The 55,950-nt window shown below is 45.7% G+C and carries 60 protein-coding genes (1 of these 60 only partly in view); 18 read left to right on the forward strand and 42 right to left on the reverse strand.

Going from position 1 to position 55,950, the window contains the following annotated elements; translation table 11 throughout:
• The 5 genes from dhaM to gabT form a co-directional block, all read right to left on the reverse strand.
• Positions 1 to 384, reverse strand: partial view of a dihydroxyacetone kinase phosphoryl donor subunit DhaM gene (gene dhaM / locus AC5W2J_RS13795; RefSeq protein ID WP_496060031.1) — the 5' portion only. 15 nt of this gene lie to the left of the window's left edge; 384 of the gene's 399 nt are visible here — the first part of the coding sequence; the start codon lies at positions 382 to 384; its stop codon lies off the left edge, out of view.
• Entirely contained in the window at positions 384 to 1,010 is a 627-nt protein-coding gene (gene dhaL / locus AC5W2J_RS13800; protein ID WP_496060032.1) for a dihydroxyacetone kinase subunit DhaL, read from the reverse strand. The genes dhaM and dhaL overlap by 1 nt, the downstream gene beginning before the upstream one ends.
• 18 nt (positions 1,011 to 1,028) lie before the next feature.
• Positions 1,029 to 1,982, reverse strand: a complete 954-nt coding sequence (gene dhaK / locus AC5W2J_RS13805) for a dihydroxyacetone kinase subunit DhaK (protein WP_496060033.1) — start codon at positions 1,980 to 1,982, stop codon at positions 1,029 to 1,031.
• Positions 1,983 to 2,114: 132 nt separating this feature from the next.
• Positions 2,115 to 2,441, reverse strand: a complete 327-nt coding sequence (locus AC5W2J_RS13810; RefSeq protein ID WP_496060034.1) for a hypothetical protein — start codon at positions 2,439 to 2,441, stop codon at positions 2,115 to 2,117.
• 309 nt (positions 2,442 to 2,750) lie between these two features.
• Positions 2,751 to 4,055: a 4-aminobutyrate--2-oxoglutarate transaminase gene (gene gabT, locus AC5W2J_RS13815; protein WP_496060035.1), complete on the reverse strand. Its 1,305-nt coding sequence runs from the start codon at positions 4,053 to 4,055 to the stop codon at positions 2,751 to 2,753.
• Between the two features lie 108 nt (positions 4,056 to 4,163).
• Between gabT and pdxR the strand changes: the two genes are divergently transcribed.
• Entirely contained in the window at positions 4,164 to 5,576 is a 1,413-nt protein-coding gene (pdxR, locus tag AC5W2J_RS13820) for a MocR-like pyridoxine biosynthesis transcription factor PdxR (protein ID WP_496060036.1), read from the forward strand.
• A 123-nt stretch (positions 5,577 to 5,699) separates the two neighbouring features.
• On the forward strand, positions 5,700 to 6,731 hold the full coding sequence (locus AC5W2J_RS13825) for an LLM class flavin-dependent oxidoreductase (protein WP_496060037.1): 1,032 nt from the start codon (positions 5,700 to 5,702) through the stop codon (positions 6,729 to 6,731).
• A gap of 39 nt (positions 6,732 to 6,770) precedes the next feature.
• Here the strand turns inward: AC5W2J_RS13825 and AC5W2J_RS13830 are convergent, their stop codons facing one another.
• The 3 genes from AC5W2J_RS13830 to AC5W2J_RS13840 form a co-directional block, all read right to left on the reverse strand.
• Positions 6,771 to 6,962 (reverse strand): hypothetical protein, encoded by a 192-nt coding sequence (locus AC5W2J_RS13830; protein ID WP_496060038.1) that lies wholly within the window; start codon positions 6,960 to 6,962, stop codon positions 6,771 to 6,773.
• Complete coding sequence (locus AC5W2J_RS13835) at positions 6,959 to 7,207, reverse strand: hypothetical protein (protein WP_496060039.1); 249 nt, start codon at positions 7,205 to 7,207, stop codon at positions 6,959 to 6,961. Before AC5W2J_RS13835 ends, AC5W2J_RS13830 begins: the two co-directional genes overlap by 4 nt.
• Positions 7,208 to 7,286: 79 nt before the next feature.
• Positions 7,287 to 8,639 (reverse strand): copper amine oxidase, encoded by a 1,353-nt coding sequence (locus tag AC5W2J_RS13840; RefSeq protein WP_496060040.1) that lies wholly within the window; start codon positions 8,637 to 8,639, stop codon positions 7,287 to 7,289.
• 233 nt (positions 8,640 to 8,872) lie between these two features.
• Here AC5W2J_RS13840 and AC5W2J_RS13845 point away from each other — a divergent pair, with 233 nt between their 5' ends.
• Entirely contained in the window at positions 8,873 to 9,196 is a 324-nt protein-coding gene (locus AC5W2J_RS13845; protein WP_496060041.1) for a thioredoxin family protein, read from the forward strand.
• Positions 9,197 to 9,261: 65 nt separating this feature from the next.
• On the opposite strand, the gene AC5W2J_RS13850 is transcribed toward AC5W2J_RS13845, so the two are convergent.
• On the reverse strand, positions 9,262 to 10,395 hold the full coding sequence (locus AC5W2J_RS13850; protein ID WP_496060042.1) for an alcohol dehydrogenase catalytic domain-containing protein: 1,134 nt from the start codon (positions 10,393 to 10,395) through the stop codon (positions 9,262 to 9,264).
• Positions 10,396 to 10,545: 150 nt separating this feature from the next.
• Entirely contained in the window at positions 10,546 to 10,863 is a 318-nt protein-coding gene (locus tag AC5W2J_RS13855) for a DUF3243 family protein (protein ID WP_496060043.1), read from the reverse strand.
• 457 nt (positions 10,864 to 11,320) lie between these two features.
• Between AC5W2J_RS13855 and AC5W2J_RS13860 the strand changes: the two genes are divergently transcribed.
• From AC5W2J_RS13860 to adhP, 3 genes are all read left to right on the forward strand, one after another.
• Positions 11,321 to 11,788: a DUF2243 domain-containing protein gene (locus tag AC5W2J_RS13860; RefSeq protein WP_496060097.1), complete on the forward strand. Its 468-nt coding sequence runs from the start codon at positions 11,321 to 11,323 to the stop codon at positions 11,786 to 11,788.
• Positions 11,788 to 12,582, forward strand: coding sequence for a cytochrome c oxidase assembly protein (locus tag AC5W2J_RS13865; protein WP_496060044.1), 795 nt, complete (start codon positions 11,788 to 11,790; stop codon positions 12,580 to 12,582). Before AC5W2J_RS13860 ends, AC5W2J_RS13865 begins: the two co-directional genes overlap by 1 nt.
• 168 nt (positions 12,583 to 12,750) lie before the next feature.
• Positions 12,751 to 13,767, forward strand: coding sequence for an alcohol dehydrogenase AdhP (gene adhP, locus AC5W2J_RS13870; RefSeq protein ID WP_496060045.1), 1,017 nt, complete (start codon positions 12,751 to 12,753; stop codon positions 13,765 to 13,767).
• 43 nt (positions 13,768 to 13,810) lie between these two features.
• Here adhP and AC5W2J_RS13875 read toward each other — a convergent pair whose 3' ends face one another.
• From AC5W2J_RS13875 to AC5W2J_RS13900, 6 genes are all read right to left on the reverse strand, one after another.
• The gene (locus AC5W2J_RS13875) at positions 13,811 to 15,196 is read right to left on the reverse strand and encodes a sigma-54-dependent transcriptional regulator (protein WP_496060046.1); all 1,386 of its coding nucleotides are present in this window, start codon (positions 15,194 to 15,196) and stop codon (positions 13,811 to 13,813) included.
• On the reverse strand, positions 15,193 to 16,857 hold the full coding sequence (locus AC5W2J_RS13880; RefSeq protein ID WP_496060047.1) for an ATP-binding protein: 1,665 nt from the start codon (positions 16,855 to 16,857) through the stop codon (positions 15,193 to 15,195). Before AC5W2J_RS13880 ends, AC5W2J_RS13875 begins: the two co-directional genes overlap by 4 nt.
• A 12-nt stretch (positions 16,858 to 16,869) precedes the next feature.
• The gene (locus AC5W2J_RS13885; protein WP_496060048.1) at positions 16,870 to 18,018 is read right to left on the reverse strand and encodes an iron-containing alcohol dehydrogenase; all 1,149 of its coding nucleotides are present in this window, start codon (positions 18,016 to 18,018) and stop codon (positions 16,870 to 16,872) included.
• A gap of 122 nt (positions 18,019 to 18,140) precedes the next feature.
• A complete protein-coding gene (locus AC5W2J_RS13890; protein WP_496060103.1) occupies positions 18,141 to 18,443 on the reverse strand; it encodes a hypothetical protein in 303 nt (100 codons plus the stop codon).
• Entirely contained in the window at positions 18,349 to 18,678 is a 330-nt protein-coding gene (locus AC5W2J_RS13895) for a YhgE/Pip family protein (protein WP_496060098.1), read from the reverse strand. Before AC5W2J_RS13895 ends, AC5W2J_RS13890 begins: the two co-directional genes overlap by 95 nt.
• 2 nt (positions 18,679 to 18,680) lie before the next feature.
• The gene (locus AC5W2J_RS13900) at positions 18,681 to 19,199 is read right to left on the reverse strand and encodes an Rrf2 family transcriptional regulator (protein WP_496060099.1); all 519 of its coding nucleotides are present in this window, start codon (positions 19,197 to 19,199) and stop codon (positions 18,681 to 18,683) included.
• Positions 19,200 to 19,505: 306 nt separating this feature from the next.
• Between AC5W2J_RS13900 and AC5W2J_RS13905 the strand changes: the two genes are divergently transcribed.
• Positions 19,506 to 20,363: an STAS domain-containing protein gene (locus AC5W2J_RS13905; RefSeq protein WP_496060049.1), complete on the forward strand. Its 858-nt coding sequence runs from the start codon at positions 19,506 to 19,508 to the stop codon at positions 20,361 to 20,363.
• Positions 20,364 to 20,390: 27 nt separating this feature from the next.
• On the opposite strand, the gene AC5W2J_RS13910 is transcribed toward AC5W2J_RS13905, so the two are convergent.
• Positions 20,391 to 21,305 carry an alpha/beta fold hydrolase gene (locus AC5W2J_RS13910; RefSeq protein WP_496060050.1) on the reverse strand — a complete coding sequence of 305 codons (915 nt, stop codon included), beginning with the start codon at positions 21,303 to 21,305 and terminating at the stop codon, positions 20,391 to 20,393.
• Positions 21,306 to 21,316: 11 nt separating this feature from the next.
• Positions 21,317 to 21,979, reverse strand: coding sequence for an SOS response-associated peptidase (locus AC5W2J_RS13915; RefSeq protein ID WP_496060051.1), 663 nt, complete (start codon positions 21,977 to 21,979; stop codon positions 21,317 to 21,319).
• Between the two features lie 113 nt (positions 21,980 to 22,092).
• Between AC5W2J_RS13915 and AC5W2J_RS13920 the strand changes: the two genes are divergently transcribed.
• The gene (locus tag AC5W2J_RS13920) at positions 22,093 to 22,818 is read left to right on the forward strand and encodes a YwaF family protein (protein ID WP_496060052.1); all 726 of its coding nucleotides are present in this window, start codon (positions 22,093 to 22,095) and stop codon (positions 22,816 to 22,818) included.
• 7 nt (positions 22,819 to 22,825) lie between these two features.
• Here the strand turns inward: AC5W2J_RS13920 and AC5W2J_RS13925 are convergent, their stop codons facing one another.
• On the reverse strand, positions 22,826 to 23,029 hold the full coding sequence (locus AC5W2J_RS13925) for a BshB3 potential contributor to bacillithiol synthesis (RefSeq protein ID WP_496060053.1): 204 nt from the start codon (positions 23,027 to 23,029) through the stop codon (positions 22,826 to 22,828).
• A 200-nt stretch (positions 23,030 to 23,229) separates the two neighbouring features.
• Between AC5W2J_RS13925 and AC5W2J_RS13930 the strand changes: the two genes are divergently transcribed.
• From AC5W2J_RS13930 to AC5W2J_RS13945, 4 genes are all read left to right on the forward strand, one after another.
• Entirely contained in the window at positions 23,230 to 23,448 is a 219-nt protein-coding gene (locus AC5W2J_RS13930; RefSeq protein WP_496060054.1) for a hypothetical protein, read from the forward strand.
• A 24-nt stretch (positions 23,449 to 23,472) separates the two neighbouring features.
• Complete coding sequence (locus AC5W2J_RS13935) at positions 23,473 to 23,943, forward strand: hypothetical protein (protein WP_496060055.1); 471 nt, start codon at positions 23,473 to 23,475, stop codon at positions 23,941 to 23,943.
• 131 nt (positions 23,944 to 24,074) lie between these two features.
• The gene (locus tag AC5W2J_RS13940; RefSeq protein WP_496060056.1) at positions 24,075 to 24,977 is read left to right on the forward strand and encodes an ABC transporter ATP-binding protein; all 903 of its coding nucleotides are present in this window, start codon (positions 24,075 to 24,077) and stop codon (positions 24,975 to 24,977) included.
• Positions 24,970 to 26,220 (forward strand): ABC transporter permease, encoded by a 1,251-nt coding sequence (locus AC5W2J_RS13945; RefSeq protein WP_496060057.1) that lies wholly within the window; start codon positions 24,970 to 24,972, stop codon positions 26,218 to 26,220. Before AC5W2J_RS13940 ends, AC5W2J_RS13945 begins: the two co-directional genes overlap by 8 nt.
• A gap of 153 nt (positions 26,221 to 26,373) precedes the next feature.
• Here the strand turns inward: AC5W2J_RS13945 and AC5W2J_RS13950 are convergent, their stop codons facing one another.
• The 3 genes from AC5W2J_RS13950 to AC5W2J_RS13960 are packed head-to-tail and all read right to left on the reverse strand — an operon-like array spanning position 26,374 to position 29,428.
• Entirely contained in the window at positions 26,374 to 26,823 is a 450-nt protein-coding gene (locus tag AC5W2J_RS13950) for a glycosyl-4,4'-diaponeurosporenoate acyltransferase CrtO family protein (protein WP_496060058.1), read from the reverse strand.
• Positions 26,824 to 26,840: 17 nt separating this feature from the next.
• A complete protein-coding gene (locus AC5W2J_RS13955) occupies positions 26,841 to 27,908 on the reverse strand; it encodes a glycosyltransferase family 2 protein (protein WP_496060059.1) in 1,068 nt (355 codons plus the stop codon).
• Positions 27,909 to 27,919: 11 nt separating this feature from the next.
• A complete protein-coding gene (locus AC5W2J_RS13960; RefSeq protein WP_496060060.1) occupies positions 27,920 to 29,428 on the reverse strand; it encodes a phytoene desaturase family protein in 1,509 nt (502 codons plus the stop codon).
• Positions 29,429 to 29,607: 179 nt separating this feature from the next.
• Between AC5W2J_RS13960 and AC5W2J_RS13965 the strand changes: the two genes are divergently transcribed.
• On the forward strand, positions 29,608 to 30,498 hold the full coding sequence (locus AC5W2J_RS13965; protein ID WP_496060061.1) for an alpha/beta hydrolase: 891 nt from the start codon (positions 29,608 to 29,610) through the stop codon (positions 30,496 to 30,498).
• A gap of 68 nt (positions 30,499 to 30,566) precedes the next feature.
• Here the strand turns inward: AC5W2J_RS13965 and AC5W2J_RS13970 are convergent, their stop codons facing one another.
• The 10 genes from AC5W2J_RS13970 to AC5W2J_RS14015 form a co-directional block, all read right to left on the reverse strand.
• Complete coding sequence (locus AC5W2J_RS13970; protein ID WP_496060062.1) at positions 30,567 to 31,541, reverse strand: hypothetical protein; 975 nt, start codon at positions 31,539 to 31,541, stop codon at positions 30,567 to 30,569.
• A gap of 174 nt (positions 31,542 to 31,715) precedes the next feature.
• Positions 31,716 to 32,861 (reverse strand): non-hydrolyzing UDP-N-acetylglucosamine 2-epimerase, encoded by a 1,146-nt coding sequence (gene wecB / locus AC5W2J_RS13975; RefSeq protein WP_496060063.1) that lies wholly within the window; start codon positions 32,859 to 32,861, stop codon positions 31,716 to 31,718.
• Position 32,862: 1 nt separating this feature from the next.
• Complete coding sequence (locus tag AC5W2J_RS13980; protein WP_496060064.1) at positions 32,863 to 34,143, reverse strand: glycosyltransferase family 2 protein; 1,281 nt, start codon at positions 34,141 to 34,143, stop codon at positions 32,863 to 32,865.
• 14 nt (positions 34,144 to 34,157) lie between these two features.
• Positions 34,158 to 35,873, reverse strand: a complete 1,716-nt coding sequence (locus tag AC5W2J_RS13985) for a DUF2334 domain-containing protein (RefSeq protein ID WP_496060065.1) — start codon at positions 35,871 to 35,873, stop codon at positions 34,158 to 34,160.
• 405 nt (positions 35,874 to 36,278) lie between these two features.
• Positions 36,279 to 36,482, reverse strand: a complete 204-nt coding sequence (locus AC5W2J_RS13990) for a hypothetical protein (protein WP_496060066.1) — start codon at positions 36,480 to 36,482, stop codon at positions 36,279 to 36,281.
• Between the two features lie 19 nt (positions 36,483 to 36,501).
• On the reverse strand, positions 36,502 to 37,428 hold the full coding sequence (locus AC5W2J_RS13995; protein ID WP_496060067.1) for a peptidoglycan-binding protein: 927 nt from the start codon (positions 37,426 to 37,428) through the stop codon (positions 36,502 to 36,504).
• A 131-nt stretch (positions 37,429 to 37,559) separates the two neighbouring features.
• Positions 37,560 to 39,167: a ribosomal protection-like ABC-F family protein gene (abc-f, locus tag AC5W2J_RS14000; RefSeq protein ID WP_496060068.1), complete on the reverse strand. Its 1,608-nt coding sequence runs from the start codon at positions 39,165 to 39,167 to the stop codon at positions 37,560 to 37,562.
• 260 nt (positions 39,168 to 39,427) lie between these two features.
• Positions 39,428 to 40,636 (reverse strand): transglutaminase-like domain-containing protein, encoded by a 1,209-nt coding sequence (locus AC5W2J_RS14005; protein WP_496060069.1) that lies wholly within the window; start codon positions 40,634 to 40,636, stop codon positions 39,428 to 39,430.
• A 158-nt stretch (positions 40,637 to 40,794) separates the two neighbouring features.
• Positions 40,795 to 41,052 carry a hypothetical protein gene (locus AC5W2J_RS14010; protein WP_496060070.1) on the reverse strand — a complete coding sequence of 86 codons (258 nt, stop codon included), beginning with the start codon at positions 41,050 to 41,052 and terminating at the stop codon, positions 40,795 to 40,797.
• Positions 41,053 to 41,136: 84 nt separating this feature from the next.
• Positions 41,137 to 41,682, reverse strand: a complete 546-nt coding sequence (locus AC5W2J_RS14015) for a hypothetical protein (RefSeq protein ID WP_496060100.1) — start codon at positions 41,680 to 41,682, stop codon at positions 41,137 to 41,139.
• Positions 41,683 to 41,854: 172 nt separating this feature from the next.
• On the opposite strand from AC5W2J_RS14015, the gene AC5W2J_RS14020 reads away from it, so the two are divergent.
• Complete coding sequence (locus AC5W2J_RS14020) at positions 41,855 to 43,075, forward strand: multidrug effflux MFS transporter (RefSeq protein ID WP_496060071.1); 1,221 nt, start codon at positions 41,855 to 41,857, stop codon at positions 43,073 to 43,075.
• Positions 43,076 to 43,097: 22 nt separating this feature from the next.
• Here AC5W2J_RS14020 and AC5W2J_RS14025 read toward each other — a convergent pair whose 3' ends face one another.
• Both AC5W2J_RS14025 and AC5W2J_RS14030 read right to left on the reverse strand, forming a co-directional pair.
• Entirely contained in the window at positions 43,098 to 44,462 is a 1,365-nt protein-coding gene (locus AC5W2J_RS14025) for an MATE family efflux transporter (RefSeq protein WP_496060072.1), read from the reverse strand.
• Between the two features lie 117 nt (positions 44,463 to 44,579).
• Positions 44,580 to 45,011, reverse strand: coding sequence for a VOC family protein (locus tag AC5W2J_RS14030; protein WP_496060073.1), 432 nt, complete (start codon positions 45,009 to 45,011; stop codon positions 44,580 to 44,582).
• A gap of 150 nt (positions 45,012 to 45,161) precedes the next feature.
• Here AC5W2J_RS14030 and AC5W2J_RS14035 point away from each other — a divergent pair, with 150 nt between their 5' ends.
• Entirely contained in the window at positions 45,162 to 46,259 is a 1,098-nt protein-coding gene (locus tag AC5W2J_RS14035) for an acyltransferase family protein (RefSeq protein WP_496060074.1), read from the forward strand.
• Between the two features lie 45 nt (positions 46,260 to 46,304).
• Here AC5W2J_RS14035 and AC5W2J_RS14040 read toward each other — a convergent pair whose 3' ends face one another.
• A complete protein-coding gene (locus tag AC5W2J_RS14040; RefSeq protein WP_496060075.1) occupies positions 46,305 to 47,078 on the reverse strand; it encodes a tyrosine-protein phosphatase in 774 nt (257 codons plus the stop codon).
• A 250-nt stretch (positions 47,079 to 47,328) separates the two neighbouring features.
• Here AC5W2J_RS14040 and AC5W2J_RS14045 point away from each other — a divergent pair, with 250 nt between their 5' ends.
• Entirely contained in the window at positions 47,329 to 48,585 is a 1,257-nt protein-coding gene (locus AC5W2J_RS14045) for a M20 family metallo-hydrolase (protein ID WP_496060076.1), read from the forward strand.
• A gap of 34 nt (positions 48,586 to 48,619) precedes the next feature.
• On the opposite strand, the gene arsD is transcribed toward AC5W2J_RS14045, so the two are convergent.
• The 6 genes from arsD to AC5W2J_RS14075 all read right to left on the reverse strand — a co-directional run bounded on the left by arsD (position 48,620) and on the right by AC5W2J_RS14075 (position 54,235).
• Positions 48,620 to 48,976, reverse strand: a complete 357-nt coding sequence (gene arsD / locus AC5W2J_RS14050; RefSeq protein WP_496060077.1) for an arsenite efflux transporter metallochaperone ArsD — start codon at positions 48,974 to 48,976, stop codon at positions 48,620 to 48,622.
• Between the two features lie 18 nt (positions 48,977 to 48,994).
• Positions 48,995 to 49,414: an arsenate reductase (thioredoxin) gene (gene arsC / locus AC5W2J_RS14055; protein WP_496060078.1), complete on the reverse strand. Its 420-nt coding sequence runs from the start codon at positions 49,412 to 49,414 to the stop codon at positions 48,995 to 48,997.
• A 19-nt stretch (positions 49,415 to 49,433) separates the two neighbouring features.
• On the reverse strand, positions 49,434 to 50,729 hold the full coding sequence (locus tag AC5W2J_RS14060; RefSeq protein ID WP_496060101.1) for an arsenic transporter: 1,296 nt from the start codon (positions 50,727 to 50,729) through the stop codon (positions 49,434 to 49,436).
• A gap of 21 nt (positions 50,730 to 50,750) precedes the next feature.
• Positions 50,751 to 51,101 carry an ArsR/SmtB family transcription factor gene (locus AC5W2J_RS14065; protein WP_496060079.1) on the reverse strand — a complete coding sequence of 117 codons (351 nt, stop codon included), beginning with the start codon at positions 51,099 to 51,101 and terminating at the stop codon, positions 50,751 to 50,753.
• A gap of 16 nt (positions 51,102 to 51,117) precedes the next feature.
• On the reverse strand, positions 51,118 to 52,875 hold the full coding sequence (gene arsA, locus AC5W2J_RS14070; RefSeq protein WP_496060080.1) for an arsenical pump-driving ATPase: 1,758 nt from the start codon (positions 52,873 to 52,875) through the stop codon (positions 51,118 to 51,120).
• A gap of 124 nt (positions 52,876 to 52,999) precedes the next feature.
• Positions 53,000 to 54,235, reverse strand: coding sequence for a YeeE/YedE family protein (locus AC5W2J_RS14075; protein ID WP_496060081.1), 1,236 nt, complete (start codon positions 54,233 to 54,235; stop codon positions 53,000 to 53,002).
• A 153-nt stretch (positions 54,236 to 54,388) separates the two neighbouring features.
• Here AC5W2J_RS14075 and AC5W2J_RS14080 point away from each other — a divergent pair, with 153 nt between their 5' ends.
• Together AC5W2J_RS14080 and AC5W2J_RS14085 are read left to right on the forward strand one after the other, a co-directional pair.
• Complete coding sequence (locus tag AC5W2J_RS14080; protein WP_496060082.1) at positions 54,389 to 55,198, forward strand: SDR family oxidoreductase; 810 nt, start codon at positions 54,389 to 54,391, stop codon at positions 55,196 to 55,198.
• A 106-nt stretch (positions 55,199 to 55,304) separates the two neighbouring features.
• Positions 55,305 to 55,535, forward strand: a complete 231-nt coding sequence (locus AC5W2J_RS14085) for a DUF2798 domain-containing protein (protein WP_496060083.1) — start codon at positions 55,305 to 55,307, stop codon at positions 55,533 to 55,535.
• Between the two features lie 40 nt (positions 55,536 to 55,575).
• On the opposite strand, the gene AC5W2J_RS14090 is transcribed toward AC5W2J_RS14085, so the two are convergent.
• Positions 55,576 to 55,902: a hypothetical protein gene (locus AC5W2J_RS14090; protein WP_496060084.1), complete on the reverse strand. Its 327-nt coding sequence runs from the start codon at positions 55,900 to 55,902 to the stop codon at positions 55,576 to 55,578.
• Positions 55,903 to 55,950: the final 48 nt, after the last annotated feature.

The raw sequence follows: 55,950 nt of genomic DNA on the forward strand, positions 1-55,950 counted from the left end.
CCACTTTTTAGCTTTTTCTACTGACTGCTGCACTTCCTGCAGGGTTTTCCCCATGCCCGCTTCCACCACTGCCACATAGGCACCTTCTACTAAAGGTGCATCGGCAATCATAACTTCTCCTTCAAGTTCATCAAGCATGTCCAGCGCCATTTCCGTATTCATTAATGCACTGCCCAAATCAAAAAGAACAACGGTCCCCGCAGGGTTATCGGCTTTTTTCAACGCTTCGCTGATTAAATCAGGTGACGTTCCTATTTCTCCATCTTCCGTGCCCCCTGCAGCAATCACAATGACATCTTCCTGCTTTGTCTGATTGATCAATTCTACTACACCATCAGCCAGCTGACGGCTGTGGGATACTACTACTGTGCTTACTTTAGCCATTAGTTTTTTTCTCCTTCTGCATCTACTGCTTCCGCTAAAGCTTCAAACAGCAGGTAGGACGAATACGCTCCAGGATCGAGATGACCGATGGACCGGTCCCCTAAATAGGCAGCGCGCCCTTTTTTCGCTTCCATATCTTCCGTTTTTTCCATTGCTTCTTTAGCAGTCCTGACCAGCTGCCACACATCAATACTGCCTTTTTTCGCTTCTTCGAGAACCGGGATCCATACATCGAGCATCGTTTTCTGGCCCTGTTCGGACTTCCCGCGCTTAGCGATCCCGTCAATCGCTGCTTTCAGACCTTCCGTGAAATCTTCATCCGACAGTTCGCTTTTGTTTTTCCAAACTCCGGAGGCTTTTAGAAAAGCCGTTCCATACAGTGGTCCGGCCGCTCCGCCGACTTTGGAAATCATAGTCATGGAAGCATCTTTTACTACGCCTCCTACATCTTCATAGGTTTCCGTGGCAATCTTTTTTTCGACTTCCGAAAAGCCGCGTGCCATATTGTGGCCGTGGTCTCCATCGCCTATAGCTTGATCAAGCTCTGATAGGTAGCCTTTGTTTTCCTGAATTTCACGTCCGGCTGCAAGAAACCATTGTTTTGCTGTTTCTGTAGTAAGATTCATGCGATTTCCCCCGTTTTTCTAGTGTAAGAAGTATTCGAGCTCATCATCAAGCTTTAAGATACTTACCGAGCACCCTGCCATTTCAATAGAGGTCATATATTCTCCGACAAATGTTTTTTTGATTTCTGCTTCTTGTTCACTTATCAGCTCACTAACTTTTCGATTCATAATGTAGAGCTCCATTAAAGGGGTGGATCCTTGGCCGTTAATCATCAGAGCAACCCGGCTTTTCTTAATATCCATATGCTTGAGCAGGTTTTGTACAAGCTCTTCTGCAATGTCATCAGCCGGCTTCAGGGATTTACGTTCTATCCCCTGTTCTCCGTGAATTCCCGTGCCAATTTCTATTTCATTTTCTTTAAGCTCAAATCCCGGTTTGCCTGATGCTGGAACCGTGCTCGGGCTTAACGATACACCCATGGAGAAAACGTTGTCCGCTGTTTTTTGGGCTAATTCTGCTATATCTTTTAAAGATTTACCGGACTCGGCTGCAGCACCGGCAATTTTGTGTATAAAAATAGTTCCCGCTACCCCGCGGCGGTCTTCCGGGTTGGCTATCGCCACATCATCACGAATAATCACCTGCTCAACTTTGATTCCTTCGTCCTTTGCCATATCCGCTGCCATGTCAAAATTCATGACGTCACCGCTGTAGTTCTTAACGATAAGAAGCACTCCCACCCCGCCGTCTACTGCTTTTATCGCTTCATATACCTGATCCGGGGTCGGCGAGGTAAATACTTCACCGCATACTGCTGCATCAAGCAGCTTATGGCCGACATAGCCTGCATGTGCGGGTTCATGACCACTTCCACCGCCGCTCACTAATCCTACTTTTCCTTTTATTGGAGCATTACTGCGAACGATTACATTTGTTTCCGCCAGTCGTTTAATTTCGTTTGGGTGGGCAGCCACCATGCCCTCAAGCATCTCATCCAGGATATCGTCTGTCTGGTTGATTAATTTTTTCATTTCTGCACCCCTTTTCATCGTTTTGGCAGTCTTTTGTCTACCTATACCCTTTATATTCTGCTTTCATGTACATTCCCCTGCCTGGTTGATGGTTTTTCTTTATGCAGGAAAACACCGCCCTGCAGCTGATGTTTAAGCAGAGATGCTGGAGTTTTTTAAAACAATGATCGTCCAGATAATATTGAGAATCACTATAACCAGCAGACTCAACATAAAAAGAGCAATTAAGCTTATAAATACGATAGATATGCTTTCACTCTGAAAGTTTCCACCCGTTATCCAAAAGGGCACCATAGCCCCCATGAAGAATAGAAACGGAAGAATCTGCGATAGAAACGCTCGTTTAGCATGCCTTGCCACAAACACGTTCCCAAGTATCCACACAATCAAGGGCAGAAGTACAGGAGCAAAAAATATACTGATGTATGAAACGGCAGAAATAATTCGATCAGACGACATGGGACACCTCTTTTTCATTATATTTCCTATTATCCTTTTTTATGTAAAGTAAATCAAATCAAAAAAAGAAGCCTGTAGATGCAGACCTCTTTTTGATTTATGCTGTTCTTTTAACAATAAATAATACAGCACCGATTAAGATCCAAGTACCAAGAATGACCCATTCATACGGCCATATCAAAGCGGCAGGCATACCGGGAAAGTACAATAGAATGAAACCAATGCTTAAGACAATAGCAAGCCATCCTATAACCTGCGCGTTTCTAATTCGGAACGGCCGGTTACTTTTTTCTGCAAGATGATTTCCTCCTATTTTATTGACGCAGCCAGCTGATCATACAGCAGCTCCAGTCCCTTTTCAAGCTGAGCATCCGTAATTACAATTGGGGCAAGAAAGCGGATAACATTACCATACACGCCTGCTGACAAAAGCAGAAGCCCGGAAGCATTCGCTCCCTTTACAATAGAAGAAGTTCTTTCCGGATCCGGTGTAATTCCGTCTTCTTTTACGATTTCAAAAGCAGCCATCGCTCCAAGACGACGAAAGCCGCGGACGAAATGGAATTCTTCTGCCCACTCTGCCGCTGTTTTCTCTACAGCTGCTCCCATTTTTTCGGCACGTTCATTAAGCTTTTCTTCTTTAATAATGTCTATAACCGCAAGTGCTGCTTTGCAGGCGACCGGATTTCCGCAGTAAGTGCCTCCAAGCTCTCCCGGTGCTGCTGCATCCATTACTTCGCTTCGTCCGACTACTGCACTTAATGGAAAGCCGGCAGCAAGCGATTTGGAGACGGTAATCAAATCCGGCACGACGTCAAAGTGCTCAATACCAAACCATTCTCCCGTCCGGGCAAACCCGGCCTGAATCTCATCAGAGATAAACAGAATGCCATGCTCTTTGCAGCGGTCTGCTACATGCTGAACAAAGGCTTTTGGAGGAATAATAAATCCGCCTTCTCCCTGAACCGGTTCCATAACGACGCAGGCAATATTTTCAGGCGCCGCCTCGGTTTTGAAAAACAAATCAAATTCGTCTTTGCTCCACTGAATGTAAGCCTCCTCCGTCATGCCTTCCGGCTTTCTGAACATATAAGGGTAGGGCGCATGGTACACCTCGGAGGCAAACGGACCAAAACCAAGCTTGTACGGCTTTACTTTGCTTGTCATCGCCATCGTCATATTCGTACGGCCGTGAAACCCTCTCGTAAACGTAACGACTGCCTGTCGTCCCGTGGCTTTTCGTGCAATTTTCACCGCATTTTCGACCGCTTCCGCTCCACTGTTTAACAGAATTGCTTTTTTATCAAAATCTCCTGGAGTAATGTGGCATAGCGCTTCCGCCACTTCAATATAGCTGTCATACATCATTACGTTAAATCCCGGATGGGTAACCTTTTCAACCTGAGCTACGGCAGCCTCAACTACTTTTGGATGGGAATGTCCAACGTTCATCGTACCGATCGCTCCGGCAAAGTCGATATAATCGTTTCCATTAACATCTGTGAGAACTGCACCTTTTCCGGAAGCAGCCATCGCTCTGTTTCCATTTCCAACACCTTTTGGAACGTAGCGGTCTCTCTTTTCCTGCCATGTTTCTGATTGTACGTTTGTCATTCTTTTCACTCCTCATATTAAGTATTTTCACAATTGTATGTTTTATTTGGTATGCTTAATAGAACCAGTTTTAAAATAATAATGGTACCAGTTAAAGGGGATTTTCTAATGCTCTCAATACAGCTCACACGCTCTGTAAACAGTGGGCCTTTATATAAACAGATTTACGAAGCGCTTAAACAGCAGATTCTGGAAGGCATACTGGCTGAACACGATCAGCTTCCTTCCAAGCGGGAGCTCGCTGACTACCTGCACGTCAGCATGAACAGCGTCATGTCAGCCTATCAGCAGCTGATTGCAGAAGGGTATGTCTATACTAAAGAACGGCGGGGATATTTCGTCGAGGCACTTGATGCATTTATTGCTGTTCCGGATGAGGACGTTTTTCCGGAAGAATTGGTTGAAAAAAGATTTCCGGTTTATCAGTTCTCTTTTTCCCATATGAATGCGGATGCTTCATTGTTTCCATTTCGAGCCTGGCAGCACAGCGAACAGCAGGCTCTGCGCCATTATGCAGCCAGCCTGGATAACCTTGAGCACCCGCAGGGCCAGTGGCTGCTTCGGGAGGAAATAGCGAAAACTATTGGACGTACCCGGGGCGTGCGCTGCCGTCCGGAGCAGATTATATTAGGAGCAAGCACGCAATGGCTGTTTGAGCTTCTCGCGATGACCTGTGACAAACATGCGTTGTTTGCTGTAGAACACCCCGGCTACCAGCGGATCTACCAGCAGTTCCAGGCCTCCGGCCGTCCGGTCTGTCCGGTTTCTGTCGATCACAAAGGTATGAGTCCGGAGGAACTCGAGAACTCCGGGGCGTCCATCGCTGTTGTTACTCCCTCCCATCAAATGCCGACAGGACGCATTATGCCGGTTTCCAGACGTATCCAGCTTTTAAATTGGAGCTATAAAAAGGAAGGCCGCTATATCGTGGAAGATGACTACGATGCGGAATTCAAATACGAGGGCGATCCGATTCCCGCCCTGCACAGCCTCGATGATTTAAACCGGGTCATTTATGTAGGCACCTTTTCCAAATCGCTTCTTCCGGGACTCCGTCTCAGCTATATGGTGCTCCCCCCAACTCTTCTCGCCGCATATAAGGAAGAGGCTTCCCACCTCATGCAGACCTCCTCTTCGCTTATTCAGCTGGCTCTTTACGTTTTTATTAAAAATGGGGAGTACCAGAAACATATTAAACGCATGAGCAAACACTATAAAACGATACGGGCTCAGTTAATTGAAGCTCTTTACGATACATTCGGCCCGTCTATTTCGATTACCGGGGAAAAAGCCGGCCTTCATTTTTTAATGGAAATTAATACGCCCCGGGCATTGGATACTATTTTGGAAAAAGCAAAGGAGCATCGGCTCGAACTTTATGGGATGGAGCGCTTCTGGCTGAAAGAATCCACACCTGCAGACCAGCCGCCCGCTGTTATTATCGGATTTGCACGTCTGCGTTCCCAGGACGTAGCTCCGGCTGTATCTCTTCTATACAATTGCTGCTTTGACGGGGCCTGAAAGTATTTCGAGTTCAGAAATTTGTTTCTGTCTGCTGAATCCCATACAATGAGACAATAGAAAAATAAACAGCTGACAGAAATTTTTCTGAATCTATTTCCCGAAAAAGAAAGGACGATTAGTATGGATCACACTCCATTGAAAGACATACCATTTTCTATATTAAATTTATCCCCCGTTAATCAAAATCAAACGATTGCAGAATCAATGCATAACAGCCTTGATCTGGCCCAGCATGCTGAAAAATGGGGGTACAATCGAATGTGGCTGGCAGAACACCACAACATTGACGGCATTGCAAGCTCGGCTACCTCTGTTCTAATGGGATATATCGCCGGCGGCACCAGCACCCTCCGCGTCGGATCCGGAGGCATTATGCTTCCAAACCACGCACCACTGGCTATCGCTGAACAGTTCGGTACGCTGGAAACTCTTTATCCGGACCGCATTGACCTTGGCCTTGGCCGCGCGCCCGGCTCGGACCAGCTGACAGCTATGGCACTCCGCCGTAATGTAAACAGCAGCGATAACTTTCCGGCTCTTCTTGAAGAGCTGCGCAGCTATTTTGAGCCGTATGATGAATTTTCCCGTCGTGTCCGCGCAATACCGGGAGAAGGGCTCGATATCCCCGTCTGGCTGCTTGGATCAAGCACATTCAGTGCCCAGCTTGCAGGCCAGCTCGGCCTGCCGTTTGCTTTCGCCGGTCATTTTGCCCCGGCCAGTATGATGGATGCCCTGTCTGTATATAACCGGGTATTCACACCGTCCAAAGTGCTTGATAAACCGTACGCAATGGTCGGCGTGAACGTGATTGCAGCTGATACAAACGAAAAAGCGGAACACGTGGCTTCTTCTCTTTACTTGAAGTTCCTAAGCCTGATCCGCAATACGCCCGGCCGCACCCAGCCGCCTGTAGATAATATAGATGAGGTATGGAGTGAACGGGAGAAAATGGCCGTAAACGATATGTTGAAAAATACATTTGTCGGCGATAAAGAAACCGTAGCTGCCCAAATGGACGAGTTTGTTAAACGAACCGGTATCCAGGAGCTGATGATTAACAGCGAAGCCTATCATCATGAAGACAGGCTCCGTTCGTTTGAACTGATTGCCGAAGCTAAAAACCTTCCCATTTCCGCATCCCAGTCTAAATAGTAAAAAGGCCGAAGAGCTCATGCTCTTCGGCCTTTTTTATTATGCTAACGTAATTTCTACTTTTTCAATATCGTTAACTGTTTTGTCGAGCTTATGGCCTTCTATATCTATTTCTTCAAAGGGAGCATTCAGCTTTTTTCCTTTATCCAATAACGCAAACAACTCATCATATGTTCCATTCACCCTGGCTGTTTCATATACTTTTCCATCATTAAAGCAAAAACGAATCATGAAGGTATGCTCCTCTCTCTTGTTTTTTGCCGCCGCCCGGCCTGCTGCTCTTTTATTTTCTGCAGAATCACTTCATTTGTACTCCGGCTGTCCACACCGATTGATGAGACCCTTCCTTGATGATCCCACTGCGTATACACTAAAAAATCAGGAGCGGCACCGAGTGTTCGTTTTGCCTTCTTTGTCAGCTCTTTGTCTAAAATATAGTAGTGTGCAGCCAGTGTTTGTTCCGAGTACATTTTCATGATCTGCTGCCTCCCGTTCGTTTTATAGTAAAAAAAGAAAGAAGAGATGGACTCTGCTTCCTTTTTTCTGTTCTAATGATTACGCGTTTTTCCTTTTGCGGATAACTAGTGCAACGGCTCCGCCAACAAGAGCTGTCATACTTGCCCATAATGCTGTCATCCAGCCGTCATTGCCTGTGCCTCCCATGCCTGTCTGCGGCATTTCTTCCGGCATCATGTGTTCATTTCCACCAAACTGGTCCGGGTTCTGGGCAGCAATAGCGCCGCCCAGTGCTTCGCCTACACCGAACATGAACTGGTAGCCTTCACGAAAGTCAGCGGTGGATGCTGCGTAGTCTCCTGCATTGTAGTTATCGAAAGTGCTCAATACCTGGGCTTCATGAGTACGAAGCGCATCTTGTGCAGCTTCTGTTGGGAGATTTTCCTCTGTTGCTGCTCCAAGGAAAGCGCCAAAGTCCTGTGTGAACATATCGATGTGATCCAGGGCCATCGTGCGTGCTTCTTCATCGCCTTCCAGCTCAGCTGTTACGAGCTGTCCCTGCGCGTCAATATGATCAGGCTGCCACAGTTCGGCAAACTGCCCGCCTGCTTCTTCTCCGTAAATAGAAGATATAGCTGCTGTAAAGTCTGCGGTATTCTGATCTTCTGCCCATGTTACGAAATCATAGTCATCTGCCTGGTCAACTCCTTTTTCCATGCCATAGGTGGCAAGAGCAAAGTGTTCAGCCGTTAACTTATTCAGATCGGAACGAAGATCTGCGGCCGGCGTATCGACAGAAGTGTTGTTAAACTCTTCCGGCATCTGCGTCACAATAGCGCCTGACAATGCTTTGCTGATATCGAACATACGGGAAAAACCTTCTCTATAGCTTGTGTATGCAGCTTCATAATCGCCTTCTACATAGCTGTCAAACGTATTCAATACGTCCATTTCATGTGCACGGACGGCTTCTTCAGCCGCTTCCTGTGGCAGGTTATCTTCCGTTGCTCCTGCCAGGAAAGTAGAGAATTCTACAACAAACTCCTCTACTTCTTCTTCTGCATCAGCGCGGGCTTCTTCATCTCCGGATTTAGCAGCTTCAACGATGTCATCTGTATAGTCGTTGTGCCCGGTGAAAATGCGGTCAAATTCTGCCGCTCCTTCTTCTCCATAAACCGATTCAACAGCCGGCAGCATATCTTTGGAGTTTTGGTATAAAGCATCCTCTGTTTCCTGGGCATCCGGTGCTTCATCATACGTCTTCTGCATTGTTTCAACGGCAAGCACGAAGTGTTCAGATAATAAGTAATCCAGGTCGGACCTAAGATCAGAAGCTGGGGACGTTTCCATTACCGGCTCCATTTCCGCTTCTTCGTGATCTGCAGCCATGGCTGCGGTCGGTAGTAAAAAAGTTACGCTCATTGCACCTGCTAGGGTTTTTTTCAATTTCATCTTCCATCATCTCCTGGTCAATTTTTTAGTATGCCTTGCTGTTTTCTTATCAGGGTTAACGCAGACGGCTTTTATTTGGATCACTTTCTTTTATGGAAAATTTCAATTGGTTCCTGAATCCCTTCTTATTATTGGGATTTATCCCTCGTTTATTTTTATAAACTTTTTCATTTAAGAGAAAACGACTGGTGTTTATGCTAAAATGAGGAAAACTTCTTTAAGGGGGCGTTATCATGCACGAAGCTATTACAGACAAACAGTCCTTTCAGGAAACGATCGCAGCCAGCGAGCCGGTAGTGATCCATTTTTCTACAGACTGGTGTCCGGACTGCAGGCGTTTTGAAGCTTTCTTTCCTTCAGTGAAAGAAAAATTTTCAAATCTTCCTATGTATGAAGTTGATCGTGACAAACTTTCCGACATTGGCGAGGAATACGAAGTGCGTGGCATCCCGAGCCTTCTCGTATTTAAGGACGGCAGGAAAACAGCCCACCTGCACAGTGCAGATTTAAAATCTCCTGAAGATGCAGAGGAATTTCTTTCTAAGTATTTTGATTAATAGCGTTAAAAAGCTCCAGATCAAAGGCATTCTGCCTTTGATCTGGAGCTTTTTTCATTCCTGCTTTATGGTTTAAGAATCACTTTAATATTACCGTCTTCCTTTTTATCAAAAATCCGGTATGCTTCTACTGCTTCTGAAAGAGGCATTGGATGGGTAATAATATCTGTTGGATCGATCAGCTTGTTTTCCACCATTTTGTACAGACTTGGCATCATATGGATAACCGGTGCCTGGCCCATTGTTAATGCAACGTTTCGGGTAAAGAAGTCCCCGAGTGGGAAATTATTCGCTTCTGTCCCATATACCCCTGTTAATTGAACAACACCAAATTTCTTTACAGCCTGTGATGCGGTAATGATCGGACTGATAGTTCCGAACTGATTGTCTCCTTCTGAGCCAAATGTTTCATTTGGCTGAACAGTTCCATCCATGCCGACACAGTCGATAACGACATCAGCACCACCTTTAGTATTTTCATGAAGAAGCTGACCGATGTTGTCAATTTCACTGAAGTTATACGTTTCTACATGGTTCGTACGCTTGGCATGCTCCAGACGATGAGGTACCTGGTCTACGGCAATAACTCTCGTTGCACCTTTTAACCAGGCAAACTTCTGCGTCATCAAGCCGATGGGCCCACAGCCAAGAATGATGACCGTATCTCCGTATTTCACGCCGCTGTTTTCCACACTCCAAAATGCCGTAGGAATGACGTCAGATAAAAACAATACACTTTCATCACTTAACGTGCTGTTTTCCGGCACTTTAAATGAAGTGAAATCTGCATAGGGAACCCGCAGATACTCTGCCTGACCACCGGGAAAGCTGCCAAAGTCTTCTGAAAAACCAAACAGGCCGCCCATTTCCTGATGGGGGTTGGATGTATCGCACTGGCTTTCCATATCATGCGTACAGTAATGGCATTCACCGCACCCTATATTAAAAGGGATAACGACCCGGTCTCCTTTTTTCAAGGTTTTCACGTCGGGACCTACTTCTTCTACAATGCCCATTGGTTCATGGCCGATAATGTAATCTTTAGGAGCTGGAATACCCCCTTTATATAAATGAAGATCTGAACCGCAAATACCGGAGGCCGTGATTTTCACAATCATATCATCGTTTTTTTGAATTTTTGGAGCTTCCACTTCTTTTACTTCCATGTGCTCTTTCCCCTGTATCGTAACAGCTTTCATCGTATCTCTCCTCATAATAAGAATAAAATAACATTAGGCAGCAGGTGCCTTCTTTTCTGTCGAAAAGAGTATGTATAAATAGTCCTTTTCCTCTCCCTCTGCAGAAGAAAAGGCCTATTTCTTAATGCACGGCCAATACATCTTCATTTATTACGCGTTTCCCTCTTCTTTTGCCAGGCGAACGAGCACACGTGCAAGCGGACGCTTTTCTTCGTCGTCTGCTACGTTCCACATTTCATGAAGCAGCTTTTCTTCAGGGTTTTTAGGATCTTCTTTTTTATTAAGGTGTTCTGCGACACGCTCTGCGCCTTTAGCAAGCTGTTCTTCATTCAGGCCGACTTTTTCTCCCTTATGGATCTGCTTTTTCAAGTAATCCTGAAACCCCTGATAGCTGTCAAGAATATCCTGCTTTTTCTGTTCTGATGTTTGCTCCAGGCCTTCGTCTGCGTGCTTTTTTGGATCTGTCATAATAAAATTCCTCCTCTGAAATTATAAACACATAGTATTCAGTGTCTGTGGGCTCTCGTATGCTTTGTTTCGGCTGTTGTTTTCTTATCACCTCCTGTATGTACGCTGCTTGTCGAAAAGGGAGGGTAAAAAAAGCCGGAAAGAAGCTAAGTCTTCTTTCCGGCTTTACACGCGGCTCTATTGTCCGGTGATTCATATGCCTATAGGGTATTGGGTTGGATTATATATTGTTTTGGGTGTGCAATCGCAGTCAATAACTGAGGAAATTCATTGATTCGCCTTATGCTTACTTGTGTTCCCGTTATCTCTACTTTGAAACATTATCAGGTAAAGAAATCGCTTTCTTTTTACTTTTTTTGTTTAGGAGGATTTATTAAAGGAAAAGGTTTATTATTTAACTACAGGCAAAATAAGGAGGGGTTGTCCAGTGGATACACATGCTTCACTTTCTTCATCCATGAAAGATAGAACCATAGAATATGCTGGAAGAAATCTGTTATCAGGATTTCTCTTTGGACTCGGCCTTGTCGCTTTTATAGATGAAATGGTTTTTCATCAGCTTCTTCATTGGCACCATTTTTATGATTTGTCCACTACAAGTGCCGGCTTAGTTTCTGACGGTATCTTCCACGCGTTCAGCTGGCTCGCTACGGTTGGTTCTCTCTTTATGGTAGCCGACCTGCGCAGACGAGGAGCATGGTGGAGAAAGCGCTGGATTGGCGGTATCCTCGCCGGCGTCGGCCTTTTTAACTTATATGATGGCTTAATACATCATAAAGTAATGGGTATCCACCAGATCCGCTATGGCGTAGATCTACTGCCCTATGACCTGACGTGGAACATTTCAGCCGCCGTCATTCTGATTGCAGGTCTCATTATTATTTTCCAGACAAACAAAACAATTAAGCAAAAAGGCACCTCCTGATGCATGCACACCATGCCGCACTGGAATGGTGGCCGCAGATTGTTCTGGCCGCTCCCTTTGTTTTTCTTTTTGTATTGTATGGCGGCCTCTATGTTTTTTCGCTTCAAAAAGCAAAACCATGGCCTCTTTACCGGGTGGTATTATGGAATACCGGTCTCGTCTTATGTTTAACTTCCGTTATCGGGCCGCTTGCCCGGGAGGCACATTCTGATTTCACAGCCCATATGACCGGACACCTTCTGCTCGGCATGGCCGGTCCTCTGCTGCTTGTTCTTGGAGCGCCTATTACTCTGCTGCTCCGCACTCTTTCTACAGGGCAGGCAAGAAGAGTCACTGCTTTTCTAAAAAAACCTTGGATGCGCGTGCTGACCTATCCTCTCGTGCCTGCCCTACTGAATGTAGGAGGGCTTTGGCTTTTATACACCACCAGTCTCTACACGTTAATGCACGAATATATGCTGCTTCATATACTCATTCATCTGCATGTGTTTTTAGCCGGTTATTTCTTTACTGCGTCTATTATTTATATAGACCCCATGCCCCACCGGGTCAGTTTTCTCACCCGGGCTCTTGTCCTGATCGCAGCACTTGCGGGACACGGCATCTTGTCTAAGTACCTATATGCCAACCCTCCTGCCGGTGTTCCGGCAGAGCAGGCCCAGTCCGGAAGCATGCTGATGTACTATGGGGGCGACGCCGTAGATTTAGTTATTATCCTTATTCTCTGCTGCCACTGGTATAGTGCCGCACGACCGCGTTCCCTTGAAGCAAAGCAGATACCAACAGAATCATAAACAATTTTTTTGTATTTACAGCCGAAATATCGGCTGTTTTTTTATGTTTGATTTTCTATTATGGAAAAAAACCCCTTTCTTATCCTTTATGAACGATTCCTGTACTTTGGCACGGCTCTTGCAGTAGTAATAGGCAGAACTACTATTCTTTTAAGGAGGGTTTCACCTATGAAAGCAGCAGTAGTAAATGAATTTAATCAAAAGCTTGAAATTAAGGACGTTCCAATGCCGGAATTGGATTACGGAGATATTCTAGTAAAGATACATTCCTGCGGTGTATGCCACACAGACCTTCACGCAGCCCACGGTGACTGGCCTGTTAAACCTAAGCTTCCTCTTATCCCGGGGCATGAGGGGGTAGGTACTATTGAAAAGGTAGCCGAAGGCGTAAAGTCTTTAAAAGTAGGCGACCGTGTTGGTATTCCTTGGCTCTATTCAGCCTGCGGAGAATGTGAGTTCTGCCTCTCCGGAAGGGAAACCCTCTGCCACGATCAGCTGAACGCCGGGTATTCTATCGATGGAGCCTACGCGGAATACTGCAAAGCACCTTCTGCCTATGTAGCAAAAATACCTGACAATCTGGGATTCGATGAAGTAGCTCCTCTTTTCTGCGCTGGAGTAACAACGTACAAAGCACTTAAAGTATCTGAAGCCAAACCAGGTGACTGGGTTGCTATTTTTGGAATCGGGGGGCTTGGCCACGTAGCCGTTCAATATGCCAAGGCTATGTCCTTAAAAGTGGTGGCTGTGGATATCCGCGATGATAAATTAGAGCTCGCCAAACAACTTGGTGCCGATGCCGTAATTAATGGAATGAACGAAGATCCAGGCGAAGCGATTATGGAGCGTTTCAACGGGGTTCAGGCAGCGATCAGCGTAGCAGTTAATGCAAAAGCATTTGAGCAGGCCTATCGCTCGGTTAAACGGGGCGGCACCCTCGTCGTCGTAGGACTGCCTGTCGGAGAACTTCCTATTCCTATTTTTGAAACCGTATTAAACGCCGTAAACGTCCGCGGTTCGATAGTAGGTACAAGAAAAGACCTTCAGGAATGCCTGACGCTCGCTTCTGAAGGGAAAATCCGCCCGATTATTGAAACAAGATCCCTTGATGATATTAATGAAGTATTTGACTCCATGGAACATGGGGACATCAATGGAAGAATTGTTTTGAAAATACACGAATAACAATCCGTACCGAAAACCTTCAGGGCTCCTCCCTGAAGGTTTTTTATTCGTTAAGCCAGTAGCGCAGTTTTCTTGTATTGACTCCAAGACGTTCTGCCGCTTTCTGCCTGTTTCCTCTCGTCATCATCAACGTATGGTCTATTACCTGCTGCACAGCCTTTTTTTCTGACTCCCTCATTTCATCTACCATTTCTTCAAGGGAGAGATAATCATCTGCTTCCAGCTGTTTTTTCAGTCCGGTCACCCACGCACTGGAAATGGGACCAGCTTCTTCCTCTGTATCGGCCAGGATCTTTCCATTTCCATGAAATAGGATATGCTCTGCCTCAATTTGTTCGTCTGCATGGGCGGAGGCTCTCGCCAGCACGTTCACAAGCTCCCGGATATTACCCGGCCAGGCATGGTTTTGCAGCTTTCTCAATGCTTCTTGACTTATTCGTACGGTATCCGGTGCCTCTTTTAGAAGCATTGCTTCCACCAGTTCGGGAATGTCTTCTTTTCTTTCTCGTAAAGGAGGTATTGTCAGCCGGACGACTTCCAGACGATAGAGTAGATCCTCCCGAAAGTCCCCTGCTTCCACAGCTTCGTGAAGGGAACGATTTGTAGCAGCGATAATTCTTGCACTACTCTGCACAGAGCGCTCTCCTCCTACACGGAAAAACTCTTTTGATTCCAGTACGCGCAGTAGTTTCACCTGGGTGGATAAAGATGCTTCGCCTATTTCATCAAGCAGAAGCGTACCGCCTTTGGCCATTTCAAAGAAACCCTTTCGGACTTTCTGCGCGCCCGTAAAAGCACCTGCTTCATGGCCGAACAGTTCACTTTCAATCACATTCTCCGGCAGTGCCCCAAAGTTCACTCCGAGAAACGGCCTTTCCTTTCCCCCTGCTGCTTCATGAATGAAACGGGCGACTACCTCTTTTCCGCTTCCCGTTTCCCCGTCAATTAAAATTGTCAGCGGTTTAGGCGCAAACCGGGAGGCAAGGCGCACAAGCTCCTGCATCGCTTTGCTTTTCCCGATAATCAAGCCGCTTTTTTTCGCAGCCTGTTCGACAGCATTTGTATACGCAATGGTATCTTTTCGATTTACTTTTTCTTCAAGAAGCGCTATATTTTCAAACGGCTTTTCGATATAATCTTCTGCTCCCAGCTTAATCGCTTCGACGGCTGACTCAATTGTGCTGTATCCCGTCATCACAATACATCGGCAGCCGGGCTGCTGAAGCCTTATTTCCTTAAGCAGCCGGAGGCCGTTCGTATCCGGAAGCTTAATATCTATAAAAGCAATATCAAATTTTTCCCATGACAGCATAAGCTGATGAAACTCTTTTCCGTTCCGGGCCAGATAAATGGTATGTTCTTCAGCCTCCAGCAGATACGTAAAGAAATCTCCTATGTCTTTATCATCGTCCACAATTAATATATTCACGCCCGGCCCTCCTTTTGTGCTAGTTTTGGAAACCTCAGCTCAAACGTACTTCCATTTCCGCCTGTACTTGTTACAACCAGGCTGCCTCCATTTCGTTCTGCTAGGTCCCTGCTTACTGAAAGACCGAGTCCGGTGCCGCTTTGTTTTTCTTTTGTTGTGAAAAATGGCGTAAAAATCGTATCTTTTTTGTCTGTCGGAATCCCACACCCGTTATCTTCTACAAACAAGCTGACGTATTCCGGCATATGACGGGTTATCAGCGTAATATACCTTGGCTCCGCTTTCTCTGTTAACGCATCTTTTGCGTTGAGAAGCAGATTGATAATAATCTGGCCGATTTGATGGGGACTGGCTTCGACCAGCGGGATATCTTTTGAGAAACGCCGTTCAATTTGGATATGTTCCCGTTCGATTTGAAAGCCTATCAAACTCAGGACGTCTTCTACAGATTCATTCAGACAGCATTCTGTACTTTCTTCCTTTTCCTGACGGGAGAAAGAGAGCAGGTTGCGGATAATCCCCTGGCATCTTTTCCCGCCTCTTTCAATCGCGTCTGCCAGTTCCCGGGGCCTGCCATCTTCTGACAGCTGACGTTTTAAAATCTGCGTGTTTCCAATAACGGCAGTAAGAGGACTGTTCAATTCATGCGCGACCCCGGCAGCCATTTCGCCTATGGCGGCCAGCTGGCCGGAATGCTGAAGCTGCGCCTGCGTTCTGATTTTTTCCGTAATATCTTTAATGTAAATCAGCAGTCCTTTCATTTCACCCGCCTCCCCCCGGACCGGATACGTCTGGATGTCACACATGCTGCCGTTCTTTAAGCTCATTTGGTAATTTTTCATGGACTGCGTATGATAGCTTTCTTCTATCGGGCAGAACGAGTGGCCTTCCGGAAATAAGACGTCGTGGCAGCGAAGGCCGATCATACTGGCAGGCGGTTTGCCGAAAAAATGATGGGAGGCCTGATTGCAGCGGATAATCCGGTGGTCCGTATCAGCAAGCAGAAGCAGGTCTGCTACCGCTTGAAACGTTTCTTCCCATTCTTTTTTGCTTGCGGATACTTCCCGATAAAGCCTGGAATTTTCCACCATCACCGCAATATGGTCGGAAAGCTGGCGGAAAAAAGTAATATCCGAATAGTCATAAGGCATGCGTTCTGCTGTAGCAAAGGTCAGCACACCAATCGTAGATGTTTTCATCCTCAGGGGGATCACGCAGGCATGATACAGGCTATGATCAGCGAGCGTCTGCTCTTCGACAAAACGGTAGGAGCCTCCGGGTTCCCATTCATGAATGACAATAAGGCCCTGGTTGATTGCTTTCCAGTAGATCGACCGGTCATGCGGAAGGTGCAGCCCGACTTCTTCCTCCTCAACGGAAATCGGATAGATACTTTGAAGCGTCATCATATCGTCTTCAATCAAGGAGATGCTGACACGGTCGATCGGATATAGTTCATAAATGGTTTCTAAAATATGCTGAAGGGATCTTTCCATCGTTCCTGTCAGCTGAAAGCCTTTTGCTACTTCATTAAGTATTTCAAGCTTTTGATTTTTCTTCTCCAGCTCACCAATTGTTTTTTTTAAATCGGTATAGTAGCTTTTTTTCGAAGCTTTAACCCCTGTCAGTTTCTCAATAACACTTTCCTTTTCTGTAAACATAGAGCTCCCCCTTTACTCATAAGCTTTTTGGAACAAGGCTTCTATATCCTGCAGTGTCACATCTCTTGGATTGGTTACCATGCATGCATCTTCAAGAGCGGTAAGAGCCATCTTATTAAAGTCAGGGTTATTCAGACCGACTTCTTTCAATGTTTTGGGAGCACCAATGTCATCGGCAAGCGAGCGCAGGGCCCGAATCCCAAAGCGTCCTTTTTCCATCTTTTCATCGGTGCAGGCCGCCGCTCCCAGAATGTCTCCTATCTCTGCAAAGCGGGAAGGAGAAGCAATCAGGTTAAATTCCATCACGTGCGGAAGCAGAATACTGTTAATTTCTCCATGAGGCAGCTCATAGCGTCCTCCAATTGCATGGGACATCGCATGAACCGCTCCCAGGATGGCATTGGAGAAAGCAAGCCCCGCCTGCAGACTGGCCATGGCCATGGAACGCTTGGCTTCCAGGTTGGTATGAGATGCTGTAGAAGGCCGCAGGTTAGCCGCGGCCAGCTTAAGTGCATTTAGAGCGTGTACATCGGTAAGAGGGGTCGCCGCCACGCTGACATACGCTTCAATCGCGTGGGAGATAGCGTCCAATCCGGTTGCTGCTGTCAGCAGATGGTCTTTAGTCATTAATACAAAAGGATCGACGATAGCAATATCAGGAACGAGGGATTTGGAGACAATGGTCATTTTCTTTTTTCGTTTAGGATCAATAATAATCGAAAATTGCGACACTTCGGACCCTGACCCCGCAGTGGTCGGCACCATTATCGTCGGCGGCAGCGGACTGTGTATATGGTCCACTCCCTCGTAGTCTTCGATACTCCCTCCGTTGCTTACGATAATAGCCACCGCTTTCGCTACATCCAAAGCACTTCCGCCCCCAACCCCGAGTACGGCATCGCACTTCTCTTCTCTATATAAGGCTGCGCCTTTCTCTACCTGCTGCGAATCCGGATTGGTTGTTACTTCTTCGTACAAGGTATGAGCAAGTCCTGTTTCTTCTATTTTCTCCACAGCCTGATCCGTCCATCCGGCAGCTTTCACACCGGGATCGCTGACGACAAGAATACGCTGAGCCCCCAACCGCAGAAAACTCTCTCCAATTTGATGAATAGCATGATCTCCAAAAATGATTTCCGGTGCCATAAATTTCGTAATCATCGGTTCACCTCATCTGCTTTTATGAATGCGCTTTTATATGTAGTATACCACCGGTTTTGGATTTCTATTCTTTCCTGTTCAAAACAAAAAGAACCTCCCGTCTAAAGGAGGCTCTTACATCATTAAGAAGAAACCGGTTCTGCCCTCCAACGTTTCGCTTTCCATGTGAAATAAATGATGGATGCCATATGGAAAATAAGGAAAATTTCTGTTAGTACAAGCAGTTCCGTTGTTACGGGTCCGCCAAGAAAAAGGGCTTCCCTATAGTCGGACACCGCGTAGGCCATCGGAAGAAACGGACTGATATGACGGAAGAAATCGGTAATCTTTTCAAAAGAAGCTTCCCCGGAAACCTTCGGAAGAGAAGCCGAGATTTGAGAAGCTAAAGAACCGCTTTTCATTCGTAAACGTCCAGTCCAGCTCATCGTTTTCTTTTAAATTATCTATCGTTTCCCGGCCAATGCTTAATGTTTCTCCCTCATAGTCTGCAGGCCTGTCTTCGTTGGCAACAGCAACAGGCAGCTGATCCGCATTTCCGAACGGATCCCAGGCTCCCCGTAAAAAAACACCGGCATAAATAAGAGGGATAAGAATAACAGCAAACACCACTATCCGTATTTTCCGATCATGCAGTAAATGGTGCCATTCCGCATTTATCATCTTCACTCGGCATCGTCTCCTAATTGCACTTTCCGGCGCAGTGCCTGGATGTCCTCGTGAGCCGGCTTTTGGTTCCAGTCAATAGTTCTGAATTGGTCTATTCCAATAATTTGTTTAAGCACATCTGCGACCGTTACTTTTTTTAAAGTCGAAAAATAATTCTCCTGCGCTTCGGCGAAAATGTCGTTTAACAAGGCTTCCCCTTCCGGAGCTACTTCTGAGTCCGGAAATGCCAGGGGAATCAATCCATTCAATTCTATAAAAGGCGTATCCTCTTCAATGGCTACAAACACATCATAGATCGTTATGTCACTCGGCGGTCTTGTCAACCGAATTCCTCCCTGATTTCCCGGTACGGAAACAATCAACTCGTGCACTACCAGTTTTCTTAACATCTTTTTCAAGTAAGACGATGATACTTTCAGCTTGGAACTGATCACCTCACTGCTGACTAATTTATGTTCTTCCTGTGTAGAAATCATTGCCAGAATACAAGCAGCCTGTTCTACTCCCGTTTTCATTTTCACAGCACTCATCCTTTTTTATTATTGTGGATATATTATATCCATTATGGATAATATTTGTCTACAAAAATAACAAAAAACTTCTTAGATTAAGGAAGAAAACAGAGGGACACCCCTGCGGACAGCAACCCCTGTACAGACTTTTGTATAAAATACGTATATTCCGCCTTTTTCTACAGCCTGTCCTGTTTTTTCTCATAAATCCTTTTCATAGAAAAAAAAGCCGGAAAGTGATATATTCAATTCCATATGCCGATAATTCATTTTATTATCAGGCACCAGCAGTGAAGGGAGTTACCGCACGTGCCAAATGAATATAATTTACATTCTTCAGATTTCACTTCGTTGAAGTCTGTGTCGCAGAAAATATTCAGTATTATAAGTGAGCGTTTAAATGTAAACACCGCTTATGTTGCCCTGCGAGGCGATAAAAGCATGACCGCTATCAGCTCCTACAACGCAAAAGATCTTATCGTACCGGAAGGGTATTCGCTGGATCATTCAGATACCTACTGTCAAATGATTTTATCAGAAAAAAACCACTCTTTTTTTACAAACAATGTGAACGAAGAAGATGTAATGAAACATTTAAAAATAACGGATGAATTTAAAGTGAAAGGTTTTCTGGGTGTGACGCTTTTTGATTTGGAAGGTAATGTATTCGGCACTCTTTGTGTGATGGACAGAGAAAAAAACAACTTCACCGATAAAGATGTTGCTTACTTAAAATCAATGGCAGAGATTCTTTCCCATATTATTGAATTGGACCGAACCAAATTTAATATGGGATTCTTAAATGTACCTATCATTCCGATCACGAAAGGTGTTTCCATCCTTAGTATTCAAGGTATTGTAGATGAACACCGGGCAGACAAAATCACCCAGTCCGTTTTAAACTACGGTGCTTCTCATCATATTAACTATTTTATTATTGATTTATCCGGGTTAATTATATTGGACGGTGTTTTCCCCCGGGTATTGATCGACCTCGTTAAATCGCTTAAATTGATGGGGATTGAAGCGATTCTTACCGGTATTTCACCCGAGTTTGCCCAAAATCAGGCTGGAGCCGTATCGCTGCTGCAGTTAAATATTAAAATTGTGCACAGTCTGGAAACAGCTCTAAAGCACATAGGGTTTACTCTTTCTGAACACAAATAAAGCCGGGGCGGCAAATGCCCCGGCTTTTTATTTTGAAAATAGATCAGCTGTAAATGCCTGAATGTACCCATGCATGACGTCCGGCTGTTCTTCCGGAACATAGTGCCCGCAGTTTTTTACTTCTTCCGCCATCACAATCGAAGACGCTTTCTGCTTCCAAATGTCCACCACCGGCTGGCCCGCTAAATTTCCAGTGTCTCCCCAAAGCAGCATGACCGGCACTTCCACCTTTACTTCGTTCTTTTGTTTCTCTCGATACCTGGGTAGATCTACTTGATAAGAGGCCCGGTAATCATTTAATGCGGCCTGCACAGATCCTTTTTTCTGCCATGTGCGGAGATACTCTTCCCACGCCCCGTCCGCTTTAAAAGCATCCATTAACCGGGGAGAGCGTTTGAAGAAAAACTCTAAATACGTTTCTTCTTTGCCTTCAATTAGAGTCTCCGGTACATCCGGCACCACTTGGAATATCCAATGCCAGTATTTCTCTGCCGCTTCACCAGCTGTAAGGTTGTCATAAATATATTCGAGCGGCAGAATATCGATCAGGCCGGCGCCGGCAAGCTTTTCCGGGTAGTCCAGAGCATACCTTCTGGTAACACGCGCTCCCCGGTCATGACCGATCATCGCGACATTTTCAAGTCCCAGCAGCTGCACCAGTCCGTGTACATCCGCCGCCATCTGCTCGTTGTCATACGAGTGGAGTCCTTCCGGCCTGCTTGAATCCCCGTACCCTCGTAAATCCATAGCCAGTACATAATGATCCGCCGCCAGCTTCGGAATAAGATCCCTCCATATCAGCCAGCTCTGCGGAAATCCGTGAAGCAGCAGCACAGGGGAGGCCGTATTGGTACCAGCCTGCACATAATGAACCGTTATCCCATTTACTTCTGCATATTGATGATCCCATTCTTCTGCTGTGTATTTTTTCTGCCGTGACATAGTGGGCCTCCTTATTGTTTTTCTATTAGGTCGGGAGTGTTATTTTTAGGGCTGTTTACTGCACGGCTTACCGGATATGCGTTCATTTGGTTACTGTCGTAAGGCTCGAGCATTGCTTTTGCTTCTTCTTTCGACGTATCGGGATGCAACCACGCTTCTCTCCGGCTCTTCGGGATAATTACCGGCATCCGGTGGTGAAGGTCTTTCATTAAATCGTTTGCTTCTGTCGTAATAATGGTGCAGGAAGTAATCGTTTCTTCTTCCCCTTCCCACCTGTCCCAGAGTCCGGCGAACGTAAAAATACTTTCATCGTTTACCGTAATACGATACGGCTGCTTTTCTTTTCCTTCTTTTTTCCATTCGTAAAAACTGTCAGCTATCACCAGGCAGCGTCTCCGCTCCAGCAGTTTTTTAAAAGAAGGCTTTTCGTCTACTGTTTCCGCTCTGGCGTTAATCATTTTATGACCGATAGAAGGATCGCGGGACCAGGATGGTACAAGACCCCACTTCAAAAAACCAGCCTTCGTTTGATCATGGCTCGAAGCAATGGTCAAAACAAGCTGAGTGGGAGCCACATTGTAATTTGGCGGGATTTCAGGAATAGCCGTCCCTGTTTCCTGTTCAATGTCTATGGAAGATGAATATAACGTAAATCTGCCGCACAATGCTATCACCTCTTTTTTTGCTTCTATACCCTATTTTTTACAAGCATATCCCCGTTCAGCGGTTAAAATTTTCCAAAAAAGGTTATGGGAAAGAAAAGAGACGTATAAAAGGGGGGCTTTTCATGTGGTGGATGGAATTTCATCATGATGGGCCGGGGTTCGATTCGTTCGGTCCTGCTCATCTTTTCGTATTTGCGTTTGTTATTTTAAGCTGTATGATCCTTCTGGTCTGGCGGCGGCCGCTTCGCCAATCGCAGGCCTTTCAGAAAACTTTCTGCTGGAGTGCTGTTGCGTTTCTTCTGCTGGCAGAAATATGGCTGCACACCTGGTATGCAATAGAAGGGGTCTGGGACGTTCGATTTGCTCTACCTTTAAAGCTAAGCAGCTTTGCCTGGATGGCAGTTGTTGCCATGCTCTTGACAAAAGGCCCTTCCTTTTGGACGGCGTTTGCTTTTTATGCCGGCACAACGAGTGCCTTTCTGACATTGATTTTTCCGGATATCGATAACTACGGCTTCCCTCACCTGCGCTTTCTGCATTTTTTTATAACACATGGTCTTTTGATTATAGCGGTATTTTATAAGCTTATTATTGAAAGAACCCCTGTAACCTTTCGTTCTCTTTTTCCTGTCTGGCTTGTAATGAATGGACTGGCGGCCATTGTATTTTCCGTAAACACCCTGACGGGTGGAAATTATATGTATTTAATGGAAAAGCCGCCTTCCCCGACGCCGTTTGACTGGCTCGGAGAATGGCCTTACTACCTCATTACGCTTCAGCCTCTCGCAGTCGGGCTTTTCATGCTGATGTACGCGTTTTACCACTATGCTGTGAAGCGCTGGCAGTAGAGCGTTATTAGGAAAAAACTGCCATGCTGGCAGCAATTCCTACCAGAATCACCAAGATAGGCAGAATAATAATATAGAGCACCAGCATATTGGACGTGCTTTTGCCGGAATCGTACTTTTTGTCTTCTTCGTCCGTTATTTTTGTTAAACCCAGCGTAATCGCAGTAGCAGCAATTCCGATAAGAATTATCAATATAATCGCAATATTCATCGTACTCTCCTCTCCCTGTCTACTGGGATCTCTTCAACCTTTTTCGCTGTTGTCTTCTATAAGTCCTGCCCGGAAAACCTTTTAGTTGCCGGGCAGATTTATGATAAGATTAATTTACAATTTATTCTATAAATAGAAAAATGTTTTTAAACAGACTCTCTTTTTTATTATACCATCCGTTTGAACGAAGGAGCCGCGCTATGCCTATTGGTCCATTTATTTTATTTCATGCAGTCATTTTTCTATTCGCTTTTTTTGTTTCGTTTGCTGCCTCCTCCCGGTTCAAAAAGCGGTACATAATTATTCCTTTCTTTCTGTTCTTTTTGTTGTTTCAAGGTATTCCCGCGGCTATTGCCGCCCTGGCCGCTTCTTATTCAGGCTGCCGGGCCGGCCGGCGAAGACTTGAGCAGTCCCGGTAATTTCTCTACAGCGAGGTGTATCGAATGAAAAGAAGATTTGATCCGTCTAAGTGGCAGCTGAGATTTGGTGGTCTTTTTCTTATTGTGATCTATCTGGGAACAGCTTCTGTCATAGAGTATATCGTCGATGATCCGGTTACGGGAGTGGCTTATGGATACATCGGCGGATTGATTCCCTTAGTCGGGATCTCTATTTATGCAGACACCCGCTTGAAGAAAACGACTGAAAAATCATTATCCCAGGCGGATAAAGATTTTGATCTGAAGCCGGATATGCTGGCTGCCATTTTAGTTTATGCAGGAGCTTTTTTCTTTGTTTACTACTATTTTGATTTCCCTTTAAGGGATGTAACCATCCAAGCTTCCCTGTTCGCCGGCGGCACTGTCCTTTCCTTTGTTTTTTATATTATCCGGATGAAAGGAAAAGGGTATCAGCTCGAAGACGGACACTGGGTTAATAGAGAAAAAGATACCGATCACGATCAGGCTTGTTAAAAACCTTTAACCTTTTAACTGTATATAATAATATACCAAAAGAATTGATATTATTTTTGCATTCCATCATAGTAAAAGAAGACAGAAACTGTCTAAGCTGTTCCAACTACTACGGCCAGGAGGTATGACCATTGACGCTCGTTATTGACAATGTCACGAAACGATTCGGCTCTCATCAAGCAGTAGATGGGGTGTCGTTATCTGTAGAAAAAGGCAGCATGTTTGGCATGCTTGGAGCGAATGGAGCCGGCAAAACCACTACGTTCCGCATGATTCTCGGACTGCTTGATCCCACTTCAGGCTCCGTGACCTGGGACGGCCGCCCTCTCTCCTATAAGCGCACCAGTTTAATTGGATATCTGCCGGAAGAAAGAGGCCTTTATCCCAAGCTGACAGTAAAAGAACAGATTATTTACTTAATGCGTCTGAAAGGGATGAAAAAAACCAGTATCATTCCCGCCCTTCAAGAATGGCTCGAAACGTTTCAAGTACCAGAGTATGAGAACAAAAAAATTGAAGAATTATCCAAAGGAAACCAGCAGAAAATCCAGTTTATTGCAGCTGTCCTACATAAACCCGAGCTTTTGATTTTAGATGAACCCTTCAGCGGGCTCGATCCCGTAAACACCGATATGCTGAAGCAGGCTGTGCAGCATATCCAGCAGCAAGGCACGACTATTGTTTTTTCCAGCCATCAAATGAAAAACGTAGAAGAAATGTGTGAAGACTTGATTATGCTAAAGCGCGGAAAAGCCGTACTGCAAGGAAACCTGCGGGACATAAAGCGTTCCTACGGCGTGAAAAATATATCGGTGCAGGCGGACTACGACCTGGCTTTTCTTCATGAGGTTCCCGGCGTGCTGGACCTGCAGCAGCATAAAGACGGTGCCGTGCTGCGGGTCCAGGATGAGACCATTGCAGAACCTGTCTTTCAGCGCATTGCTGAAAAAGGATTCGTGCGTAAATTCGAAGTCGAACAGCCCAGCCTGCACGATATCTTTATTGATAAGGCAGGTGTAGAAAACGATGAATAATTTCTGGATTACCGTTGCCCATACGATGACAAAACGCGTACGCTCCAAATCCTTTTTCTGGTCGAGCCTTGTTACCATTGTGCTTGTTATAGGATTAATGAACGCTGCCGGCATATTGTCCTCTTTTTCCGATGACGAGGCCGGAGAACGGTCGAACATAGCGGTTATTGATAATACATCAGAAGAGGAAGAAATGGGAGCAGCTCTCGCTTCCTATGAAGAAAGCTCTTTTGCCTATGAAAATTATTCCGGTACAGAAGAAGAGGCCATGGCTTCAGCAGAAGAGGAAGAATATGCTTTTGTACTGACTCTGGAAGGAGAACCGTCTGAACTGAACGCCGTCTTATACGGAAGCGAAAGCGATTTTCAGGATGGCCAGGTCATTAACCAGGATGTACAGCGCATTAAAGAAGGGTTTGTTACAAACGAGCTGAACCTTGACGGGCAGCAGCTCGCCACCATCTACGAGCCGGTATCGTTTTCCGAGCAGCCTCTCACTGAAGGCGCGGAAGTGCAGACCGAAGAAGCTCATAATCAAGCCTATTGGATGGTGTATGCCCTTGTCTTTGCAATTTACCTGCTCGTTATTATGTTTGGATCGATGATCGCAACGGAAGTAGCTACTGAAAAATCCTCCAGGGTGATGGAATTAATTGTTTCCAGCGTTAACCCTATTACACAGATGTTTGGAAAGCTTGTCGGTATCGGTATTGTCGGTTTGTTGAATATAGCCGTACTGGCTGTCGCCGCGCTTATCGGAGATGCCATCAGCGGTGATAACATTCTGGAAGGCTTATTCAGTGAAGCCATTGAAGTATCCCTGCTTTTATACGCTTTGCTTTTCATTGTACTCGGCTATTTCCTCTATGGCGGTATCGCCGCTATGCTGGGAGCGCTTGTCAGTCGGGCAGAAGAAGTAAATCAGGCGATCCAGCCGCTCATCTACGTAGCTATGGTTGCATTTTTTATAGCCATTTTCGGCTTGAATGCTCCGGATGCAACGATCATTCAAATTCTATCGTATATTCCCTTTTTCACGCCACAGCTGCTTTTCTTAAGAATCGGTATGACTACGGTTCCGACATGGGAAATCATCTTGATCATTACCATTCTTACCGCCAGTGCTTTTTTTATCAACATGCTGGCTGCCAGAATATACAAAGGCGGCGTGCTGATGTACGGCAGGTTCTCTATTAAAAATGGCATGAAGCAGGCATTTACTATTTCTAAAAAAGAAAAATAACATAAAAAAAACCGGAAGCGTTTTTTCTCCCGGTTTTTTTGCTATATCTCATCTTTTAAATTTCCATTTATTGTATAAAAAATGATGGAAATTTACAGTCTTTCTTTATTTTCCCACACTATCATCGTTGAAGGCATTGGCCTTTCATTTCCTCTAGGCACGTTTTTCTTTCCAGCGCTGCAGCCGTCCCCGATTGTAACGTTGAATCATAATAAAGGGCAGATTAAAGCAGAACGCGTAAACAATCATAATCCAGCCGACCCATGGTTCATTAAACAAGAAAAAAAGAGGAGCCGGAAGGATCTGCAGCCAATGTGAAAGCTCGGAGCGGTTTGCTTCCGTATGAAATGCTGCAACGTCTTCCGCCTTTCGCAGACGCAGCGTACTTTTGGGAATACCAAGCTTTGTCCAGGTGCTGGCTTCCGGGAGACGGTGCTTCCATTTCTTTATTTTAAGCGCATCGTATACCCGCCCATTATTTTCCCATTTTCGAATTTTATACAGCCATGGAAAAGAAGCTATGACAGAGGGAGGGAGAAAATACACGGCAGTTCCAATGCTTAAATGAATACAAAGCCATGCCGCTGCATTTATCCAAATCATTTTAATGCCCCCTCTCCTTACTTTCCTGCAATGTTACGGCCTTTCCATGTTGCTTTTTTAAAGAAAAACGTTTTTAGCAGCGAGTAGATGAATATCATTACAAAAAACAAAAAGTATACCGGAAACAGCAGGGCATCGAACCACTGAAAGTTCCCAATATCCCGAAGCGTTCTGTAGAGCCACAGCGCAATGGCCAAATAGGCCGCCAGACTCCACCATCCAGCTTCAGGACTGTTCACGAAAAAAGAAACGACGGCTGTAATCCATATTACATTTGCTGCAGTCAGCCATGGGGAAGCCGTTTTTGCTCCAGAAGCAAAGCTTTTCGACCAGCCTTGAATCACATCCCCAAGCTTTGCTTCATACATTCTCATATTCAATACACCTCTGCCGCTGAAAGCTCGGGTTTCTATTCCCTGCAGCTGTGCTTTTCGGGCAAAGGCTAAATGTTCTACAATTTCTTTTTTGATGCACTCATGTCCGCCCATTTCCCAATAGATATCCCGATTTATTAAGAGACACGGCCCAAAGCCGCCCTGGGCTTTGCTCTGTTTCGCAAAAATATGGGTTATTCCAGAAGAGGCAAACACGACCAGGTGAAAGACGGCCGACAGCTTTTCCCAAAAAGAATACATAAAATGAAAAGGATGCACCGTGACAAAAGAAGCGGCTTCCGATTGTTCTAAGTATCGAATCATTCGATCCGGGCCGTCTGCTGAAAACCACGTGTCCGCATCTAAAAAACAGAAAGTGTCTCCTTTTGCCTGCCGGGCTCCCTGGAAACAAGCCCAGGACTTGCCCATCCATCCTTCAGGAAGAGGAGGAGTACTGATTACTTTCACCCCGAAAGAGGCCGCGGTCTCTTTTGTTCCATCACTGGAATCATCATCAACGACGATGATTTCGCGCTTTTCATTAGAAACAGCTGAAAGAGACGGCAGCAGCCGTTTCAGGTTTTGTTCTTCATCACGTGCTGGAATAATAACCGAATAAGTTCCAGTGTCTTTTTTCGGTACGATAGGAAAAGAGACCCTCTGCCAAAAAAGCAGAAGGGTCACCAGTACTGCTGTTACAAGAAACCACATGATTATTCACCTCAGGATTTTACAGCTTTTTTGGGACTTCCATGCTTTTCCAGGATAGCATTGGCTGCCATGTGGCCGGAAAGGGTTACCATCGGTACACCGCCTCCTGGATGTGTTGCACCTCCGACAAAATAAAGATTATCTACTACGCTGCTTCTCGTGTCCATCTTAAATCCACCGTTCAGCTTGCGGTCTGTTACCACTCCGTAAATAGATCCCCCATTAGAGCCGTAGAGAGATTCAATATCGTTTGGTGTAAACGTGTGCTCATACTCAATCCGATCGCGAAGACCGGTCATTCCCATACGTTCAAGCTTGGAAAGGACAATATCGCGGTAGCCGGCCAGGTTTTTGTTCCAGTCTTCTCCTTTTTGCAGCGCCGGCACATGTGTCAGTACAAACATATTTTCTTTGCCGGCAGGCGCCTGCGAAGAATCACTTTTTGAAGAAATTCCGACATATACTGTAGGATCGTCGGCCGGTTTCTTTTCTTTAAAAATCTGGTGAAACTCTTTTTCAGGATCTTCAGAGAAAAAGAAGTTATGGTGGGATAACTTATCGTAGTTACTGTCCACTCCAAGCAGGAGCACGAGGCCGGATACTGTAGGCTCAAATTTTTTGCGGTCGGCCAGAGCTTTTTTACGGAGCTTTTTGCTCTCCATCAAATGCTCATAAAAAGGAATCACTTCCAAATTCGATACAACAAGATCCGGAGTAAGCACATCACCGCCCGCTAAATGGACTTCTTTTACCTGTTTCTTTTTAGTTACTACTTTCTCTACTTCCGTGTTCAGGCGAATATCCACGCCCTGCTCCTCGAGCACGCTTTCCATAGCCTCTGCTATCTTATACATGCCTCCCTGTACATAAAAAACACCAACGCCCAGCTGGACATGGGTCATCTGGGACAACATGGCAGGAGCCTCATAAGGCGAAGAGCCGATATACATAATGAGGAAATTAAACAACTGCTGCAGGTGCTTATCCTTAAAAAACCGTTCCGTCGTCTGGTTTAGGGAATGAAACGGATCCATAGCCCACATCTCTTTCAGGGAATGGTTGGCCCGGAGATCCGACACGCCTGAAATACTATCCCGGTAAAAAGACTTCATGCTCAAATCATACATTTTATTGCAGTAATCCAGGTACTCAAAAAAGCGGGAGGCATCATCTTTTGATACCTTTTTTAATTCTTCCAGCATTTTAGGAAGGTCGCTCGTTAAGTCAATTTTCGTGCCGTCTTCAAAAAAGGTTCTCCAGCCTGGTTCAATGCGCTGTATATCTAAATAGTCGTGCACGTCTTTACCAACGGATTCAAACAATTCTTCCAGCACCCAGGGAAGCGTCAAAATAGACGGGCCGGTATCAAAAATATACCCTTTTCCCACCCGTTGATTGAGTTTGCCGCCAAGGCGTTCTCCTTTTTCAATAATCGTTACATTATACTCTTCTCCGGCTAAACGGATCGCAGATGCCATACCTGCCAGTCCTCCGCCGATAACAGTTACGTGTTCGGACATGATTGCAGACTCCTTTATAATAAAATTGTGTGTATTCCTTAAATAAAAAGGAAGCGGTAACAGACTTTTTTCCTTTCTCTAATATACCCGTTTCACCTGGAAATTACTCTCTATAGCCCTTGCTTCGATTATATTTCAGCGGAGAAGGGTATAAGTAAAAAAAGAAATGAGGACTCCTTATGCTGAAATTAATTGCTGCAAACATACTACGCGTCCTTCCTGATAAAGACGCAGGCAGATCCATGGTGGATCTGGAAGCCGTCCAAAAGGTACAGGACATTTCACTCGAAACAGACAGTCACCCGCTGCGTCTCACCTGCTATTATCCTTTAACATCCACAAATGAACCGCTGCCCGTATATATCAACCTGCACGGCGGAGCTTTTATTATGAATAACAAAGACATGGACGATCCATACTGCCGGTATATAGCTAACCAGGCCCGCTCTGTGGTCGTTAACGTTAACTACAGCAAGGCCCCTGAAACACCTTTTCCAGGAGCTCTTGAAGAATGTTATCAAGTAATCCAATGGCTGCGCAGCAACGGTCGTACCCTGGGAATCAATACAGATAACATAGCAGTCGGCGGCCAGAGCTCCGGCGGCAACCTGGCAGCAGCTGTCTGTCTGCTGCTTAAACAGCGCAGGGAAAAACAGCCGTTGCTGCAGGTTCTTTCTGTACCGATGCTGGACTTCATTACTCCCCATGCTGATAAGCCCGAGCCGGATCCACTGCGGGCAAAGTACCCGCAGGCCGCCGGATTTTTAAATGCCTGCTATGTACCGACAATCGAACAAGCCTCCCACCCGCTGGCCTCCCCTGTGCTTGCAGCAGACGTAAGCGGAGTGGCTCCGGCATTAATCATTGCCGGTGAACACGATGCCTTCCGCCCTGAAATAGAACGTTATTCTAACAAACTGACAGAAGCACAGGTTCCGGTCCGTTATGAATTATTTAAAGACTGCGGTCATACATTTATGAACACCGGTCCTAAAAAAGAAGCTCTTGCAGCATGGAACATCGTTGCAGCAGAACTGCGGCGGGCTTTATATTCCTCACCTCCGCTCTAAGCTTCCAAAAAGGCAGGCCAAAACAAAGATCCGCTGCAATTGCAGCAGATCTTTGTTTAGTAATGGATTTAAATTAACTCATTTTTGCGCAGCTCCTGTTCCGCCAGTAAGGGCAGCAGATTATCAAAAACATGGGTATCATCATCGTATACAGAATAGCCTCCTGCATATTGATCACTATTTCTGCTGTTCTGGTGGACTTTTAAACGATCAAATATATCCACTGCCAGCTCTTCTTCGTTTTCGGCCAGGCAGTACATTACAAGAATCCCATAAATAGCAGGGGATTCATAATCCACATTTTCTTCTTTTGTTTCTATATCATATTGACCGAATACCATTCCATGATCATCCATTTCTTTACGTATGAATTCAAGAAATTCATCGGTTCGGTTTCCGCTTTGCGCTTTATATAAAGCTACGAGGGATTGATCAACAATATTAACACTTTCGTCGTATTCGTACTCTTCTTCTTCCACATTGTAGCCTTTTGGAAAAAACTCATTTCGCAAGGGTGCATCTTGTAATATTCTTTCCATGTTTTCATAAATCTGCTCCTCCAGCAATCCTTCGTCTCTCATTCGAGTGAGTGCCTCCATATGAATATAGGAGAGCGTAATTACATCGCTGGCATATTCATCGTTCGTTTCATAAAAATCGGTCAACACATTTTGATTTACATTATTGTCGGTCGTAAAGGCAGCAATACTTCGGGCTGTTTCCTCATATTCCGGCCTTTCCCACTTCTCAAATCCTTTGTAAAGCACTTCCACAAGCCTGATATCATCTACCAAAGCATTCGTTGTTTCCAGTCTGTCGCCGTTTTCTTGAATTTTCCAGTTAACAAATCCGTTTCTTTCTAGAAAATATGTGTCCAGCTGTTCAAATCCTTTCTGAAACAGCTCTTCATCATTTTCTTCAACGGCAAAATCCATCCATAAGCCGAGTGTTTCCGATAATGACTCTCTTCCCTTTACCTCATCCGAATCTTCTACATCCCCGTCCTGCATATAAGTGGCCACGGTCCCATTATCATTTACCATCCAAGTTTGAATGAAACCGGAAACGGGGTACTTATCGTCCACCACCCTTTCTGAAGAAGGCGAAGGGGAGGTGGACGACGAGGACGACGAGGAAGAATATAAATAAATGCCTGTTCCTATTAAGGCTGCAACAATTAGAATGATCACCAGCATCTTCAACCACTCCCCACTCCTTTAAATGATAGACTCTGACTTATGCTCAAGATTGAGGGCGGCTGCCTTCCAGTTTTGGATATGTTGTAAAATAGCCTGAGCGCTCTCTCCATTTCCGAATGGATTTTTTATTTGGCTCATGTCGTGATACGCCTGCTCATCATTAAGGAGCCTGGAAGCTTCTGTATATATCATCTCTTCCGACGTTCCTACCAGCTTTAACGTTCCGGCTTCCACACCTTCCGGCCGCTCTGTCGTATTACGCGCGACAAGTACCGGTTTGCCTAAAGCAGGGGCCTCTTCCTGGATCCCGCCTGAATCGGTAATAACCAAATAGGAATGCTTCATTACGTGAACAAAGTTTTCATAATCCAAAGGTTCAATAAGATGAACCCTCGATGTATCTTCTATTGTCTCTGTTACTTTTTTTCGGATAACCGGGTTTTTATGAACCGGAAATACGATTTGGATATCATCATTTTCTTTAACCAGTCGATTTACCGCTTTATAGACGTGCTGCATTTCTTCCAGATTTTCTCTGCGGTGTGTCGTCAGCAGAATGGTTTTTTTGCCTGAAAGGAATATAGGCTCGAGGTGCTCTGGAAAAGCATATGGTTTATCGGCGACCGTCAGTAAAGCATCAATCACGGTATTGCCGACAACAGCAATTTTTTCATTTTCAACATTTTCCTGAAGTAAATTTTCTCTGTTAGCAGCCGTTGCGGAAAAATGATAGTCTGCAATTCGTCCCACCAGCTGGCGGTTGGCCTCTTCCGGAAATGGCGACTTCATATTATTTGTCCGCAGCCCGGCTTCCACATGAGCGACCGGCACCTGCTTCAGAAATGAAGCGTAGGCACCTATAAACGTCGTTGTTGTATCGCCATGGACGAGCACCAGGTCTGGTTTCTCCTGCTCTATAATAGGCGACAGTCCTAGAAATATCCGGCTTGTCAGCTCTTCCAGAGACTGTCCCTTCTGCATAATATTTAAGTCATAGTCCGGAAGAATATGAAACAGCTCCAGCACCTGGTCCAGCATCTCCCTGTGCTGAGCTGTATTAACAAATATACTTTCAAATTGGTCGCTCTGATTTAATGCCTGAATGACCGGAGCCATCTTGATTCCTTCCGGCCGTGTACCTAGAATTGTCATGACTTTTATCATATTATCCGCTCCTCTGTTTCGTTGTATTTTCTTCCGTCCCCTGCTTGAAACGCTGCGTTTTATACCATTTCACTTCCTGCTTGAAGACCACTCTGCGGATTTCGAGCACCGTCGCATAAGCAACTAACGCCACCCAAAGCTGTGAATAAGTGAAATACATCAGCACCACCACCAGAGTATTCTTAGCTGTCAGCTGCTTTTTTTCCATACTCAGGGCGATCAACGCCTCCGTTACAAAAAGCAGAAAGCCGGTAATAAGCAGTGCGATAGAGATAGGGCCGATACTCAGCTCCAAATCAAAAATCAGGTTCGATACGAAAATAGCGTGCGATAAAATGATCCCGGAGAAGAAAAGAATATAGGTAAACAAAAAGTAAAAAAGGTCGAATCTAACAGTTTTGTTTTTCATTGGGGAGAACAAGTATTTAAAAATGACGTATTCATTGCCCCGCGCCCATCGGGTACGCTGTTTCCACCATACTTTAAGAGTCTCAGGCTCCTGCTCCCATGTAATAGCAGAAGGGAAAAAACGAATATAGTAGCCGAGATTGTACACCCGAAAGCTTAATTCTGTATCTTCCGACAAGGCTTTTTCGTCCCATCCGCCCAGCCTCTTTAATAGAGAACGACGGATAGCGAAATTTGTTCCAGGAATAGTAGTCATTTTAAACCAGTACCAGCGGCCTGCCTGAGCAAGCCATTGAAACGTCAGCGTTTCGACGTTTATCAACCGGGTGAGCAGATTCTGATTGGCATTTGTCACTCTGAACTTACCGACGATGGCGCCTGCTTTTTTATCTTTTGCAAGACCAAGTGCCAGGTAGTAAACAGCATCAGGCTCAGGAGTGTTGTCTGCATCATATACAACTATCACTTCACCACCGGCATGCTTTAATCCCTGATTTAATGCTCCTGACTTACCCTTACCAACATTAGGAGGTTTTGTATGCACGACTTTAATAAATGAATGTTTTTTTGCATATAAGTCAGCTATATGGCCGGTATTATCACTGGAATTATCGTTAATAACGATTACTTCCAGTTTTGTTTTATCGTATCGAAGGGCGATCATCGACTGAATGGTCTGCTCGATCACTACTTCTTCGTTATGAGCCGGAATGAGTATGCTCACGGTCGGAAGCTCAACCGGCTCACTTGTCCAATCCTCCTCTATTTTTTTGTGCTTTAACGAGTACAAATACCCCCCATGCATAAGAAACATATGATAAAACAACATCAGCCAGATAATAAACAATGAAGTATATAACAATACATCTGCCATACGGTTTCCTCCCCCTATCTTTTATTTACCTGCGAACGGTTTCTGAAAATGTAAAAGAAAAACGTCAGCACCGCCAGTCCACCAATTACAGCTATAATCCGTACCATTGCTTCAACAGTATTATTTAAAAAGTAGAGGGGATAAGAAAAGCCTGATGTATAAAGAGCGATATGATCCTTCACAACGTCAATCTCGCCATTATCTGCTCTTATTTCCACTCTGTCTGTTATTACCTCACTGTCTGTCTCCTTTAAATCAATCCATTCAATACCTTCAATTTGTTTCATACCTTCCACTACTTCAATCAGGCCGTCCAGACCGAGATAAGGATGATAGAAACCAGAGGTGACGCCTCTATCGATAAATTGATATTCTTCTGCACTTTTCATCATCAGATCAACCGAGTCCGGTTCGTCCGGCTGTACATATCCCATTGTTTCCGGATAAAGAGTCATGCCATGCAGATACGTCGGCTGTCCTACCGTTGGGATTGGCCGCATAATTTCCCAGTTTTCATCGCTCAGCTGGACCTGGCCGACATAGGTAGTAAAGTATTCAGACAAGACTTCGTATCCATTTTGCGACATCGTATAGTGCGGGGCTTCGAAAGCCAGCGGATATAAATTATATTTAGCTAATTCATCTATACCGCTCTCTATTCTGTCTTCTACATAGGCTCTTTCATAATCCAGATTTTCCTGGTTGTAAGCTTCATATTCTTCAGGGCTGTCGAAATCTTCTTCTGTTTTCTGTACTACGTTTTCTTCGTCTGCATCATGATAAATCGGCATATTATTCTCAACATCCCAGAACTCAAATCCTTCACCTGTTTCACTTGATCTAAACTGATGAGTATACCCATGCAGCACAATACTCGCCCCATCTTCCTGCATCTCCTGTAATACAGAAGTAAGCTCTTTATTGTCAGAAAAACGATACTCCCTTCCCGTTTCCGGATGGGTATAAATAGGGATAACCGCTATCATATATGGAATATTCTCTTCTTTCAGGTAATCAGCAATTTCCTGTAACTGCTCTGCATCCGCTAGAGGATGAACGTCCTCCAGCCTTAAATAACCCGGGTGACCCTCTTCCTCTGGTGCATTGAATAGGCCTGGCATTTCCTTAGCAAGCAAAACAGCGTGTATAGACTCTAAGTCCGGGGCAGCATAGTAGTGTATATCATCTTCTATAAAAAACAACGCATTCTCTTCATCTCCATCTGTTCCGTACAGCAGCACTTCTGCCGAATCAGAAGGGTCGGCAGGAAACATAGCCTGAGGTTCAAATTCAATGGCATTGTCTTCATTATCCGCTTCGTGAGCACCCGACATTTTTTCCTGTAAAGAAGTATCCACATGATCAAGCTGGGAACTTAATTGATCTGCGTTGAGACCAATGGCGGTTTTTGTACCATCAAAATCAGCAAACAGATCTACTGCTTCTGTATTCAGATCTTCTTCCACCTGACCATAGTAGAAAAGATGCGTAGCTCCTTCCAGATCTTCTGCTTCTGCATCGTTCGCTCTTACGTAGGTAATATCTGTCGTATACCGGCTGATCATGCCATCCAGCACCTTTTGATTTTCCTCTACCTCATCGTTCTCTGAAGAATACATTATGACTGCTTTTTCCGCTTCCTCAGCCTCTGCTTCTGCCGTGTTCACTGGAAAAACACTCATAAGTAATAACGGCACCAAACCCCAGACCAGCATCTTGTTTCTCTTCATCCGCCATCCCCCTAAATCTTTTTTTATTCTTAATAAAGAATTTAAACGTTCTTTAAAAAGAATACAAAGTCGGTTTGGAACTATATAAAGCATTCTAAGTTCTTTAAAACGAACTAAATAGCTTATTCTTTGATTTCCTTCAAATTTCATTCTTTTCTAAAAATAACCAAAAGAATATATTCTCTATATTGAAATAGAAATCTCTTTGGTGCTTTAAGACTCAAAGAGGTTTCAGGAATTTTCTACTTGACTGTTAGTTGATTATTTTCCTTTCGAGCCTCGTAAAAATTTTCGTTAAAGAGCAACTTTTTGTTCTCTAAAAAACCCGTTAAAAAGTGAATAACATAAAAAAAGCAGGACCCGGAAATCTTTTTCCGGGTCCTGCTTAAGCATAAATCAGGCATTTTAGTTTTTGGAGGATCTTACGGTAAGCTGCTCATTGCTCGAGTAAATGCCAATAGAAGCCAGCACCGCAAAAATAGAGGAAATAAGCGCCGACACAGCAGTTTCAATTTCTGTTAAGTTATTCAGCCCAAAGAATGTCCCAAGAGCCAGGGCGATAAGCGGTACGTTATACAACAATATTTTTTTGGTATTTTTTTGTTTCATTTTACTAAACACCTTCCTGTTAACGAAGCGTTACATAGCTTTCATTTGTCGTAATATAGAGCCCGGACACCAGGCGATACAAGGTAGACGAGCTGTTTGGCACAGCCACTATCTCCACCACCGTAAATGCTTCGCCTTGGAACACCTGGCCGGCTACAGCGTCGGCAGCAAAAGAAGGACGCGAACGAACATTTACTGAAGCAGCGGTAACAACTACCAGCCGCCCTTCTACTTTTTCCCGGTCAAGTGCGTTCCAGGTTTGGGAACCAACAATGCCATCCGCGGTAAGGCCCGCTTTTCGCTGGAAAGAACGTACGGCATTTTCCGTTTCTGCGCCAAAATCCCCATCCGCCCCGAACTGCGGAAGGCTTTCTCCGGCAGCCAGCAGATCATTTTGCAGAATAAGCACTTCCGGCCCGCTGTCGCCTCTGCGCAGCACCGGGCGTCCGGGGCTCCCTACTGGATGTCCGTTCGTTATGGCTGCTCGTACCATATCCATGTTGATACCAGGACAGGCGTTGGAAGTATGACCCCGGTATTCATTGTGTCCGCGTAAGTTTGCGACGGATACATTAATACCGCTTGTGCTTCGAAGAGCTGTCACCAGATCAAAATAAGATTGTTCCTGCGCCGCAGTGAAAGAACCGCTGCCTACCAGACAGACCCCAATCAAAGGAGTGTTGTTATTTCCTACATGATAGGAAACGCGGTCTACGCTGTTTGCCCATTGGATTGTCCCGTTTCTTGTAATGACAAAATGGTAACCGACGCTCGGCCAGCCGAGTGTATCGACGTGATAATTGGCAAACGAAAATGCGTCTCCTGACGTTGTTGCTGAATGATGACGGGCAATACCTGTAATTTGGGACCATGATCTCGAAGCAAACGATCCGTTTCTTTTGACCTGTCCTCTAACATCTACAAGCTGAGCTAAGTTTCTGTACAATCTCATCGCCTCCTGGTTATTTTAGGCTTACTCTTTCTAAAGGGAGCCTTCGTGATTTTTGACAACCACTGTATATATATCCTTATTTTTTTAATCAGGAGGGGATACCAGTTCAAAAAAAGAAGAACAGCTCAGCGCTGCTCTTTTCTTTGCTTTAATAACTTCTGAAAGGTTTGATCCAGTTTTATTTTCTCTTCATCCTCTGCTTGTCCCAGGCGGCTGAGCACTTCTGTTATCTTCATTTCCAGCAGTGCCTCATTTTCTGCCGCCTCTCCGTCTGGGAGCTGTTCCGGCTCGGCCATCCTCTTTATTTCAGCTTTACCTGATTTAATCTCCATTACATGTGTCGCCGTACCGGCCGTAAACTCTCTATCATGCGTAACAAAAATAATGGTGCCAGGGTACGTTTGAATTAGTTTTTTTAATACTTCTTTTGCTTCGACATCTAAATAATTGGTCGGTTCGTCAAGAAGCAGCAGGTTAGCAGGCTCCATCATAACTTTTAGTAAAGCCGCTTTCACTCGTTCTCCTCCGCTGACAGAAACCATAGGTTGATGGACCTTTTCTTTTTTAAACTGAAAGCCGGCCAGCACCGTTCGAATAAATGTTTCGGTATAAGGACTGTCCTCTTTCACGTTTTCCAGAACGGACTTTTGCAGGTTAAGCTGGGAAATCTGCTGATCGAAGCTTCCTATCACAGCAGGCTTGGCCGTTTTGACACCTTCTGCCTGCTGATATATTTTTTGCAGAAGCGTTGTTTTTCCACATCCATTAGCACCGGTGACAGCTAACTTAGTACCAGGCGTCACATCTGCGCGTTTCATATGAAACAGCAGCCGGCCGTTACGGGAAATACTGCCTTCTTCTAATAATACAGCCGACTTTCCGTAAAGCGGAGTAAACGGCTGCTGTTCAAAACTCAAAGCGGTTTGTTCAAAGGGCTTCTCTTTTTGATCGAGCTGAGTGATTCGTTTTTCTACTGACTTCCCGGCCCGGCTTAATTTAGCTTTTTGGCGGCCGACACTGCGTTTATGCAGGCGGGCTTCCGAATTCCCCATGCGGCTCGGCGCTTTTTTCAACTGGCGGGAATGCTTTTCTTTTGCTTCCGCAGCTGCTTCGAGTCGCTTCTTTTCTTTATGATAGTTTTCGTATTCTTTTGCTTTCCGCTTTTTTTCTTGCTGTTTCTGGTTTTGATAGGCACTGTAATTTCCCGGATATTCTGTAATCATACCGTCTTCTATTTCCCAGATTACCGCACAGACGGCATTCAACAGCATTTCATCATGGGAAACCAGTACGATGGCTCCGCGATAACGCTGCAGGTTTTTTTCCAGCTGTTTGATTCCTTGAATGTCTAAATGGCTGGTTGGTTCATCTGCCAGGAGAATTCGTGTATCTGCCGAGAACGCCTCTGCGATTTTCTTCCTCGTTTCTTCTCCCCCGCTCCTATTTGTGCCGTCCATACCGGGAATTCCCCAGATTTCTTTTTCTTTCGCGGTTAGAAAGAACGTTTCAGTCTGCTCCATCTGTGGAATAACCGCCGGTTTCCACGACAGATTCACTTTTCCCTTGTCCGGCTCGTCCATACCGGCAATTAAGTGAAGAAGTGTTGATTTACCACTTCCGTTTTTTCCGACAATACCGATTCGACTGTTCTCATATATTTTTAAATTTGCGCTTTGAATAATTCGGCGGGTGCCGTGATTTTTTTCCACGTTTATTATTTCAGCTGCCAACATAAAAAAACCTCCCTAGATGTGCTAGAGAGGATCAGCCGTTGTCAAAAAGGCACACGTTTCCTATTAGGAAATATGCATGCTGCACAAAGGTACCCTATGAAGACAAACTAATCCTGTCTAGACGTTTACTGCTTTTCATCATTTATGATAGGCACGTCTCTTGATCAGGATTACTGCTTCATTGGCAGGGTACCTCTCTTTCCGTAGGGTAACTTCTGTTATCAGCATAATGGGAGCCGCTTCTTTTTGTCAATGATGTCTTATACGATTAGGTATAGAACCGAAAGGAGCACTAGAACAAAAAATCCTAGTATAACCAATCCATTATATTCTTTTCTTAAAATAGAAGCACCAAGTCCCACCGCACCTGTTATGTATCCTGCAGCCAGAAAGTAAGAATGGTCCGTCAGTGGAATAGCTGCTAACCCGGCAATCATCGCCGTGATAAACAAGTAATAAGAAGCCCGCTTCACCCCCAGCAGACTCTGCAGATACAGGCTGTCATCGCCGATGTTCCAGGTACCCAGCACGTCTTTAATCTTCCCAGGGAACGGCTCGTCTTCGAACTTTGTATAAATAGGCTGGAGATAGGGGGCTGCGCCGTCAAGACTCTGAAAGCCGTAGGCAAAGTCTTCTTTACCGAACGTGCTGAGCTGGTAGCCGTCCGGCACATCGGCATCGTGATATTCTGGAGAAAGCGGCCATTCCGCATCAAGACAGAACACCACACGGCGTCCTGAAAAGTCTCCAAAATAATCAAAAACCCTCGTACTTTCCCCCCGCTGCAGCGGATGTCTCATTAAAGTATCGGTTTTTTTCAACGACGCAGCCACACTCGTGTCTACAGGGACCCAGCCGAATTCGTCTACATAACATTCATTCCATACGTGCGGCTGAAATTTTTTGGTGAATGCTCCGATGACCGTTCGGCAGGGAATTCCTAAAGCACGGGCATAGGAGCAGAAAAGAAAGGAGAACTCCCCGCAGTCCCCTTTTCCTTCATCTAAAAAAAAAGGTGCTCCTCGTCGTTTAGGCGGGAAGTGATATGTATATGTAGAGTAAATATGTTCAAACAAGCCCTGCAGTTTATCCATAGGATCGGCTCCTTCCCCCGCTGCCGCTAACGCTTTTGCACGCATGGATTCATTAACCGGACTTAAATAAGTATCCCGCAGATAGAACTTTTTTTCTTCCGGGGACAGGCTCTCGGGCTCCTCCGCTTCTTCAAGGGAAGAGGCGTACAGATTCATTTCCGTGCTTACATAAACTGCCTCCCCCGGAGCGAGTCGATAAAACGCAAGCTCCTGTCCCAGGTATTTGGAATGATGCTCTGGTTCCTTAGAGTACGTTATCTTCTTTACCTGCTGGCAGGCCATTTGAGGGGGAACAGCAAGCCAGATGGATAAAAAATGCTGCTGTCTGTTTTTATAGGTATAGTCCAGAACGACTGATTTTTCCAATATCGGCATTCATAAGCCCCTTTCTCATCCTTCTTTTAAATCACCTTTTTTCCAGAAAGAAACCGGCTCTGATGAGCGATGCGTGTGAAATGCAGATACACACAAAAAGTCCCCCGAAACCGGAGGACTTTGTTATATACGTATAAGGATAAGACCAGAAAGTCAGCTTAAATTTTGTAATTTTGGAAGGAACGGATCTGTGATTCTGTTTTAGCAAAAACATTTCCTGCTTCTTCTGACGAAATATCAAAATGCTCGCTCGCTTTTTGTTCTACATATTCATCATTTTTTGCTTCATCGAAATGCTCACCCTGTTCTGTCAAGATGTCATATTCCTTGCGCATAAATAGGTAGATCTCTCTTTGGGGTTCTTCGAGTGATTGAATAAATTCCTCTGTTTCTGGATCATTCTTTACGTAGCTCATCACTATTCCTCCTCTTTCTGCTTTAAAAAAGACTTCTCTATTAAGACGATAATTCCTTCCGGGTGTTACAATTTACACATTTTTTCACGATTCATGCTGCAGGGTCTTTGTTCCTTTTTTCGCCTGCCCGGCTTTCTTTTTCTGCACATCGTAAGCAAATGTAAAACTTTTTGCATCAGTAAAAGCAGCAAGCGGGGTCGTTAAATTCGGCTGATTGGCCAGCATGACTCCTTCGAGCCGCCATTCCTGTAAATGTCCGGGCGGCATATTGATAATGCCCACAGGTTCTTTTACCACCTGCTTTTCCCCGTCCTGCACGATCTGTTTTTGTTCGAGCAGTTCAATGCGTATTACTGCACCAGTTTTATCCTTTACGGCGATATGCCTGTTATAAACAGCCTTCGTGGAGGCTGAGCTGTTGTGGGCCTGCACGAATAAAGTAACGGTCAGCCTTGTAGCTGTGTCCGGCTCCGCCGGAACAAGCTGGCCACTTTCTAAATTACTGTAATCAAAATGTGTATCTCTTACATAAGTGGTAATCGTACCTCCAAATTGTTTTGCCAGCACTACCAGCAGCAAAACAATGAGTAAAAGAGGTATTATTCCTGCCACTATTACGCCTTCCCACATCAACAAGGGATAACCTCCTCTGCCTCTCTCTATCTTCTTTCATTATAACAAGAAACGACGGCGGTTTCAGAGGAATAAGCAATCTCTTTCCTTTTTTCACTTTTGCGTTACAATTAAAGAATTGCTGTATACATTCAATGGAAACATATATTAAAAGAAAGAAGGCGTTTTTATGGCTGTTATCCTTTCTCCTAAACGTCGTCTATGGATGGCTGCCGTATTGGGTTCTCTTGCTGCTTTTGGCCCTCTGACAATTGATATGTATCTGCCGGGCTTCCCCTCCATTTCTGATGACCTGGAGACTACTGCCTCCCTTGTGCAGTTGAGCCTGACTACCTGTCTTCTCGGCCTGGCTGTAGGTCAGCTGGTGATGGGACCGATGAGCGATGTCCGGGGCAGAAAAGGCCCGCTTTTAGGAGCGTTGGCTGCTTTTTTTGCAGCTTCTATCCTCTGTGCGATGGCCCCCACTATTTGGGTGCTTATCATCTGCCGGTTTATCCAGGGCTTTGCTGCATCCGCAGGCATCGTTATATCCAGAGCCATCGTCCGTGATTTGTTTCAGGGAAGAGAATTAACAAAGTTTTTTGCCCTTTTGATGCTCGTTAACGGGCTGGCGCCTATTTTAGCTCCCGTATTCGGCGGAATTATTCTGGAGTTCACGATATGGAACGGCATCTTCATTGTTTTAAGTGCCATTGCCGTGGTGATGTTTGCTACCGTAGTATGGGGCCTTCCGGAAACGCTTCCCGTCGAAAACCGATCTAAAAGCAATATCGGCGAGACGGTCCGTACGTTTGGCTCGCTGTTAAAAGACCGTTCCTTTACGGGGTACTCTCTGGCGCAGGGGTTTAAGATGGCCGGTATTTTTGCCTACGTGTCCGGGACTCCGTTCATTTACCAGGGCATTTACGGCGTATCTCCTACGACATTCAGTATCCTGTTTGGAATGAACGGCATCGGCTTAATTATCGGGACCCAGATTGTCGGGCGTCTGGCCGGTATTGTACCGGAAAAGAAGCTGCTCTCCATGGGACTCATCCTTACCTTTGCAGCCAGTACCGTGTTATTGGTTATGACATTGATTGAAGCGCCGTTAATCGGCATTGTTATTCCTATTTTTGTTATTGTATTCTGTGTGGGCATCATTGCCACCACCTCGTTTTCGCTCGCAATGGAAACACAGGGACACCGGGCCGGAAGCGCGTCTGCTCTTTTAGGTCTTCTTCCCTTTATTCTCGGGGCAGCTGCGGCCCCTTTAGTGGGTATTGCCGGGGAAGATACGGCTGTTCCTATGGGGGTGGTTATCTTTACAGCAGACGGGTTAGCTCTTCTTGCTTACTTGCTGCTCGTGCGGGATAGAAAACCAGGCACAAAAGAACCTTCCCCCTCCTAAAAGGGAAAAGGTTCTTTTTTCATTACGCTCTCTTTTCTCTCATCTGTTCTCTGGTGTTTGTTTCATTAAAAGAATCTCTCAGGAGCCTGGGGATGTAAGCTGCGAGTACGAACGAACGGGACAAGGAGAACACAATAAAGGCAAGCCACAGACCATGATTACCTAAAACCGGCAGGGCTGCCCACAGCACGATAAAAAAGACAATCATTGAATAAATCAGTGAATTGCGAATCGGAGCAGTCTGCGTCGCTCCAATGAAGATCCCATACAGCAGCAGTCCGGCAAATCCAGCGGCAGGAAACCATACCACCCAGCCGCTGTACTTCACTGCAGTTTCCTGAACCTCCGTAATCGATGTAAACCATCCTACTATAGAAGGTCCGGCAAGCAGCATGATAACAGTGACGGCAGCGGCTACTGCAGAAGACCACAGCATTCCTATCTTCATCGTACTGAACAAGAGCGGTTTGTCCTGCCGGCCTATCGCACGACCTGAGGTAATACTCGCGGCGTTCGCAAGGCCGTCGAAAAAGTAAGCCATAATAAAATGAATTTGAAATAAAATCGCATTGGCAGCAAGAATTACTTCTCCAAATCCAGCCCCGGAAGAAGTAAACCAGGCAAACACTGCCAGCAGACAGATAGTCCGGATAAATAAATCGCGATTAACGCGCAGCATGTGCAGCAAAGGCTCTTTTTTCCACAGACCGCTGGACCGGAAGAAAGAAAAAGGTATCCTGGTTTTCCATAAAATATAGCTGAGTCCTGCGACGGCGGCGGATACTTCGGCAATCAGCGTAGCAAGGCCGACGCCGGCCGCTCCCATATCTATGTAGAACACAAACAAAACGTCCAGTCCCATATTGAGCACGTTCGCGCCCAGCTGAAGCAGGAGCGCTATATTTACTTTGGAGCTGCCTACAAGCCAACCGATGACGACGTACTGCATCAGCGCAAACGGTGCCCCCCAAATACGAAAGCTGAAGTAGGCATCAGCCTGTGCCGCCACCTGTGCCGGAGGCTGAAGCAGCGCAAAGGCTGCTTCTTTAATGGGGAGCTGAAATACAATAAAAAGAGAACCGATCAGGGCTGCTATCAGCAGCGGGCGGGCAAACAATGTGTTCATATCCGAAGCAGAGCTTTTCCCTGCTGCCTGAGCTGTAAAGCCTGATGTACTGACACGTAGAAATCCAAAAAGCCAGTAGAGCGTATTAAAAATCAGGGCGGCAACAGCCACGCCGCCAAGATAATGGGGTGAATCCAAATAACCCACGACGGCAGTATCCACTGCCCCAAGAACAGGGGTCGTAATCGTTGCCAGGGTTAAAGGAAGGGCCAGGGCCAGAAAGTGCCTGTGCGTTCCTTCCTGGTATGTTCTTTTTTTCATGATCTGTCTTCTCCCATTTTCTTATGTGAACACACCATTTCATACCAAAAAAAACGGTGGGTCGTGTTGATTAAATCGCACGGGCTGTTATTTGTCAATTATTAAAAAGGCACTGTTTTAAGGAATAATGAGCATGCCCTGGTCATCGAATTCCCAGTCTTCCCCGTACGCCACTTCCCATATGAACCCGTCCAGGTCTTTAAAATAGCCGCTGTATCCTCCCCAGCTTTGTACCACTGCTCTTTTTACAATCACCGCTCCTGCTTGTTCCGCCCGATTCAGCATTGCGTTCACCTCTTCTTTAGAGGTCGTATTATGAGCAAGAGTAAAACGGGGAAACCCTTCTGCAGTATCCGCTGCTGCTTCGCCTATTTCCTTTTGCAGATTCTCCAGTGGAAAAAGCTCCAGTTTGGTGCCCCCGTTATTAAAAAAGACAATCGCAGGCTGTTCTCCTTCTGCTGTTGTTTCAAATCCCAGGCCATCCCGGTAAAAAGCCAGCGAGGCTGAGATATCTTTTACTCCTAAACAAATCAAATGAATACTATTCATGCTGTTCTCCTCCTTCTTTTAGTTTTTCTTTCTTTGTGGCAGAGCGTTTTCCTGCTTTTTATTTTCAAAAGACCTTTTTTGTTCTTTATTAAGAATGTAAATCGTGGTACAGTTTTTTACATACATTTACTTAAACAGGAGGAGAACCCGGTGCCGCGAAAAAAACTGGCTCTTATTCAATTTTCACGAGCTTTAGTCCCTTTAATGGTCGTAACGTTTCATGCAGCGGCCAGCGTCATGTATTATTTTGAGTTTAATTTTCTCGGGCTTTCCGCTTATCCGCTTTCCGGCGGGGTGAACTACTTTTTTGCGTTAACCGGCTTTATGGTTTTTTATATTTATTATAAAAAAATGGCCCGGCCTGAGGAGCTCCGTCCTTATCTGCTGCAGCGGTTTATTCGGATTTATCCACTGTACTGGATTTTATCCTTCGTATGGCTGATGGTTATTATCCTTCTGCCGGCTCATTTTGGCGCCGGTCACGAAACAGAAGCCGCCACACTGTGGTATTCGCTGCTTCTGCTTCCGAGTAATCAGGCGCTTGATCCTATCCTTCTTGTTGCCTGGTCTCTGATTCACACAGTATTGTTTTATGCGGTCTTTTCTCTGCTTTTTTTAAAACAGCAGAAGCTCGTCCGGGGATTTTTTATCTTTTGGATCGCAGGCTCCATTGTGTATGCATTTGGTATGGTACCCGGCGAACAAGAGCTTGTTTATTTTGCATTCAGCCAGTATAACCTTATGTTTGCCGCCGGGATAGCGAGTGCATGGCTTGTGCTCCGCGCACCTCTTCCTTCCAGGGCAGGCTGGCTGTTCACTGCCGCCGGGTTGGCTGGATTTCCGCTCACCTGGGCCAACTACCATTACGAATGGCTTCCTTTAGCTTTTGATTTCACGACAGGAGCTGCTTCTGTTCTTCTTCTCATCGGCCTGGGATCCATTGATCTTAGAAAGGACATTTATCTTCCACGGGCTCTGGATTATTTAGGAAGAGCCGCATTTTCTATTTACCTTTCCCACCTCGTTCTTCTCGATATGCTTTCCGAGCTGTTTGCCGCACTTTCCTTGTTTGACCTGTTGGGAGGGTGGGTGACTACCCTTCTTTTTATCCTTCTTTCCTCAGCAGGCGGCTGCCTGGTCTACTCCTATATCGAGCGCCCTTTAACAAGTTATTTAAAAGACAGGCTTATTACAAACCCGGCTTCGGTTCCACGGAACGTTCGGCAGCCTCGTTCTTCTATTAGATAGATGGTAAAAGAGACCCCAGCCTGCACTCAGGCGGAGTCTCTTTTTTTAAAATATACCAAATATTTTCTTCTTTTTCTTTTTTTCAAATGGTTCCGGCTGATCCAATCCCACAGGCTGGTCATCAAAGATAGCCGCTGCGTTTTCTTTAAACATACTGCTTATTTCCGGGCCAAATACGTCATCTACATGGGCATAGGCTTCAGCTAAAGCGAACGGACGGTGGTCAATGCCGTGGGCATCAGAAGAAATAATGTGGGCCAGATTATGTTCAATCAGCGTTTCGCAGAACTGCTGGGACGCTTTGCCTCCTTTTCCTGACAGAGCTTCCGCTGTAATTTGGGTAATGGCTCCGTTTGTTACAATATCAAACAGCTTTCCCGGTTCTGACACAAAAGTCTTGTTTCGTTCCGGATGGGCAATTAATGGAATATAGCCCGCCACCTGAAGGTCATAAAAAAGTCGCTTTAAATAAGAAGGCACTTCCACCGAAGAAAGTTCAATCAGTAAATAGCGGCTGTCATTGAGGGTAAGCGCCGTTCCGGCCTTCAACTCTTCGAGTATGTCCCCGTTAATACGAATCTCCTGTCCCGGTTTTATTTCAAGAGGGACTTCTTCGTATTCAAGCAGGGAATTTAATTCCTGTACTTTGCTGCGGATCATGTCTCCGCTGTTTGTAAACATGCCGTTACGATGGTGAGGAGTTGCCACGAGGGATTCAACCCCTGCTTCCACCGCCGACCGGGCCAGTGCAACGGAATCCTCCATTGTTTTTGGGCCGTCATCTATACCATGTAAAATGTGGGTATGCAGATCAATCATAGGTGCTGACTCCTTTGCGTTGTAGTATTTATCGCTCGTTACAGTATAGCAGAAACACCCATATAAAAGCAGGAGTGCCCCTGCCTCTTTTCCCCTCTTCTCTTGAATCAAATCTTTAAATACTTATGCCGTCTTCCTTAATGTTAAACAATTCAAAACATTTCGTTACATTATGTCTAATGCCTCTGCTGCGTTTTTTCTGTAAAATCGATCCCATATCCTTTTTCATACTAAAGAAATGAGGGATCACATGACAGTTGGCAGTTCTTCTCACATTTATGAAAAACGAATAACAAACCGCATTCATACCCTCTCCCGGATCGGAAAAATTCAGGACACCGGCGTACGGCGCCTGGCTCATTCTCCGGAAGACGTGGAAGGGATTGAGCAGGTAAAAGCATGGATGGAGGAGGCCGGTCTTAAAGCAAGAATAGATCATTTCGGCAACCTCATTGGCCGTTGGGCAGGTAAGGATCCGGAAGCCCCCGTACTTATGCTTGGCTCTCATATTGACAGTCAGCCCTATGGCGGAAGGTTCGACGGCCCTGTAGGCGTTCTGGGAGCATTAGAAAGCGTACAGACACTCATAGAGGAAGGAATAACACCTCCCTGGCCTGTAGACGTCATTGCATTTGCCGACGAAGAAGGGGCCCGGTTCAACAAAGGACTGTTTGGCTCCCGCGGTATTTTAGGCGAGGTGACCGAAGAAGAGCTCGAGCGTACCGATGAGAACGGCGTATCGCGCCGGAAGGCGCTGCTCAGCATGAACTGCGACCCTTCACAGTTCAGCTCCTCTGTTTATCCCAGGAATTCTATTCGGGCTTATCTGGAAATGCATATCGAGCAGGGATCCATACTGGAGGAAAAAAATGAGCCGATCGGCATCGTAACCGGCATTTCCGGCCCTCTATGGCTGACGGCAACCTTTACCGGATTTGCCGGGCACGCAGGATCTGTGCCGATGCACCTGCGGCAGGATGCCCTTCTCGGCGCCGCAGAGGCTGTCACAGCTTTGCATGCTATTGTTTCTGAACATTCACCGGCGCCTACGGTAGGAACGGTGGGCAACATGACGCTGTTTCCGAATTCACGGAATATTATTCCGGAAACCGTCTCCTTTACTATTGATCTGCGTGATATTGACCTCGAACGCCGCAACGTCTGTGAACAAAAGCTCATGGATGAACTTTATGCGATCTGCGAACGCCGGGGACTTGAGCTCGACCTGCAGGAAGATACGAGGAGCGATCCCCGCTATTGCGCGGACTGGATTATGAATTATATGAAAGAGGAGGCTTCCGGCATGGGGGCGGACAGCATTCCACATCTTATGAGCGGCCCCTTTCATGATGCTCTTCCCCTCTCCCGGGTTTGTGATTACGGCATGATTTTTGTCCGCTCCGAAAAGGGCATCAGCCATAATCCGGCAGAGTTCAGCACCGATGCAGACATTGCTGCCGGCACCGAATTGTACTACCGCACAGTGAAACGCATGCTCCAAACGTAAAGAAAGATGCCGGATTCTCTCGGCATCTTTCTTTTTATTTTTGCATAAGGTCAATCGTAAACCCTGACTTTTTTTCTTTTAAGTCGTCCGGGGTTGTTTCCGTCCATTCAGCCAGTTCAGCGTTGGAAGGATACCTCCCCTTCAGGCGGCACTCGTCGTTAACGAATGTAAGAGGCAGCGCGTCCACCCCTTCTTTCTGAAGAATCTGCTGCACATCGCGGTTTTCAATAAATGCATGCGGCTCCGCGCTTAGATTGTAGCGTTCAATCTCGGCTTTCCCCTGCAGCATATGAAGTGCTGTCGCAACTCTCGTCAATTCGGGATCAGTGGTCGGCCCGCAAACCCCTGTAGAGCAGCACATGGAAGGATCATACATTTTAATGGATGTCATGATATTATCCCCTCTCTTTTATTTTTCTGTATTGGCAAATTCCTGCAGGCGGCCGCCGATTTCATCACGGACACGCTGGAAAAACTGCCATTTTTCTTCTTCTGTTCCCGTCGCTTTTGCCGGATCATCAAATCCCCAATGTTCGCGCTTCACATGAGGAGGCGTCGTTGGACAGCGGTCCGCTGCGTCTCCACATAGAGTAACAACAAGATCTGCATTGTTTAACACCGTCGTATCAATCATGTCAGATGTCTGATTGGAAATATCGATATTCACTTCATTCATTGCTTTTACCGCATTGGGGTTCAGGCCGTGCGCCTCAATGCCTGCACTTTTTACCTCCCACTCACTGGTGAGCAGCTCTTTTCCCCAGCCTTCTGCCATCTGGCTCCGGCACGAATTACCTGTACATAAGAAATACAGCGTTTTTTTCTCCATCTTTTTTTCTCTCCTTTGATTATAAAATAAGAACCAGCCATAAATAAAGGCCGATCAGCGTAATAAGCAGCGTTGGGACTGTTAGTACAATTCCTACCTTAAAGTAATAACCCCAGCTGATTTTAAAGCCTTTCTGCTTTAATACATGAAGCCACAGCAGCGTGGCTAACGAGCCAATAGGAGTAATCTTCGGCCCCAGATCCGAACCGATTACATTGGCATAAATCAGCGCTTCCCTGATCTCAGCGGACGTCACCGTCTCCTGAATCGCGAGCGCATTAATAAGTACTGTTGGCATATTGTTCATCACAGAGGACAATATGGCTGCGATAAAGCCCATGCTGATGGTCGCCGCAAACATGCCGTGTTCTGCCGTCCATTGAATTCCTTCGGCAAGAACTCCTGTCAAACCTACGTTACGAAGGCCGTAAACGACCACATACATACCGATGGAAAAGAACACAATCGCCCACGGCGCTCCCTTGACTACAGTCGCTGTATTAACAGCTTCGCTTCTTCTGGCCACCAGCAGAAATACAATCGCAATGACGCCGGCAATAAGCGATACTGGAATTTCCAGAAATTCACTTCCAAAATAACCAACCAGCAGAAGACCAAGAATCAACCAGGACAGCCGAAACATTTTTGCATCTTTCACAGCATCCGCCGGGGCCTTCAAATCAGCCACGTTGTAACGATCCGGCAGGTCTTTTCTGAAGTAAATCCACAGCACAAGAATACTGGCTCCCAAACTAAAGAAGTTTGGAACGATCATACGGGTGGCATATTCTACAAACCCAATACCGAATACGTCAGCTGATACAATATTAACCAGGTTACTGACAATCAACGGCAGAGACGTAGCGTCTGCAATAAAGCCGCTGGCCATAATAAAAGGCATAATCATTTTTTCTTTAAAATGAAGATTACGGACCATCGCCAGTACAATAGGCGTTAAAATTAATGCTGCTCCGTCGTTGGCAAATAAAGCCGCCACCACGGATCCAAGCAGAATAATATAGATAAACATACGCAGTCCGCTGCCTTTAGCAAGCCTGGCCATATGCAGCGCGGCCCATTCAAAAAATCCTATTTCATCTAAAATAAGCGAAATGATAATAAGGGCAACAAACGTCAATGTGGCGTTCCACACGATTCCGGTTACATCCTGTACATCCTGAAAAGAAACAATTCCTATCAATAAAGCTATAATAGCTCCCCCGCACGCAGACCAGCCAATACCCAATCCTTTTGGCTGCCAGATAACCAGCGTCAGCGTAACGAGGAAGATGATACTCGCGAGTCCTACTTCCATCGTCTCAAACACTCCCTGATATTATTCGCAGCAGCTGATTCGTTTGCCTGCTGCAATGAGTTCTTCTAAATGGTGATTTTGATCAGGAACGTATTCAAGCATATCCTTCACCAAATCATATCCTTCAAATGAATCATTCAAAGAGTACACAATCCACTGCCCTCTTCGATGTTCCTTTACCATGCCAACGTCTTTCATTTTTCGGACGTGCTGACTGACAGAAGGCTGGCTCATCTCAAAAATTTCTACAAATTCACATACGCAGCAGTCATGATCAGCAAGAAGACGAAGCATGGTGAGCCTTGTCTTGTCTCCCATCAGTTTCAAAATAACAGCGGTGCGTTCTATTTCCAATAGGTTCTTTGTTTCCATTAATTCCTTCCCCTTTCTAAACACTCTGCGTAGAGGCTGCTGCGGTTCCGGCCGGTTTCCAGGGAATCAGGACGGCACGCTCTGCAAGTTCTGTATTCACTTTATTTATCCATCTGTACTCTGCGGCGCTGCGCCCCTGCAGAACAGGATCTTTCGTTCCGGCCCCATACAGACTTTGGTTAATAATCCAACAGTACGGCTGAATCGAGGCCCGTTTCAGATCTTCCTGAAGTCTTTCTGCTTCAAGCACCGGTGTTGCTTCGGGAAGGGTGACAACCGCTACAAAGGTCTCCTTCGGATTGCGCAGTCTCGGCAGCAGATTGGTAACCGCCTTATTAACGGAGCCGCTGCTTCTTTCTACTTCTTTTTCATAAGAACCCGCGGAATCAAGCAGCAACAGTGTATGGCCGGTCGGCGCCGTATCGATAATGACAAATTCATTGTCCGCCTGCTCTACTACTTCGGCAAATGCCTGAAAAACAGCAATTTCTTCTGTGCATGGCGACTCCAGATCCTCTTTAACGTAGGCCAATTCATCTTCTGTCAGATCTTCTCTAACGTCCGTCAGTACCTTTGCTTTATAATCAGCGACGACCTGCTTTGGATCGATGCTGCTTATTTTTAATTTTGCTTTCATGTCTTCTGTAAGACCGGCATGGGATAAATGATTGGCCGGATCTGTCGTAGTTAAATGGACCTTCAACCCTTTTCTCACCAGTTCCACCGCTACAGAAGCTGCAACGGTCGTTTTACCGACACCGCCTTTTCCCATTGTCATGAAGACACCTTTTTCAAGCGGAGCCAGCTCTTCGACAATCGAAGACAGTGAAGGAAGTACAAGCGGCTGCCGCTCTTCTTCAGAAGCTGCCGGGCTTCCGGCCTCCTCTTCGTTCCAGAGGCGCCTTAATGAATCCATTCCCGTTAAATGAAAACCAAAGAGCGGAAGGTAATACTGCTTTTTATCTGCAAAAAATGCCGGCATGGCATCTACGGCTTTCTGCTGGCCCTGTTCGAGCTGCACGGCTGTAGCGTCCTCTGTGCTGCGCTGAAACAACCCATTAACTATCAGTTTTTGGTTCACTATGCCAATATCCTGAAGCTCCCGCCCTGCCCGTTCCGCTTCTTTTAAAGAAGACACGTCCGGTCTTGCTACCAGAATTAATGATGTTTTTTCTCGATCCGTTAACGTATGAAGCGCATCTTGGTATAAGTCTTTCTTGGCTTCGAGTCCCGAAAGTGGTCCAAGACATGAAGCACCATGGTCGCTCGTTTCCAGAAAAGAAGACCAGGCAAGCGGAAGCTGCAGCAGACGCAGCGTATGGCCGGTCGGTGCTGTATCAAATAAAACAAAGTCATAGGCATCTGCAATCGGTTTATCGGTAAGCAGGTGCGAGAATTCGTCGAACGCAGCAATTTCTGTCGTGCAGGCTCCTGAAAGCTGTTCTTCCATATTTGTAATGGCGTCTTCAGGGAGAAGCCCCCGGTACGGACCGACTACCGAATCCCGGTATGTTTTTGCGGCTTCTTCCGGATCGAGATTAATCGCATGCAGGCCCGGGACAGAAGCAATCGCTGTAGCTGTCTGCTCGATTTTCTGTTCAAACACATCCTGCAGGTTCGAAGCAGGATCGGTGCTTACGAGCAGCACATGCTTTCCCCTGTCTGCTAAAGAAGTACCGATCGCGCAAGCTGTCGTTGTCTTGCCTACCCCGCCTTTGCCTGTAAAAAACAAATAGCGGGTACTGTTTAGGCTTTCTGCCTGTAATCGTTCCACTAATATCACTCCATCACTATATAACTATTTGCTTATATACTAATGCAGAAAAATTTATATGTCAACCGTCGTTATGTATGAAAGAACAGGAAGAGACCGGGTCCCTTCCTGCTTTTCCTCTGTTCTATTTTTCTTTTTTTGATCGAGTAAGCTGCAGCTTCTTTTCTAAGAAGTAGGCACTGTATACGCCCAGTACCGCAAAACAGGTCCATACCCACGCATGCAGACTGAAAGAGGCAATGCCGCTGAAGTAAGCCCCAACGTTGGCTCCAAAGGAAATACTGGCTCCATATCCCATCAGGAGACCTCCCCCTAAAGCCAAAAGCACGATCCGCCGTGGAATGCGTTCAAAGCGGACGAGCCCGCCGATAGTCATCGTAAGGAACGTGCCTGTGATAACACCCAGGTTCAGCACACTGGTTCCATCCATAAAGATCGTCTGCTGGAGCGCGGCCAGTCGGTCTTCTGCAACCCAGTACTGCCACTGCTCTACATTTATCCCTGTTAACTCCACGAGCTGGGATCCCCATAAAATAAAGGCTGCCGTCAGTTTCCACGGTTCGCCCTGCACCATTAGTGCTGCCGCGTTCAACACAGCGAGCAGAAGCGCTCCAACCCACAATGGCCATGATCCAAAAAATACTTTTCTCCAACCAACCGCAGCCGGAAGAGCAGGCAGCACAGGCGGTTTTTTTCTTTTCTTGTACATATAGGAACCGACTGCCACCGCTGCAAAAACGAGCAGGGAAAGAAGCCAGGCTCCGACATAACCAAGTCCTGTATCAACCGCCAGCGAAATATCCGGACCTGCCGGAAGCGTGTCATTCCAGAATCCAAAATGAGAAGCGCCGATAACGGCTCCCGTCAAAAATCCCAGGAGCGTACACATCATGGCAGAACGGCCTCCTTCTGCTTTGTATAAAGAAGACGGCGCCATGCCGCTTCCCATTTCCATGCCAAATCCAAATAGAAACGATCCGACAACAAGTCCGACACTAATAGCCGAAACGGCTCCTTCGGGCGTAGCATTAAACCATCCGAGGTCAAACACAAAAATAGGCATGAATAATGTGGCTGCGATCGCCAGCATAAGCATGTGGGCACGCAGCATCTGTGTATTTCCGCTTTCGACAATTTCCCGGTATACTGCAGAAAATCCAAAACGGGCATGAAACAGCGTAAACCCTATACCTGTTCCGATCCAAAACAACAACACAAGAGACCACCCAGAATAAAAATAAGCAAAGTATGTAAGTACAAGTGCCGCCGCCAGTCCAATAATCGTCAATATATTCTGTGGATCTTTTAGTTCAATCCCTGATGAAGACTTTTCCTTTTCATTCTTTTTTTCCTGTGACAAATAACCACCCCTTTATTACATATAGCCAACTAATGACTGTACCCTTTTTAAAGACGTTTATAACGATAATCTACCGGCATGGAAAAAAGGATTTTTTAAACAAACAGGGAACTATAAGCGGAGATACGTTTTAATTATAAAGGGGGACAAGAAATGAAAACGATTTTTATTACCGGGGCCTCGTCAGGTATCGGAAAAGCTTCTGCGGTGTACTTTGCGAAAAAAGGCTGGAATGTAGCAGCTACGATGCGAACGCCGGAAAAGGAGGAAGAGCTACAAGCCTATCCATCCATTAAACTGTTCTGTCTCGATGTTGAAAAAAAGGAAACGATAGCACAAGCAGTACAAGAAGCACTGTTGGAATTTGGTGCGGTAGATGTTCTATTAAATAACGCAGGCTATGGATCAACGGGCATATTTGAGGCGGCTGACGACAGTGAGATCCGCCGGCAGTTTGATGTGAACGTCTTCGGTTTAATGGATGTTACCAAAGCCCTCCTGCCCCATTTCCGATCGCGGCAGGACGGGCTGATTATGAATGTCACATCTGCCGGGGGCCGGGTCGTACTTCCGATTACCTCTCTTTATCACGCTACGAAATTTGCCGTCGAGGGATTCACAGAATCCCTCGCATTTGAATTAGGTTCACAGGGCATCCGGGTCAAACTAATTGAACCAGGCGTTGTCCTGACCGACTTCAGCGGCCGGTCAATGGCTTTTTTTGAAGACAACAGCCTGGAAGACTATAAAACCTACAGCCGCGACCTGCTGCAGAAAATGAAACAGCTGTCGAGCGGTGGCTTTTCCCCTGATATTGTGGCTGAGGAAATCTACCAGGCCGCCACCGATGAAAGCCCTCAGCTTCGGTATGTGATTGGAGAAGATGCCAAGGAATTTATAGCTTTGAAAGAACGGGAGGGCGCAGAGGCCTATTTCGAGAAAGTACAGCACATGTTTTCCTGAAAGAACTGGCACGCCCTTTAAAACGTTCTTTTATGCCTTTTTTTGTTTCTATAGTATACTGTGTCACGAGACGTTCGCAAAAGAGACAGGCTAAAGGAGAAACAACATGAAAATCAATAAACGATATGAGCATTTAATCTTCACGTTTTTGATGGCGTTTGGCATGTCCGGACTTATTTCACTGATTATGCTTTTAGTAAACAACGGCTTTACGGCCTGGTTTCCTTTATGGTTGCGTTCCTGGCTGCTTGCCTTTATTGTGGCATTTCCGCTCGCTTATTTTCTACCGCGCGGCATTCGAAAGCTGATGAGCCGCATTGAGTTTACCAACAAATAAAAAGGCATCCTCTCTTATGGAGGATGCCTTTGCTGTATGTTTAAACGATGTCAAATGCTTTCAGCATGTCTGAATACTTGCTGTTCACGCGGCCTTCTTTAATATCTATAGAAGCGATCACAAGCCGTTTCTGCTCTGTCGGCTTTTCACTGTCTATGAAAGTGAGCCCCTTATCCCATAGAAAATCGTGGATATGCTCTTCCCCGTCCACCGGATCAAACCCCATATCAAAGCAGGCAGCCAGAGTGATTTCAACAAGCATCACCAGTTCTTCTCCCTTATCAATGCGGAGCACTCTCGTTTGAGATAAAGTTGGTGCCGTTGGATAACCTACTAATTCGTCTCGTTCGTACGTTTTTGCTTCCATAGCTATCTTCTCCTTCTGTTGATTCGTCGTTTTATGTTCTTCATAAGA

The sequence above is a fragment of the Sinobaca sp. SA16-1 genome (assembly GCF_059510515.1).

Excerpts from the sequence above, each read along its gene's own strand:
- dhaL (WP_496060032.1), bottom strand. The coding sequence starts at position 1,010 with ATGAATCTTACTACAGAAACAGCAAAACAATGGTTTCTTGCAGCCGGA.
- dhaK (WP_496060033.1), bottom strand. The coding sequence starts at position 1,982 with ATGAAAAAATTAATCAACCAGACAGACGATATCCTGGATGAGATGCTT.
- AC5W2J_RS13810 (WP_496060034.1), bottom strand. The coding sequence starts at position 2,441 with ATGTCGTCTGATCGAATTATTTCTGCCGTTTCATACATCAGTATATTT.
- gabT (WP_496060035.1), bottom strand. The coding sequence starts at position 4,055 with ATGACAAACGTACAATCAGAAACATGGCAGGAAAAGAGAGACCGCTAC.
- pdxR (WP_496060036.1), top strand. The coding sequence starts at position 4,164 with ATGCTCTCAATACAGCTCACACGCTCTGTAAACAGTGGGCCTTTATAT.
- AC5W2J_RS13825 (WP_496060037.1), top strand. The coding sequence starts at position 5,700 with ATGGATCACACTCCATTGAAAGACATACCATTTTCTATATTAAATTTA.
- AC5W2J_RS13830 (WP_496060038.1), bottom strand. The coding sequence starts at position 6,962 with ATGATTCGTTTTTGCTTTAATGATGGAAAAGTATATGAAACAGCCAGG.
- AC5W2J_RS13835 (WP_496060039.1), bottom strand. The coding sequence starts at position 7,207 with ATGAAAATGTACTCGGAACAAACACTGGCTGCACACTACTATATTTTA.
- AC5W2J_RS13840 (WP_496060040.1), bottom strand. The coding sequence starts at position 8,639 with ATGAAATTGAAAAAAACCCTAGCAGGTGCAATGAGCGTAACTTTTTTA.
- AC5W2J_RS13845 (WP_496060041.1), top strand. The coding sequence starts at position 8,873 with ATGCACGAAGCTATTACAGACAAACAGTCCTTTCAGGAAACGATCGCA.
- AC5W2J_RS13850 (WP_496060042.1), bottom strand. The coding sequence starts at position 10,395 with ATGAAAGCTGTTACGATACAGGGGAAAGAGCACATGGAAGTAAAAGAA.
- AC5W2J_RS13855 (WP_496060043.1), bottom strand. The coding sequence starts at position 10,863 with ATGACAGATCCAAAAAAGCACGCAGACGAAGGCCTGGAGCAAACATCA.
- AC5W2J_RS13860 (WP_496060097.1), top strand. The coding sequence starts at position 11,321 with ATGAAAGATAGAACCATAGAATATGCTGGAAGAAATCTGTTATCAGGA.
- AC5W2J_RS13865 (WP_496060044.1), top strand. The coding sequence starts at position 11,788 with ATGCATGCACACCATGCCGCACTGGAATGGTGGCCGCAGATTGTTCTG.
- adhP (WP_496060045.1), top strand. The coding sequence starts at position 12,751 with ATGAAAGCAGCAGTAGTAAATGAATTTAATCAAAAGCTTGAAATTAAG.
- AC5W2J_RS13880 (WP_496060047.1), bottom strand. The coding sequence starts at position 16,857 with ATGTTTACAGAAAAGGAAAGTGTTATTGAGAAACTGACAGGGGTTAAA.
- AC5W2J_RS13885 (WP_496060048.1), bottom strand. The coding sequence starts at position 18,018 with ATGATTACGAAATTTATGGCACCGGAAATCATTTTTGGAGATCATGCT.
- AC5W2J_RS13890 (WP_496060103.1), bottom strand. The coding sequence starts at position 18,443 with ATGAGCTGGACTGGACGTTTACGAATGAAAAGCGGTTCTTTAGCTTCT.
- AC5W2J_RS13895 (WP_496060098.1), bottom strand. The coding sequence starts at position 18,678 with ATGATAAATGCGGAATGGCACCATTTACTGCATGATCGGAAAATACGG.
- AC5W2J_RS13900 (WP_496060099.1), bottom strand. The coding sequence starts at position 19,199 with ATGAAAACGGGAGTAGAACAGGCTGCTTGTATTCTGGCAATGATTTCT.
- AC5W2J_RS13910 (WP_496060050.1), bottom strand. The coding sequence starts at position 21,305 with ATGTCACGGCAGAAAAAATACACAGCAGAAGAATGGGATCATCAATAT.
- AC5W2J_RS13920 (WP_496060052.1), top strand. The coding sequence starts at position 22,093 with ATGTGGTGGATGGAATTTCATCATGATGGGCCGGGGTTCGATTCGTTC.
- AC5W2J_RS13925 (WP_496060053.1), bottom strand. The coding sequence starts at position 23,029 with ATGAATATTGCGATTATATTGATAATTCTTATCGGAATTGCTGCTACT.
- AC5W2J_RS13930 (WP_496060054.1), top strand. The coding sequence starts at position 23,230 with ATGCCTATTGGTCCATTTATTTTATTTCATGCAGTCATTTTTCTATTC.
- AC5W2J_RS13935 (WP_496060055.1), top strand. The coding sequence starts at position 23,473 with ATGAAAAGAAGATTTGATCCGTCTAAGTGGCAGCTGAGATTTGGTGGT.
- AC5W2J_RS13945 (WP_496060057.1), top strand. The coding sequence starts at position 24,970 with ATGAATAATTTCTGGATTACCGTTGCCCATACGATGACAAAACGCGTA.
- AC5W2J_RS13950 (WP_496060058.1), bottom strand. The coding sequence starts at position 26,823 with ATGATTTGGATAAATGCAGCGGCATGGCTTTGTATTCATTTAAGCATT.
- AC5W2J_RS13955 (WP_496060059.1), bottom strand. The coding sequence starts at position 27,908 with ATGTGGTTTCTTGTAACAGCAGTACTGGTGACCCTTCTGCTTTTTTGG.
- AC5W2J_RS13960 (WP_496060060.1), bottom strand. The coding sequence starts at position 29,428 with ATGTCCGAACACGTAACTGTTATCGGCGGAGGACTGGCAGGTATGGCA.
- AC5W2J_RS13965 (WP_496060061.1), top strand. The coding sequence starts at position 29,608 with ATGCTGAAATTAATTGCTGCAAACATACTACGCGTCCTTCCTGATAAA.
- AC5W2J_RS13970 (WP_496060062.1), bottom strand. The coding sequence starts at position 31,541 with ATGGTAAATGATAATGGGACCGTGGCCACTTATATGCAGGACGGGGAT.
- wecB (WP_496060063.1), bottom strand. The coding sequence starts at position 32,861 with ATGATAAAAGTCATGACAATTCTAGGTACACGGCCGGAAGGAATCAAG.
- AC5W2J_RS13980 (WP_496060064.1), bottom strand. The coding sequence starts at position 34,143 with ATGGCAGATGTATTGTTATATACTTCATTGTTTATTATCTGGCTGATG.
- AC5W2J_RS13985 (WP_496060065.1), bottom strand. The coding sequence starts at position 35,873 with ATGAAGAGAAACAAGATGCTGGTCTGGGGTTTGGTGCCGTTATTACTT.
- AC5W2J_RS13990 (WP_496060066.1), bottom strand. The coding sequence starts at position 36,482 with ATGAAACAAAAAAATACCAAAAAAATATTGTTGTATAACGTACCGCTT.
- abc-f (WP_496060068.1), bottom strand. The coding sequence starts at position 39,167 with ATGTTGGCAGCTGAAATAATAAACGTGGAAAAAAATCACGGCACCCGC.
- AC5W2J_RS14005 (WP_496060069.1), bottom strand. The coding sequence starts at position 40,636 with ATGCCGATATTGGAAAAATCAGTCGTTCTGGACTATACCTATAAAAAC.
- AC5W2J_RS14010 (WP_496060070.1), bottom strand. The coding sequence starts at position 41,052 with ATGAGCTACGTAAAGAATGATCCAGAAACAGAGGAATTTATTCAATCA.
- AC5W2J_RS14015 (WP_496060100.1), bottom strand. The coding sequence starts at position 41,682 with ATGTGGGAAGGCGTAATAGTGGCAGGAATAATACCTCTTTTACTCATT.
- AC5W2J_RS14020 (WP_496060071.1), top strand. The coding sequence starts at position 41,855 with ATGGCTGTTATCCTTTCTCCTAAACGTCGTCTATGGATGGCTGCCGTA.
- AC5W2J_RS14025 (WP_496060072.1), bottom strand. The coding sequence starts at position 44,462 with ATGAAAAAAAGAACATACCAGGAAGGAACGCACAGGCACTTTCTGGCC.
- AC5W2J_RS14030 (WP_496060073.1), bottom strand. The coding sequence starts at position 45,011 with ATGAATAGTATTCATTTGATTTGTTTAGGAGTAAAAGATATCTCAGCC.
- AC5W2J_RS14040 (WP_496060075.1), bottom strand. The coding sequence starts at position 47,078 with ATGATTGATCTGCATACCCACATTTTACATGGTATAGATGACGGCCCA.
- AC5W2J_RS14045 (WP_496060076.1), top strand. The coding sequence starts at position 47,329 with ATGACAGTTGGCAGTTCTTCTCACATTTATGAAAAACGAATAACAAAC.
- arsD (WP_496060077.1), bottom strand. The coding sequence starts at position 48,976 with ATGACATCCATTAAAATGTATGATCCTTCCATGTGCTGCTCTACAGGG.
- arsC (WP_496060078.1), bottom strand. The coding sequence starts at position 49,414 with ATGGAGAAAAAAACGCTGTATTTCTTATGTACAGGTAATTCGTGCCGG.
- AC5W2J_RS14060 (WP_496060101.1), bottom strand. The coding sequence starts at position 50,729 with ATGGAAGTAGGACTCGCGAGTATCATCTTCCTCGTTACGCTGACGCTG.
- AC5W2J_RS14065 (WP_496060079.1), bottom strand. The coding sequence starts at position 51,101 with ATGGAAACAAAGAACCTATTGGAAATAGAACGCACCGCTGTTATTTTG.
- AC5W2J_RS14080 (WP_496060082.1), top strand. The coding sequence starts at position 54,389 with ATGAAAACGATTTTTATTACCGGGGCCTCGTCAGGTATCGGAAAAGCT.
- AC5W2J_RS14085 (WP_496060083.1), top strand. The coding sequence starts at position 55,305 with ATGAAAATCAATAAACGATATGAGCATTTAATCTTCACGTTTTTGATG.
- AC5W2J_RS14090 (WP_496060084.1), bottom strand. The coding sequence starts at position 55,902 with ATGGAAGCAAAAACGTACGAACGAGACGAATTAGTAGGTTATCCAACG.